General features: G+C 68.6%; 55 protein-coding genes, 1 tRNA gene and 1 pseudogene (1 of these 57 running past the window's edge). 35 read left to right on the top strand and 22 right to left on the bottom strand.

What is annotated here, in order from left to right; genetic code table 11:
- From JHD82_RS11550 to JHD82_RS11525, 6 genes are all read left to right on the top strand, one after another.
- Positions 1–943: the 3' portion of a branched-chain amino acid ABC transporter permease gene (locus tag JHD82_RS11550; RefSeq protein ID WP_012202200.1), read on the top strand. The gene continues 32 nt to the left of window position 1, outside the view; the window shows 943 of its 975 coding nt (coding positions 33–975); its start codon lies off the left edge, out of view; it ends in the stop codon at positions 941–943.
- Positions 930–1694 carry an ABC transporter ATP-binding protein gene (locus JHD82_RS11545; RefSeq protein WP_012202201.1) on the top strand — a complete coding sequence of 255 codons (765 nt, stop codon included), beginning with the start codon at positions 930–932 and terminating at the stop codon, positions 1692–1694. The genes JHD82_RS11550 and JHD82_RS11545 overlap by 14 nt, the downstream gene beginning before the upstream one ends.
- Positions 1681–2388, top strand: coding sequence for an ABC transporter ATP-binding protein (locus tag JHD82_RS11540; RefSeq protein WP_043823207.1), 708 nt, complete (start codon positions 1681–1683; stop codon positions 2386–2388). The genes JHD82_RS11545 and JHD82_RS11540 overlap by 14 nt, the downstream gene beginning before the upstream one ends.
- A gap of 177 nt (positions 2389–2565) precedes the next feature.
- On the top strand, positions 2566–3741 hold the full coding sequence (locus JHD82_RS11535; RefSeq protein ID WP_013800139.1) for an ABC transporter substrate-binding protein: 1176 nt from the start codon (positions 2566–2568) through the stop codon (positions 3739–3741).
- Between the two features lie 129 nt (positions 3742–3870).
- The gene (locus JHD82_RS11530) at positions 3871–4152 is read left to right on the top strand and encodes a type II toxin-antitoxin system RelE/ParE family toxin (protein ID WP_013800140.1); all 282 of its coding nucleotides are present in this window, start codon (positions 3871–3873) and stop codon (positions 4150–4152) included.
- A gap of 42 nt (positions 4153–4194) precedes the next feature.
- On the top strand, positions 4195–4494 hold the full coding sequence (locus tag JHD82_RS11525) for a HigA family addiction module antitoxin (protein WP_013800141.1): 300 nt from the start codon (positions 4195–4197) through the stop codon (positions 4492–4494).
- A 92-nt stretch (positions 4495–4586) separates the two neighbouring features.
- Here JHD82_RS11525 and JHD82_RS11520 read toward each other — a convergent pair whose 3' ends face one another.
- The 4 genes from JHD82_RS11520 to JHD82_RS11505 form a co-directional block, all read right to left on the bottom strand.
- Positions 4587–5360 (bottom strand): SDR family oxidoreductase, encoded by a 774-nt coding sequence (locus JHD82_RS11520; protein WP_012202205.1) that lies wholly within the window; start codon positions 5358–5360, stop codon positions 4587–4589.
- Positions 5361–5504: 144 nt separating this feature from the next.
- The gene (locus JHD82_RS11515; RefSeq protein ID WP_012202206.1) at positions 5505–6311 is read right to left on the bottom strand and encodes an IclR family transcriptional regulator; all 807 of its coding nucleotides are present in this window, start codon (positions 6309–6311) and stop codon (positions 5505–5507) included.
- Between the two features lie 44 nt (positions 6312–6355).
- The gene (locus JHD82_RS11510; protein ID WP_012202207.1) at positions 6356–7129 is read right to left on the bottom strand and encodes a ferredoxin--NADP reductase; all 774 of its coding nucleotides are present in this window, start codon (positions 7127–7129) and stop codon (positions 6356–6358) included.
- 260 nt (positions 7130–7389) lie between these two features.
- Positions 7390–8325: a LysR family transcriptional regulator gene (locus tag JHD82_RS11505; RefSeq protein WP_013800142.1), complete on the bottom strand. Its 936-nt coding sequence runs from the start codon at positions 8323–8325 to the stop codon at positions 7390–7392.
- Between the two features lie 93 nt (positions 8326–8418).
- Here JHD82_RS11505 and JHD82_RS11500 point away from each other — a divergent pair, with 93 nt between their 5' ends.
- Positions 8419–9210, top strand: a complete 792-nt coding sequence (locus JHD82_RS11500; protein WP_199136558.1) for an SDR family NAD(P)-dependent oxidoreductase — start codon at positions 8419–8421, stop codon at positions 9208–9210.
- A gap of 17 nt (positions 9211–9227) precedes the next feature.
- Here JHD82_RS11500 and JHD82_RS11495 read toward each other — a convergent pair whose 3' ends face one another.
- The 4 genes from JHD82_RS11495 to JHD82_RS11480 all read right to left on the bottom strand — a co-directional run bounded on the left by JHD82_RS11495 (position 9228) and on the right by JHD82_RS11480 (position 12550).
- A complete protein-coding gene (locus JHD82_RS11495) occupies positions 9228–9509 on the bottom strand; it encodes a DUF3325 domain-containing protein (protein ID WP_183021253.1) in 282 nt (93 codons plus the stop codon).
- A complete protein-coding gene (locus tag JHD82_RS11490; RefSeq protein WP_199136556.1) occupies positions 9506–11206 on the bottom strand; it encodes a PepSY domain-containing protein in 1701 nt (566 codons plus the stop codon). Before JHD82_RS11490 ends, JHD82_RS11495 begins: the two co-directional genes overlap by 4 nt.
- On the bottom strand, positions 11203–11529 hold the full coding sequence (locus JHD82_RS11485; RefSeq protein ID WP_199136555.1) for a DUF3649 domain-containing protein: 327 nt from the start codon (positions 11527–11529) through the stop codon (positions 11203–11205). Before JHD82_RS11485 ends, JHD82_RS11490 begins: the two co-directional genes overlap by 4 nt.
- Before the next feature lie 160 nt (positions 11530–11689).
- Complete coding sequence (locus JHD82_RS11480) at positions 11690–12550, bottom strand: LysR substrate-binding domain-containing protein (protein WP_013800147.1); 861 nt, start codon at positions 12548–12550, stop codon at positions 11690–11692.
- 177 nt (positions 12551–12727) lie between these two features.
- On the opposite strand from JHD82_RS11480, the gene JHD82_RS11475 reads away from it, so the two are divergent.
- The 4 genes from JHD82_RS11475 to metC all read left to right on the top strand — a co-directional run bounded on the left by JHD82_RS11475 (position 12728) and on the right by metC (position 17374).
- A complete protein-coding gene (locus JHD82_RS11475) occupies positions 12728–13264 on the top strand; it encodes a cysteine dioxygenase family protein (RefSeq protein ID WP_199136570.1) in 537 nt (178 codons plus the stop codon).
- A 131-nt stretch (positions 13265–13395) separates the two neighbouring features.
- Positions 13396–14967, top strand: a complete 1572-nt coding sequence (locus JHD82_RS11470; protein ID WP_199136554.1) for a rhodanese-like domain-containing protein — start codon at positions 13396–13398, stop codon at positions 14965–14967.
- 191 nt (positions 14968–15158) lie between these two features.
- Positions 15159–16157, top strand: coding sequence for a tripartite tricarboxylate transporter substrate binding protein (locus tag JHD82_RS11465; protein WP_199136553.1), 999 nt, complete (start codon positions 15159–15161; stop codon positions 16155–16157).
- Positions 16157–17374: a cystathionine beta-lyase gene (metC, locus tag JHD82_RS11460; protein WP_199136552.1), complete on the top strand. Its 1218-nt coding sequence runs from the start codon at positions 16157–16159 to the stop codon at positions 17372–17374. Before JHD82_RS11465 ends, metC begins: the two co-directional genes overlap by 1 nt.
- Positions 17375–17387: 13 nt before the next feature.
- Here metC and JHD82_RS11455 read toward each other — a convergent pair whose 3' ends face one another.
- Positions 17388–18461, bottom strand: coding sequence for a nitronate monooxygenase family protein (locus tag JHD82_RS11455; RefSeq protein WP_199136551.1), 1074 nt, complete (start codon positions 18459–18461; stop codon positions 17388–17390).
- A 34-nt stretch (positions 18462–18495) separates the two neighbouring features.
- Positions 18496–19698: a YbfB/YjiJ family MFS transporter gene (locus JHD82_RS11450; RefSeq protein WP_199136550.1), complete on the bottom strand. Its 1203-nt coding sequence runs from the start codon at positions 19696–19698 to the stop codon at positions 18496–18498.
- 102 nt (positions 19699–19800) lie between these two features.
- Between JHD82_RS11450 and JHD82_RS11445 the strand changes: the two genes are divergently transcribed.
- Positions 19801–20718: a LysR family transcriptional regulator gene (locus tag JHD82_RS11445; RefSeq protein WP_013800154.1), complete on the top strand. Its 918-nt coding sequence runs from the start codon at positions 19801–19803 to the stop codon at positions 20716–20718.
- On the opposite strand, the gene JHD82_RS11440 is transcribed toward JHD82_RS11445, so the two are convergent.
- From JHD82_RS11440 to JHD82_RS11425, 4 genes are all read right to left on the bottom strand, one after another.
- Positions 20713–22362: a YifB family Mg chelatase-like AAA ATPase gene (locus tag JHD82_RS11440; protein WP_199136549.1), complete on the bottom strand. Its 1650-nt coding sequence runs from the start codon at positions 22360–22362 to the stop codon at positions 20713–20715. The genes JHD82_RS11445 and JHD82_RS11440 overlap by 6 nt on opposite strands.
- A gap of 166 nt (positions 22363–22528) precedes the next feature.
- Positions 22529–23911, bottom strand: coding sequence for a tripartite tricarboxylate transporter permease (locus JHD82_RS11435; RefSeq protein ID WP_017405458.1), 1383 nt, complete (start codon positions 23909–23911; stop codon positions 22529–22531).
- A 1-nt stretch (position 23912) separates the two neighbouring features.
- Positions 23913–24338, bottom strand: a complete 426-nt coding sequence (locus JHD82_RS11430; RefSeq protein WP_199136547.1) for a hypothetical protein — start codon at positions 24336–24338, stop codon at positions 23913–23915.
- A gap of 41 nt (positions 24339–24379) precedes the next feature.
- Complete coding sequence (locus tag JHD82_RS11425) at positions 24380–25669, bottom strand: hydroxymethylglutaryl-CoA reductase, degradative (protein ID WP_199136545.1); 1290 nt, start codon at positions 25667–25669, stop codon at positions 24380–24382.
- Positions 25670–25787: 118 nt separating this feature from the next.
- On the opposite strand from JHD82_RS11425, the gene JHD82_RS11420 reads away from it, so the two are divergent.
- The gene (locus JHD82_RS11420) at positions 25788–27194 is read left to right on the top strand and encodes a PLP-dependent aminotransferase family protein (RefSeq protein ID WP_013800164.1); all 1407 of its coding nucleotides are present in this window, start codon (positions 25788–25790) and stop codon (positions 27192–27194) included.
- Here the strand turns inward: JHD82_RS11420 and JHD82_RS11415 are convergent.
- Positions 27182–28201 carry a LysR family transcriptional regulator gene (locus tag JHD82_RS11415; RefSeq protein WP_043792738.1) on the bottom strand — a complete coding sequence of 340 codons (1020 nt, stop codon included), beginning with the start codon at positions 28199–28201 and terminating at the stop codon, positions 27182–27184. The genes JHD82_RS11420 and JHD82_RS11415 overlap by 13 nt on opposite strands.
- 204 nt (positions 28202–28405) lie before the next feature.
- Here JHD82_RS11415 and JHD82_RS11410 point away from each other — a divergent pair, with 204 nt between their 5' ends.
- The 4 genes from JHD82_RS11410 to aldA are packed head-to-tail and all read left to right on the top strand — an operon-like array spanning position 28406 to position 33189.
- A complete protein-coding gene (locus JHD82_RS11410) occupies positions 28406–29701 on the top strand; it encodes an MFS transporter (protein WP_199136542.1) in 1296 nt (431 codons plus the stop codon).
- A 29-nt stretch (positions 29702–29730) separates the two neighbouring features.
- Positions 29731–30918: an L-rhamnonate dehydratase gene (gene rhmD / locus JHD82_RS11405; RefSeq protein WP_199136540.1), complete on the top strand. Its 1188-nt coding sequence runs from the start codon at positions 29731–29733 to the stop codon at positions 30916–30918.
- Between the two features lie 11 nt (positions 30919–30929).
- A complete protein-coding gene (locus JHD82_RS11400; protein ID WP_199136538.1) occupies positions 30930–31739 on the top strand; it encodes an HpcH/HpaI aldolase/citrate lyase family protein in 810 nt (269 codons plus the stop codon).
- A gap of 16 nt (positions 31740–31755) precedes the next feature.
- Positions 31756–33189 (top strand): aldehyde dehydrogenase, encoded by a 1434-nt coding sequence (aldA, locus tag JHD82_RS11395; RefSeq protein ID WP_199136536.1) that lies wholly within the window; start codon positions 31756–31758, stop codon positions 33187–33189.
- Positions 33190–33210: 21 nt separating this feature from the next.
- Here aldA and JHD82_RS11390 read toward each other — a convergent pair whose 3' ends face one another.
- Complete coding sequence (locus tag JHD82_RS11390) at positions 33211–33726, bottom strand: MarR family winged helix-turn-helix transcriptional regulator (protein ID WP_199136534.1); 516 nt, start codon at positions 33724–33726, stop codon at positions 33211–33213.
- A 102-nt stretch (positions 33727–33828) separates the two neighbouring features.
- On the opposite strand from JHD82_RS11390, the gene JHD82_RS11385 reads away from it, so the two are divergent.
- Both JHD82_RS11385 and JHD82_RS11380 read left to right on the top strand, forming a co-directional pair.
- Entirely contained in the window at positions 33829–34806 is a 978-nt protein-coding gene (locus tag JHD82_RS11385; protein WP_199136532.1) for a tripartite tricarboxylate transporter substrate binding protein, read from the top strand.
- An 85-nt stretch (positions 34807–34891) separates the two neighbouring features.
- Positions 34892–36220, top strand: a complete 1329-nt coding sequence (locus JHD82_RS11380; RefSeq protein ID WP_088166564.1) for a sulfatase — start codon at positions 34892–34894, stop codon at positions 36218–36220.
- A gap of 34 nt (positions 36221–36254) precedes the next feature.
- Here JHD82_RS11380 and JHD82_RS11375 read toward each other — a convergent pair whose 3' ends face one another.
- A complete protein-coding gene (locus tag JHD82_RS11375; protein ID WP_199136530.1) occupies positions 36255–36773 on the bottom strand; it encodes a DUF2165 family protein in 519 nt (172 codons plus the stop codon).
- Positions 36774–37272: 499 nt separating this feature from the next.
- On the opposite strand from JHD82_RS11375, the gene JHD82_RS11370 reads away from it, so the two are divergent.
- The 10 genes from JHD82_RS11370 (at position 37273) to JHD82_RS11325 (ending at position 45840) form a co-directional block, all read left to right on the top strand.
- Positions 37273–38004, top strand: a complete 732-nt coding sequence (locus tag JHD82_RS11370) for a TorF family putative porin (RefSeq protein ID WP_012202240.1) — start codon at positions 37273–37275, stop codon at positions 38002–38004.
- 23 nt (positions 38005–38027) lie between these two features.
- Positions 38028–38366, top strand: coding sequence for a P-II family nitrogen regulator (locus JHD82_RS11365; protein ID WP_012202241.1), 339 nt, complete (start codon positions 38028–38030; stop codon positions 38364–38366).
- 31 nt (positions 38367–38397) lie between these two features.
- Positions 38398–39771 carry an ammonium transporter gene (gene amt / locus JHD82_RS11360; protein ID WP_012202242.1) on the top strand — a complete coding sequence of 458 codons (1374 nt, stop codon included), beginning with the start codon at positions 38398–38400 and terminating at the stop codon, positions 39769–39771.
- A gap of 197 nt (positions 39772–39968) precedes the next feature.
- Entirely contained in the window at positions 39969–40352 is a 384-nt protein-coding gene (locus JHD82_RS11355) for a type II toxin-antitoxin system RelE/ParE family toxin (protein ID WP_199136529.1), read from the top strand.
- Complete coding sequence (locus JHD82_RS11350) at positions 40333–40644, top strand: XRE family transcriptional regulator (protein WP_013800179.1); 312 nt, start codon at positions 40333–40335, stop codon at positions 40642–40644. Before JHD82_RS11355 ends, JHD82_RS11350 begins: the two co-directional genes overlap by 20 nt.
- Before the next feature lie 136 nt (positions 40645–40780).
- Positions 40781–41935 carry a glycolate oxidase subunit GlcE gene (gene glcE, locus JHD82_RS11345; protein WP_199136527.1) on the top strand — a complete coding sequence of 385 codons (1155 nt, stop codon included), beginning with the start codon at positions 40781–40783 and terminating at the stop codon, positions 41933–41935.
- A gap of 25 nt (positions 41936–41960) precedes the next feature.
- On the top strand, positions 41961–42743 hold the full coding sequence (locus JHD82_RS11340) for a YoaK family protein (protein WP_012202244.1): 783 nt from the start codon (positions 41961–41963) through the stop codon (positions 42741–42743).
- Between the two features lie 61 nt (positions 42744–42804).
- Positions 42805–44055: a glycolate oxidase subunit GlcF gene (glcF, locus tag JHD82_RS11335; RefSeq protein WP_199136525.1), complete on the top strand. Its 1251-nt coding sequence runs from the start codon at positions 42805–42807 to the stop codon at positions 44053–44055.
- Positions 44056–44139: 84 nt separating this feature from the next.
- Positions 44140–45006, top strand: coding sequence for a ProQ/FinO family protein (locus JHD82_RS11330; RefSeq protein ID WP_034397802.1), 867 nt, complete (start codon positions 44140–44142; stop codon positions 45004–45006).
- Positions 45007–45321: 315 nt separating this feature from the next.
- Complete coding sequence (locus JHD82_RS11325) at positions 45322–45840, top strand: AmiS/UreI family transporter (RefSeq protein WP_013800183.1); 519 nt, start codon at positions 45322–45324, stop codon at positions 45838–45840.
- A gap of 27 nt (positions 45841–45867) precedes the next feature.
- On the opposite strand, the gene JHD82_RS11320 is transcribed toward JHD82_RS11325, so the two are convergent.
- Together JHD82_RS11320 and lplT are read right to left on the bottom strand one after the other, a co-directional pair.
- Complete coding sequence (locus tag JHD82_RS11320; RefSeq protein ID WP_034397804.1) at positions 45868–46767, bottom strand: DMT family transporter; 900 nt, start codon at positions 46765–46767, stop codon at positions 45868–45870.
- Positions 46768–46965: 198 nt separating this feature from the next.
- Positions 46966–48267 carry a lysophospholipid transporter LplT gene (gene lplT / locus JHD82_RS11315; RefSeq protein ID WP_012202249.1) on the bottom strand — a complete coding sequence of 434 codons (1302 nt, stop codon included), beginning with the start codon at positions 48265–48267 and terminating at the stop codon, positions 46966–46968.
- Between the two features lie 134 nt (positions 48268–48401).
- Here lplT and alr point away from each other — a divergent pair, with 134 nt between their 5' ends.
- Positions 48402–49505 (top strand): alanine racemase, encoded by a 1104-nt coding sequence (gene alr, locus JHD82_RS11310; protein WP_199136523.1) that lies wholly within the window; start codon positions 48402–48404, stop codon positions 49503–49505.
- Here alr and JHD82_RS11305 read toward each other — a convergent pair whose 3' ends face one another.
- Positions 49506–49946 carry a MarR family winged helix-turn-helix transcriptional regulator gene (locus JHD82_RS11305; RefSeq protein WP_012202251.1) on the bottom strand — a complete coding sequence of 147 codons (441 nt, stop codon included), beginning with the start codon at positions 49944–49946 and terminating at the stop codon, positions 49506–49508. It abuts the gene before it with no gap.
- A 96-nt stretch (positions 49947–50042) separates the two neighbouring features.
- Here JHD82_RS11305 and JHD82_RS11300 point away from each other — a divergent pair, with 96 nt between their 5' ends.
- Positions 50043–50855, top strand: a complete 813-nt coding sequence (locus JHD82_RS11300; protein WP_012202252.1) for a siderophore-interacting protein — start codon at positions 50043–50045, stop codon at positions 50853–50855.
- 67 nt (positions 50856–50922) lie between these two features.
- Here JHD82_RS11300 and JHD82_RS11295 read toward each other — a convergent pair.
- Positions 50923–50999 (bottom strand) — tRNA-Met (locus tag JHD82_RS11295).
- A 143-nt stretch (positions 51000–51142) separates the two neighbouring features.
- Between JHD82_RS11295 and radA the strand changes: the two genes are divergently transcribed.
- From radA to JHD82_RS11275, 4 genes are all read left to right on the top strand, one after another.
- Positions 51143–52528 carry a DNA repair protein RadA gene (radA, locus tag JHD82_RS11290; RefSeq protein ID WP_043821911.1) on the top strand — a complete coding sequence of 462 codons (1386 nt, stop codon included), beginning with the start codon at positions 51143–51145 and terminating at the stop codon, positions 52526–52528.
- 79 nt (positions 52529–52607) lie between these two features.
- Positions 52608–53045 (top strand): glycerate kinase, encoded by a 438-nt coding sequence (locus JHD82_RS11285; RefSeq protein WP_199136521.1) that lies wholly within the window; start codon positions 52608–52610, stop codon positions 53043–53045.
- Positions 53046–53089: 44 nt separating this feature from the next.
- Positions 53090–54028 carry a branched-chain amino acid transaminase gene (locus JHD82_RS11280; RefSeq protein WP_013800188.1) on the top strand — a complete coding sequence of 313 codons (939 nt, stop codon included), beginning with the start codon at positions 53090–53092 and terminating at the stop codon, positions 54026–54028.
- Positions 54029–54063: 35 nt separating this feature from the next.
- Positions 54064–54273: a zinc-finger domain-containing protein gene (locus tag JHD82_RS11275; RefSeq protein WP_012202256.1), complete on the top strand. Its 210-nt coding sequence runs from the start codon at positions 54064–54066 to the stop codon at positions 54271–54273.
- Positions 54274–54304: 31 nt separating this feature from the next.
- On the opposite strand, the pseudogene JHD82_RS11270 reads toward JHD82_RS11275, so the two are convergent.
- Positions 54305–54665: pseudogene (locus JHD82_RS11270) on the bottom strand (capsular biosynthesis protein); the annotation flags it as partial.

The raw sequence follows: 54665 nt of genomic DNA, 5'->3' as shown, positions 1-54665 counted from the left end.
GGGCCTGCTGCTGGCCGCCGGCATCGCCTTCCCCTGGCTGGCGGGCAACGACTACCACCTCACGGTGATGAGCACGGCCTACATCTTCGCCATCGCCACGCTGGGCCTGAACCTGATCACGGGCTACACGGGCCAGCTCAATCTGGCGCACGCAGGCTTCATGGCCGCGGGCGCCTATACCGTGGGCATCCTCACGGTGGACCATGGCTGGCCGTTCTGGGGCGGGCTGGTGATGTCGGGCGTGGTGTGCGCGGTGCTGGGCTACCTGATCGGCATCGTCTCGCTGCGCCTGAAGGGGCACTACTTCTCGATCTTCACGCTGTGCGTGGGCTACATCATGTTCCTCGTGATCGAGAAGTGGGAGGGCCTGACCCACGGCACGGTGGGCATCATGGGCATCCCCGCGCCCGAGGCCCTGGGCGCGCTGAGCTTCGAGTCGCCGCTGGCGCTGTACTACCTGGTGCTGGCCTTCCTCGTGGCCTCGGTCTGGGTGATGCGGCGCATCGTCCGGTCGCTGCTGGGCCGCACCTTCATGGCCATCCGCAACAGCGACGAGCTGGCCGAGGCCCTGGGCATCAACCTCATGCGCAACAAGGTGCTGGCCTTCATGCTGAGCGTGGTCTACGCGGGCGTGGCCGGCGGCCTGTACGCAGGCTTCGTGCGCTTCATCGGTCCCGACATGGCCGGCGTGCACCATACCTTCGACATGATGATCTTCGCCATGGTCGGCGGCATGGGCACGGTGCTGGGGCCGCTGCTGGGCGCCATCGGCATGCCCTGGATCACGCAGTACCTGCAGTTCCTGCAGGAGTACCGCTTCATCGTCTTCGGCCCGATTCTCGTGATGCTGGTGATCTTCATGCCCTACGGCGTGGTGGGCAGCTTCACCGCATGGCGCGCGCGCCGCAATGCAAAGGAGGGCAAGCCGCATGCTCAAGATTGACCACCTGACCAAGACCTTCGGCGGGCTGGCCGCCGTGAGCGATGTCAGCACCGTGATCGAGGAAGGCCGCATCAACGCCATCATCGGCCCCAACGGCGCGGGCAAGACCACGTTCTTCAACCTGATCAGCTGCGTGCACAAGCCCACCTCGGGCACCATCACCTTCAACGGCCAGGACGTGACCTCGCTGCGCACCGACCAGGTGGCGAAACTGGGCGTGGCGCGCACCTTCCAGACCACGGCGCTGTTCGACCGCGCCACGGTGCTGGACAACCTCATCGTGGGCCACCGGCTGCGCACGCGCTCAGGCCTGTGGGACGTGCTGCGCGGCTCCAGCCGCCTGCGCGAGGAAGAGCGCGTGTGCCGCGAAAAGGCGCGCGACGCGCTGGACTTCGTGGGCCTGTCGCATGTGGCTGGCCGCATTGCGGGCGACATCACGCAGGAGGAGCGCAAGCGCGTGGCCTTCGCGCTGGCCCTGGCCACCGACCCCAAGCTGATGCTGCTCGACGAGCCTGCCGGCGGCGTCAACCCCGAGGAGACCGAGGGCCTGGCCGAGCTGATCCGCAAGCTGGTGCGCCACGGCATCACGGTGGCGCTGATCGAGCACAAGATGGGCATGATCATGAGCCTGGCCGACAAGATCCTGGTGCTCAGCTACGGCGAGAAGATCGCCGAGGGCACGCCCGAGGAAATACGCCGCAACCCCGCCGTCATCGATGCCTACCTGGGGAGCGAGCATGCTGAAGTTTGAGAACGTGTCGCTGCGCTACGGCAGCTTCCTGGCGCTGGACGGGGTCAGCCTGCATGCCGACCGCGGCGAGCTGGTGGTGCTGCTGGGCGCCAACGGCGCGGGCAAGAGTTCGCTGTTCCTCACGGCCAGCGGCATCCACAAGGCCGCTGGCGGCTCCATCGTCTGGAATGGCAAGGAGCTGGCTGGCAGCAAGCCCTCGGCCATCGTGCAGTCAGGCGTGGTGCAGTGCCCCGAAGGGCGCAAGCTGTTCCCCCAGATGTCGGTGCTGCGCAACCTGCAGCTGGGCGCCTACGTGCACCGCCGCGACCCCGGCCCCAGCCAGAAGACGCTGCAGGAGGTGATGGAGCTGTTTCCCATCCTGCGCGAGAAGCAGCACGACCCGGCCGGCTCGCTGTCGGGCGGCCAGCAGCAGATGGTGGCCATCGGCCGCGCCATGATGGGCCGGCCCCAGGCCCTGCTGCTGGACGAGCCCTCGCTGGGCCTGGCGCCCCTGGTCATCAAGCAGATGTTCGAGGCCATACAGCGCATCAACGCCGCTGGCACCACCGTGCTGCTGGCCGAGCAGAACGCCTATGCGGCGCTGAAGATCGCGCACCGCGCCTATGTGATGGAAAGCGGCCGCATCGTGCGCGAGGGCAAGCCGGCCGAGCTGCTGGCCGACGACTCCATCCGCAAGGCGTACATCGGCGCATGAGATGACACTGCACCCCCTGAGCCGCTGCGCGGCTTCCCCCTCTCTCTCGCTTCGCGAGGGAGGGGGACGACGCCCTCGCTGCGGGGCGGCCCTTGCTCGGCGTCCCTGGTCTGGGCTGCGCCGGATTTATGCGTTGCGTCAGCAGCGATTCGTTCTTCACTATCCAAGGAGACAGACATGACAGCATTCGCACCATTGACCCGCCGCAGGGTGGGCACGCTGGCCCTGGCCTGCGCCGCCGTGGCCGCCGCCGGCCCTGCATTGGCGCAGGAGGTGGTCAAGATCGGCTACTCCGGCCCGCTGTCGGGCGGCGCTGCCCAGTACGGCAAGAACGTGCTCGACGGCATGCAGATGGCCGTCTCCGAGATCAATGCCGCAGCTCCCGAGATCGGTGGCAAGAAGGTCAAGATCGAGATCGTGCCGCTGGACGACAAGTACAACCCGTCCGAGACCGCGATCAATGCCCAGCGCCTGGTGCAGCAGCACAAGACGGCGGCCATCCTGGTGCCGCATTCGGGCGGCATCTTCGCGCTGCAGACCACCAACGAGCGCAGCAACTTCATCGTGCTGGCCTACAGCTCGGTGCCGCAGATCACCAACCGGGGCAACAAGCTGACCCTGCGCATCCCGCCCGAGTTCACCTCGTACATCGACCCGTTCTCCAAGTACGTGATGGGCCGCTTCGGCAAGAAGGTGGCCCTGGTGGGCGCCGACCACGACTACGCCAAGGCCTGGGTCGCCGCCTTCAAGCCCGGCTGGGAAAAGCTGGGCGGCACCGTGGTGGCCGAGAACGCCATGAGCTACAACCGCGCCACCGACTTCTACAGCGGCGTGAGCAAGGCCCTGGCCGAGAAGCCCGACGTGCTCTTCGTGGGCGGTGCCTCCGAGCCCACGGCCCTGGTCGTCAAGCAGGCGCGCGAGCTGGGCTTCAAGGGTGGCTTCGTGGTCATGGACCAGGCCAAGCTCGACGAAATGGCCCGCGTGGTCGGCGGCTATGCGCCGCTGGAAGGCGCCATCGGCGTCATGCCCGTCTCCGAGGACACCAAGCCCGAGAACAAGGCCTTCGTCGAACGCTTCGGCAAGGTCTACCCGGGCCGCATCCCCGGCTCGGAGGCGCAGTGGAACTACACGGCCGTGCACGCCACCGTCAAGGCCATGCAGCTGGCCGGCTCGGCCTCGGACACCAAGGCCATCCACGCCAAGCTCGACGAGGCCTACAAATCCCTTCGCCCCGACGTGAACCCCGGCGGCGTCAAGGGTGTGGATGAGCGCGGCGGAACCCTGACCACGGAACGCGGTGCCGCTGTGCGCGACGGCAAGATTGAGGCGGTGATGACGGTGGCGAACAAGTAGAGCGCCGCTCAGTTTTTCGACCGAAAGCGCCTGGTGCCAGCTTGATCTGGCCCAGGCGCTTTCTTGTGGACTCAGTGGCCCGGTACTTACGTTTGACGTTACTGACGCGATGCGTTATTATTTGCTTCCATGACGATCCAGTCATTCAAGTGCCCCGACACCGAGCAACTGTTCCAGCAGAGGCGGGTTCGTCGGTGGAGCAGCATTGAAGTGGTTGCGCTGCGCAAGCTTCGGATGCTGCATGCCGCTCATGTGCTTCAGGACTTGAGGGTCCCGCCCGGAAACCGGCTGGAGGCGCTGCACGGAGATCGCAAGGGGCAGCACAGCATCCGCATCAATGACCAGTGGCGCGTGTGCTTTGTGTGGACCCATGAAGGCCCGAGTGAGCTGGAGATCGTCGATTACCACTGAAGCGAAAGCGTTGATCCTGGATCTGGCGCAGGAGTGCTGACCATGAACAAACCTTTGAACCTCCCCACGCCAGGCGAAATCCTGGCCACTGAATTCCTGGAGCCCATGGGCCTGACGCAATACCGCCTGGCCCAGGCCATCCATGTCCCGCAGACACGCATCGCGGCCATCGTCAAGAACGGCCGCTCCATCACCGCGGATACGGCGCTGCGCCTTGCGCGCTTCTTCGGCACGTCCGTGGAGTTCTGGATGAATCTGCAAAGCCAGTACGACGCTGATATCGCGCGCGAGGCCATAGGCGACGATCTGGAGTCCATCGAGCCCTTTGCCCTGCAGGCTTGAAGAAGACATGCTGAGCCGCTGCGCAGCGGCTCAAGTAAGAAAGGCCCCTGCACCGCGGTACAGGGGCCTTTCTCATTGCAGGGCTGCGTTGTTTACAACAAGCTCGCTCCACCATCCAGCACCAACGCCTGCCCCGTCATGTGCCGAGACGCATCGGACGCCAGGTAGACCACGGCGCCCTTGAGGTCCTCCTCGCCGCCGATGCGGCGCAGCGGGGCACGGGCGATGAGCTGGTCGCCGAGCTTGTCGATGAGGCCGTTGGCCAGCTTGCTGGGGAAAAAGCCCGGGCAGATGGAGTTGACGCGGATGCCGTAGTGGCCCCATTCCGAGGCCAGGGTGCGCGCCAGGTGCACGGCGGCCGCCTTGGAGGTGTTGTAGGCCACGGTGTTCATGCCGGGCGGCGTGCCCTTGAAGGCCGCGACCGAGGCCGTGATGATCACGTTGCCCTGGCCCTTGGGGATCATCACGCGCCTGGCCACTTCGCGGGTGAGGAAGAAGGGTGCGGAGACGTTGAGGTTCATGACCTTGTTCCAGGCCTCGTCCGGGTATTCCTCGGCCTTGGCGCCCCAGGTGGCGCCGGCGTTGTTGACGAGGATGTCGATGTCGCCGCAGCGCGTCAGCACGTCATCGACCAGGGCGGGGATGGTGTCGAACTTCTGCAGGTCGTTGGTGAAGGTCTCGACCTGGTAGCCCAGGCCCTGCAGGTGGGCCTTGGCCTCGGCCAGTTCATCGGACTTGCGCGCCGTGATGGCGAGGCGGGCGCCCATCTCGCCCAGCGCCTCGGCCATCTGCAGGCCCAGGCCGCGCGAGCCTCCGGTGATGAGGGCGGTCTTGCCGGTGAGGTTGAACAGTGCTTTCACGCTCATGCTGGGTGTCTCCTGCCTTGGTTTCCTGATGGTTGAGCAACGCCCTCCATGCTAGGGCGCCAGGGCGGCGCGCGCTGTCGTCTTGGCTACTGTGCGGGTACTGTGCGGGCGCCTGCGGGACAACCGGCCAGGCCCGGTCTGCGGTCAGGCGCGGTCTATGTCCTGCTGCAGCCGCCGCACCATGCGCTGCAGCGCAGGCACGCCGTCCTGGCGCAGCGCATCGGCCGTGACAAAGCGCGAGGGCCCGCCCAGGCTGACGGCCATCAGCGGCAGGCCACGCCCCGGCGAGAAGGCCAGGGCGATGGCGTTGACCTCGGGCTGCCAGTCGCCGAACGAGCACGACAGCCAGGGTTGCGGATGTGTGCTGGCACCGGGCCACAGCGGCAGCTGGGCCTGGGCGGCGGCCCATTGCTCGGGGGCGTGTGATTGCAGGTAGTCCAGCGCGCGCTGGCGCTCGGATGCGGGGCTGGCGGCCAGCCAGGCGCGGCCCACGGCCGTGGTGGCCAGGGGGATGCGCGAGCCCATGTCCAGGTCGCGGTGCGTGAAGCGCGCGCTGGGGCAGTGCTCGATGTAGACCATGTTGTGCCGGTCGCGTGCGGCCAGGGCCACCTCGGCATCGGTGGTGGCGGCCAGCTTTTGCATCAGCGGGCGCGCGATCTGGCGCACGTCCAGGCGCGAGAGCATGGCGCTGCCCAGGGCCAGCGTGGCTGTGCCCAGTCGGTATTTGCCCTCTTCGGGCACGTGGATGAGGTAGCCCAGCGTGGTCAGCGTGTGCGTGAGGCGCGAAACCGTGGACCTGGGCAGTCCGCAGCGCCTGGCGATGTCCTGGTTGCCCAGCAGCTTTTCGCCGGAGCGAAAGCAGGACAGGACATCAAGGCCGCGCGCCAGGGCGACGATGAAGTTGCGGTCATCGTCGCCGGGCTGGGGCGGCGGGGTGCGGGAGGGCGGCATGCGCCGATTATCGGCAGCCGCCCCGCCGCGGGGTGTCGTGGGCTTTACTTCTCGACGAAGGCGCGCTCGACCACGAAGTCGCCAGGCGTGGTGGTGTTGCCTTCCTTGAAGCCGCGGTGCTCCAGCAGCTCCTTGAGTTCGTTCAGCATGGCGGGGCTGCCGCACAGCATGACGCGGTCGGTCTCGGGATTGAGCTCGGGCAGGCCGATGTTCTGCGGGAAGGTGCCGGCCGTGATCTGGTTGGAGATGCGGCCCTGGTTGCGGAAGGGCTCGCGCGTCACGGTGGGGTAGTAGACCAGCTTGTCCTTGACGATTTCGCCGAGGAATTCATGCTCGGGCAGTTCCTTCTCGAACAGCTCCTGGTAGGCCAGCTCGCTGGCGTGGCGCACGCCGTGCACGACGACGACCTTCTCGTAGCGCTCGTAGGTCTCGGGGTCGCGGGCCACGGCCAGCCAGGGGGCCAGGCCCGTGCCGGTGCCGATCAGGTACAGGTTCTTGCCGGGCAGCAGGTAGTCGATCAGCAGCGTGCCCGTGGGCTTCTTGCCGACGAGGATGGTGTCGCCGACCTGGATGTTCTGCAGGCGCGAGGTCAGCGGACCGTCGGGCACCTTGATCGACAGGAACTCGAGGTGCTCCTCGTAGTTGGGGCTGGCGATGGAGTAGGCACGCAGCAGGTTCTTGCCGTCGACCTTCAGCCCGATCATCGTGAAATGGCCGTTGGAAAAGCGCAGCGCGGTGTCACGGGTGGTGGTGAAGGAGAAAAGGCGGTCGGTCCAGTGGTGGACGGACAGCACGCGTTCTTCAAGAAAAGCACTCATGTTGGCAATACGGTGAATTCGGGGCAGGCAGTGCCCGCCGGGACGTTGCAATGAGAGGTCAGTGCCATTCAGGCACGCGGTGGCGGGAAGCACAGGGGGCAGGCGCGGTGTGCGCGTTGCCGCTGCTTCGTGGCGGCCGGTGACCGGGGCAAGGTCGCTATTGTCCGGTAAATGGCGTCAAAAGGGGCAGGCGCGAACCTTTGTCTTGATACGGATTAGTGATAAGCAAAATGACGCTGGCTGAATCGCTGCAGCGCTCGCTAGGGCTTTTCGGCCGGGCCAGCGCCAAGCGTCCAGGGCAGGACCGCTTCGGCCAGCCAATCCATGAGCACGCGCACGCGGCGCGGCAATTGGCGGCGCTGGGCGTAGATCAGGTGCAGCGGCATGGGCGGCGGCGGGTGGCGGGGCAGCACCTCGACCAGTTCCCCTGCGTCCAGCAGCGGCTGCACGGCCAGGCGCGGAACCTGGATCAGCCCCAGGCCGGCCTGGCAGGCCGCGAGATAGGCCTCGGCATTGTTCACGGTGAGCGCGCCCGTCATCGGCAGGTACCGGGGCTGGCCATCCTCCTCGTACTCGAAGCCCAGCGGCCGCGCGCCCAGCGTGCGCTGGTAGTGCACCAGCCGGTGACCGCCCAGATCCTGCAGCGTGGCGGGCAGCCCGTGGGCCTGGACATAGCCGGGGCTGGCGCAGGTGGCCAGCGCCACCAGGCCCAGCGGGCGTGCCACCAGGCCGGGCTCGTCCACGGGGCCCAGGCGCAGCACGCAATCAAAGCCTTCGCGCACCAGGTCCACGCGGCGCTCGGTGCAGCTCAGCTCCAGCTCCAGCGCCGGATGGCTTTGCAGCAGTTGCGGCAGCAAGGGCATGACGACGTGGCGCGCCAGGCCCGTGGTCATGTCCAGCCGGACCTTGCCCTGCAGCGGCGCGTCGCCGGCCTGCTGGAACTGGCCCTGGAACTCGTCCACGTCGGCCAGCAGGTCCTGGCAGCGCTCGTAGCAGGCCTGGCCATCCTGGGTCAATTGCACGCGCCGCGTGGTCCGGTGCAGCAGCCGCGTGCCCAGCCGTGCCTCCAGTTGCTGCACGGCCTGGGAGACGCTGGCCTTGGGCAAACCCATGCTGTCGGCCGCACGCGTGAAGCTGGCCATCTCGGCCACGCGGCTGAAGATCTGCATCTGCTCCAGAAGCTTGATTGTTTGCATGGGGCGAACAAATAAATCAGAAACAGCCAATTTATCCAAAAATCGACCTTCAATACAGTCGCTGTCATTGCAAACCACCTAACGAGGTCCGCCATGACAGTTTCTCCTTCGACCGCTTCTTCCCCTGCCGCCCGCCGCATCGTCCTCGTCACGGGCGGCAGCCGCGGCCTGGGCCGCAATACGGCCGAGCACCTGGCGCGCCAGGGCTTTGACGTGGTGCTGACCTACCGTGAGCGTGCCGACGAGGCCCAGGCCGCCGTGGCCGCCATCGAGGCGCTGGGCGGGCGGGCCGCCGCCCTGCAGCTGGACGTGGCGCGCAGCGCGGGCTTTGCGGACTTTGCGGCCCGCGTGCGCCAGGCGCTGGCCGATACCTGGCAGGCCGACCGCCTTGATGCGCTGGTGCACAACGCCGGCATCGGCATCAACGCGCCATTCGCCACCACCACCGAGGCGCAGTTCGATGAATTGTTTGCCATCCACCTGAAGGCGCCGTTCTTCCTGAGCCAGCACCTGCTGCCCCTGCTGCGCGACGGCGGCAGCATCATCCACCTGTCCAGCGGCCTCACGCGCTTCACCCAGCCGGGCTATGCGGCCTATGCATCCATGAAGGGCGGGGTGGAGGTGCTGACGCGCTACCTGGCGCGCGAGCTGGGGGCGCGCGGCATTCGCGTCAACACGGTGGCGCCGGGCGCGATTGCCACGGATTTTGGCGGTGGCCGTGTGCGCGACGATGCGCAGATGGGCGCGGCCCTGGCCAGCCAGACGGCACTGGGCCGCGTGGGCCAGCCCGACGACATCGGCCCCGTGATGGCCGCCCTGCTGCAGCCCGGCATGGGCTGGGTGCAGGGCCAGCGCATCGAGGCCTCGGGCGGCATGTTTCTCTGAAGGCGCCGGGAGGGCCGTCAGCGCAGGCGCTCGCGCGCCACCATGGACAGCAGCACGATGGCCGCTGCGGCGGCGATGTGGCCGAACCAGGACACCAGCCCCAGCGACCAGGGCTCCACCTGCAGCGCCGCCCACAGCGACAGCGCCAGCAGCACCCAGCCGGCCGCGCGCAGGCGCCGGGTGCGGGCGGGTGGCAGTTCCTTGCCGAACAGGTCGCTCTGGTGGCGGTCCATGGCCAGGGCCAGGCAGGCGAAGGCGCCCAGGGCCAGCAGCTGACAGAACAGATGGGCCATGCTCATGCGCTGGTCTCCGCTGCGGCGGCCACTGCCGTGGCGGCTGCCTTGGGCGCGGGCCGGGCGGCGCGCACCGGTTTGGCCTTGGGCTGGTGGCGCTGGGTGCGCAGGGCCAGATGGGCATGCAGTGCTGCCAGGGCCAGCAGCATGAGGTCCATGCCCGCGAACACCCAGTCGCCCGCGCGCAGGCTGGTGATCAGGCCGCGCTCCGTGGTCAGCGCGTTGACCACGGGCAGCAGGGCCAGGGCGGCGGCGCCGGCCCACAGCAACTCGATCCAGGCCCGCTTGGCGGGCCGGCCCATCGCCCAGAACAGGGTGGCGCCCCAGGCGATGAACATGGCGTGCACCTCCCACTCGGCGCGCTGCGCCATCTCCACCGGCAGCAGGCGATTGGCCCAGAGCATGCCGGCCATGCCGATGGACAGGCCGGCGATGGTGGCGATGTTCAGCCGTTCCACGAGCCGGAAGCCGAAATGCGGCCTTTCCGGGTCGGGCAGCTTGCTGCGCCGCTTCACGTTCCACAGCACCAGTCCCGTGCCCACCATGGCCGTGCCCGCAAGGCTGACGATGAAGTACAGCCAGCGCGTGGGCAGGTCGCCGAAGCGGCCCATGTGCAGCGCATAGAGCACGCCGCGCGTCTCGGCGGCGGCGCCCACGCTGTCCTGTGCCTGCAGCAGCTGGCCGCTGACGCCGTCGAACATCATGAACTGCGGGCTGATGGAGACGCGGCCGTTCTCGCCGCGGATGGCGGTCACGCGCGCATTGGCATCGCCGGGCAGGTTGACGTTCAGGCGTTCCACCTGGCCCGCGCCCCAGCGCTGCTCGGCCTGGCGAACCATGTCGGCCAGCGGTGCCAGGGGCGCGGCCTGGCCCGAGGGCTTGCCTGCGGGAACAAAGGCGCTGAGCTGCTGGCCGGCCACCACGCGCTGCTCGGGCGTCATGGTCGTGGCCAGACTGGCCCAGGGCATGTACATCAGGGCCAGGGTCACCAGCCCGGTGTACGTGATCATCAGGTGAAAGGGCAGGCCCAGCACCGACAGCGCGTTGTGCGCATCCAGCCAGGAGCGCTGCCCCTTGCCCCAGCGGAAGGTGAAGAAGTCGGCAAAGATCTTCTTGTGCGTGATCACCCCGCTGACGATGGCCACCAGCATGAACATGGCGCACAGCCCCGCCAGATAGCGGCCCCAGAGCACGGGCATGTAGTGGAACTGGAAGTGGAAGCGGTAGAAGAACTCGCCGCCGCGCGTCTCGCGCACCGGGCCTTCGAGGCGCGTGCCGGTGGCCGGGTCGAAGCGGCCGTTCTCGAAGCGGCGCTTGTCCTGGCCTTCGGGAGGGCTCCAGAACACCGTGGCCACCGTGCTGCGTTCATCGGGCAGGTTGATCAGCCACCGAGGGCTTTGCGGTGCCAGGCGCGCCACGGCGTCACCCACACGCTGGGCCACGAGCGCGGGCTCGCTCGCCTGGCTCTGGTGCGGCTGCTCGGGCTGCATCCACTGCGTGATCTCGTTCCTGAAATAGCTCACCGTGCCCGTGAGGAACATGGCGTAGAGGAACCAGCCCAGCAGCAGGCCGACCCAGGTGTGCAGGTCGGACATGGTCTGGCGGATGCCGGGCGCCTTGGCGGCTTTCCCGGGCTTGGCGGCTTTCGCGGGCTTGGCAGACTTGCCGGCCGTGTTCGTGGTGTCCGGGGTGTTCTTGCTCATGCGCCCAGCCCCTTGCCCCAGGTCCACCACGCGGCAGGCGCGAGTACCAGGGCGGCGACCAGCAGCCCGGCCCAGGCGCGCCAGGCGCTGCGCACGGCAAACACCCAGATCACCGCGCCCGCATAGACGGCAAAGCTCAGCAAGGTGCCCGAGATCGCCGCCTGCGTGCGGTCTGCGGGCAGGGCCAGCACGGCCACGCTGGCCAGCGCCGCCACGGCGTAGCCGCCAAACAGCGCGGCGAGGATGCGGGAGATCAGCGGCCCGTAGTCACGGAACCAGTCACGGAACCAGTCATGGGTGCGGGCAAGAGTGGGAGATGGCATGGCACGGGGCCTGGAAAGGCTCGAAAAACGCCGGCAGAGGCGGCGGCGGTGGCGCGGATGTTATTTGAGAATAAGTCCCATTACAAGCGGCGCAGTCAAGTGCGCCGCCACATCCAGCGCCGCCACATCCAGCACTGCCGCGCGCCAAGCGCCCCGGCGCTCAGCCCGCCGGCTGGCGCATGCGGGCCTGCAGGTTCTCGAAGATCTGGCGTGTCACGGGGCTGATCACATGGCTGCGGATGTACAGGCGGTAGGCCAGGTCCGGCAGCGGCGGCATGCCGTCGCCCGCGCCCAGCACGCGCAGGCCCGGGTCGAGCTGCTCCACGCCGCGCGCCGTCACGCCCAGGCCGGCGCGCAGGGCCGCGCGTATGCCCACCAGGCTGGTGCAGGTGTGGCGCGGCGTCCAGGCGATGCCGGCCGCATCCAGCGCATCGCAGCCCAGGCGCCGGAAGATGCTGGGCCCGTCGGCCATGACCAGGGGAACGGGCTTGCCCGGGTCATGGGCATAGCCCGCGCCGCACAGCCACACCGTGGGTGTGGAGCGCAGGGCAAAGCCCTCGAAGCCTTCGTCCTCCCGGTTGGAGATGGCCAGGTCCAGCTCGCCCTGCTTGAGCGACTCCATCAGGAACGGGCTGCGCCCCACATGGATGTCGATCTGCATGCCCGGAAAGTTCAGCGCAATCTCCTGCAGCACGGGCGGCAGCATGTTGTCGGCCGCGTCGTGCGGCGCGCCAATGCGCACCAGGCCCTGCACCTGGCGGTGCTGCAGATTGCGCAGCGCCTCGTCGTGGATGGCCAGCATGTGGCGCGCATAGCCCAGCAGGCGCTGGCCATGGTCGGTGAGGCGTTTTTGCCGGCCCTGCTTCTCGAACAGCGCGTGGCCGATCTTCTCCTCCAGCCGCTGCATCTGCTGGGTGATGGCCGATTGCGTGCGCCCCATCTGCACGGCGGCGGCGGCAAAGCTGTCGTGGCTGGCAATGGCGGCCAGGGTGCGCAGCAGGTCCAGGTCAAGCGTCTCCATACTTCAATTTTATTGAAGTATTTATTGGGCATGCGTGGATTGTTGCGGGCGGGGCGCCTCACTACAGTGGGCTTCAACGACGACAAGGAGCCCCCTTTGAACACCACCACCACCACCAACAACAACAACACCATCACCGAACAGCGCAGCGCCGCAGTGGCAGCAGCCATCGACAGCATGAAGCAGGCCATTGGCGAGGACGCGGCCACGCGCGCCAGCCTGGACGCCGTGCTCCAGCAACTGCTGGGCCTGGCCGCGCGCCGCGATTTCTGGCAACAGACCGACTACGCCGCACCGGAGCAGGGCGAGCACCAGGCGCGCTACCTGATCGCCGAGGACGCCGACCAGAGCTATGCGCTGTACCTCAACGTCATGCGCCCGGGCAAGCGCATCGTGCCGCACAACCACACGACCTGGGCCTGCATTGCCGCCGTGGAGGGCACGGAGCACAACCGCGTCTACGAGCGCACCGACGACGGCTCCGTCCCCGGCAAGGGCACGCTGCGCGAGACGGAACTCGTGGTGGTCGCACCAGGCCAGGGCATCGCCCTCATGCCCGAGGACATCCACTCCGTGGAGATCCAGGGCGATCAGGTCATCCGCCACCTGCACATGTACGGCCGCGCGCTGGAGACGCTCAACGAGCGCACCAGCTACGACCTGGCCACCGGTACCTGCCAGACCATGGCCATCGGCGTGCAGACGCGCCGCTGAGCCCCGGCCTTCCGGCCGCTGCCTTTCGCTTCCTGCCTTTTCACTGTCCATGCCGCAGCGCGCCCCACGGGGCGTGCGTGGCAGGGCTTTGCCCGAAATTCCTTGCCGATCTTTTTCCCGGACCGCATGCAATGACCGCATCCATTGACGCCCACACCCTCAAATCCTGGCTGCACGACGGCCAGGAGATCGCGCTGCTCGACGTGCGCGAGCACGGCCAGTACGGCGAGTCGCACCTGTTCTACGCCACGCCCCTGCCTTACAGCCGGCTGGAGCTGGATGTGCCCCGCCTGGTGCCGCGCCGGCAGGTGCGCGTCGTCACCTACGACGGTGGCGAGGGCGATGCCAGCGCGGGCGTGGCCGAGCGCGCCGCGCGCCGCCTCGAAGCCCTGGGCTACACCCGGGTCGCCGTGCTCGAAGGCGGTGCCAAGGCCTGGAGCGCTGCGGGCTACACGCTGTTCGCCGGCGTGAACCTGCCTTCCAAGACCTTTGGCGAACTGGCCGAACACGCCTACGGCACGCCGCGCATCACGGCCCAGCAGCTGGCAGCCCGACAGGCGGCGGGCCTGCCCCTGGTGGTGCTGGACGGCCGACCCGTCTCCGAGTTCCACAAGATGAACATCCCCGGCGCCATCTGCTGCCCCAATGGCGAGCTGGCGCTGCGCGTGAGCCGCCTGGTGCCCGATGCGGCCACGCCCATCGTGGTCAATTGCGCGGGCCGCACGCGCTCCATCATCGGCGCGCAGACCTTGATCAACCTGGGCATTCCCAACCCCGTCTACGCGCTGGAAAACGGCACCCAGGGCTGGTACCTGGCCGACCTGCCGCTGGAGCACGGCGGAACGCAGCGCTATGGCGACGACTCGGCCAGCAGCGCGCTGCAAGCCCAGGCCCGCGCCCTGGCCGAACGCTTCGACGTGCCCGAGGTCGATGCCGACACCGTGCGCGCCTGGAGCCAGGATGCTGCGCGCACGCTGTTCCTGTGCGATGTGCGCACGCCCGAGGAATTCAAGGCCGGTTCGCTGCCCGGTGCCCAGCACACGCCCGGCGGCCAGCTCATGCAGGCCGGCGACCAGTACGTGGGCGTGCGCGGTGCGCGCCTGGTGCTGTTCGACAGCGATGGCGTGCGCGCCCCCGTGGTGGCCAGCTGGCTGCGCCAGCTCGGCCATGACGCCTGCGTGCTGCGGGGCGGCCTGCAAAGCGGCCTGGACCTGGCACCGGCCCAGCTGCCCCAGGCCCCCGCACTGGCAGGCATCACGGCGCAGGCCCTGCATGAGCGCATGCGCCAGGGTGAGGTGGCCGTGGTCGATCTGCGCGCGGGCATGAAGTACCGCGCAGGCCACATCGCCGGGGCCCGCTGGTCCATCCGCCCGTGCCTTGCCAGCGATCTGGCCGGCGAGACGCGCCAGATCGTGCTGGTGGCCGACGAGCCCGGCATGGCGCAATGGGCCGCGCTGGAACTGCAGGGCGCCGCGCCGCTGCTGCTCGAAGGCGGCCTGGCCGCATGGCAGCAGGCCGGCCTGCCCGTCGAGGCCACGCCCGACAGTCCCACCGACGCCGAATGCATCGACTACCTGTTCTTCGTGCACGACCGCCACGACGGCAACAAGGAAGCGGCACGCCGCTACCTGGCCTGGGAGACGGGCCTGGTGCCGCAGCTCGATGCCCAGGAACTGGCCGCCTTCCGCCTGCCGAGTGCATGAAGCTCCCCCTGAGCGGCTTCGCCGCTTCCCCCTCTCTCGCTGCGCGGGAGGGGGACGGCACCCTCGCTGCGGGGGCGGCCCTTGCTTGGTGCCCCTGGCCAAAGTCACGTCAGTTGCAAAGGCAGCGCCATATATCGCTGACTTGCCGTAGAGCGACATAAATCAGATCACATAACGACAGGAGACAAGACATGTTCGCAATCCCCACCCTGGCCAGGATGCTGGCCGCCGGCCTCGCGGCCCTGGCCATGCTCTCGCAGGCCACGGCCGAGCCGCTGGCTGCGCGCAACGGCTATCCGGCCCAGCCGATCCGCTTCATCTCGCCCTTCCCGCCGGGCGGCGGCAACGACGCCAGCACGCGCTGGGTCACCACGCGCCTGACCGAGGCCACGGGCCAGCCCTCCGTGGTGGAAAACCGGGGCGGTGCAGGCGGCAACATCGGCGCCAAGGCCGTGGCCGAGGCCAAGCCCGATGGCTACACCGTGCTCACGGGCCAGGTCTCGCTGATGGCGGTGAACCCCGCGCTCTACAGCGCGCCGGGGTTTGATCCGCTCAAGAACTTCGTGCCCATCACGCAGATCAACGCGGCGCCGCTGGCCATCGTGGTCGCTTCGGCCTCGCCCCTCAAGAGCTTTGCCGACCTGGTGGCGCGCAGCAAGGGCGAGCCGGGCCGCGTCACCTATGCCACGCCCGGCAACGGCACGCTGTCGCACCTGGTGGGCGTGGTGCTGTCCAAGGAAAACGGCGTGCCCATGACCCATGTGCCCTACAAGGGCGCGGGGCCGGCCATCAACGATCTGCTGGGCCAGCAGGTCGATGTGCTGATCACCTCCACCTCGTCCGTGGCCGGCATGATCCAGGCGGGCCAGGTGCGCGCGCTGGCCGTCACCAGCCCGCGCCGCATCGGCGTGTTCGGCAAGGTGCCCACGCTGGAGGAACTGGGCCTGCGCAATGCGCGCTTCGAGGACTGGTACGGCTTCTTCGCACCCGCCGGCACGCCGCCCGAGCGCGTGGCCTTCTTGCACGACGCCATCGTGCGCACCCTGCAACTGCCGGAAGTGACCAAGCTGGTCGTCGATGGCGGCAGCGAAGTCGTGGCCAATACGCCCGAGGCCTTTGCCGCCCAGCTGCGCCAGGACATGGAGCGCTGGTCGCGCGTGGTCAAGCTCTCGGGCGCGAAGATCGACTGATGGCTGCCGAACACGCCCCCGTGCCTGGCGCATCCGCCCCTGGCGCCCCCGCGCTGGACCTGCAGACCCGGCTGCTGCATGCGGGCAAGCGCCCGGCCTATGCGGGCGGCACGGCCGTCAACCCGCCCCTGGTGCGCGCCAGCACCGTGCTGTTCGAGAACACGGCACAGCAGCGCGAGATGCGCGAGCGCCGCGCCGGCGAGCGCATCTTCAGCTACGGCGCGCGCGGCACGCCCACCGGCTTTGCGCTGGAAGACGCCGTCAGCGAGCTGGAAGGCGCCCACCGCACGCGGCTGCTGCCCACCGGCCTGGCGGCCATCGGCATGGCCCTGCTCAGCTACCTGCGCCCCGGCGACCATGTGCTGCTGACCGACAGCGCCTACCAGCCCGTGCGCCACCTGGCCGGGCAATGGCTGCGGCCCTACGGCATCGAGTACGACTTCTTCGCGGCCGATGGCAGCGACGCCCAGGCGCGCATGCGCCCCAACACCCGCATGGTCTATGCCGAATGCCCGGGATCGCTGGTCTACGAGATGTGCGACCTGCCCGCGCTGGCGGCCATGGCCCATGCGCGCGGCGCCCTGGTCGTGGCCGACAACACCTGGGGGTCGGGCTGCCAGTACCGGCCGCTGGCGCTGGGGGCCGATGTCTCGGTGATGGCAGCCACCAAGTACCTGTCGGGCCACTCCGACGTGATGATGGGCACCGTGGCCACCACCGAGGCCGCCTGGGAGCCGCTGGCGGCGCGCTGCGATGCCTTCGGCATGGCGGTCAGCCCCGACGATGCCTGGCTGGTGCTGCGCGGCATGCGCTCGCTGGCCGCACGGCTGCAGATGCACGAGGCGCATGCGCTGGAGGTGGCGCACTGGCTGCAGCAGCACCCGGCCGTGGCCACCGTGTTCTGCCCCGCGCTGCCCACGCACCCCGGCCATGCGCTGTGGCTGCGCGACTGCCAGGGCACCAACGGCCTGGTGTCGCTGGAGCTGCAGCCCGGCACCGCCGAGGCCGCCGTGGACCGCTTCATCGACGCCCTGCGCCTCTTCGGCATCGGCGCCTCCTGGGGCGGCTACGAAAGCCTGGCGACGGCCGCGCACATGGCGCAGGCGCGCAGCGTCACCGACTGGAGTGCGCGCGGGCCCGTGGTGCGCCTGCACATCGGCCTGGAGTCGCCGCGCGACCTCATCGCCGACCTGGAGCAGGGGCTGGCGGCACTTTAGTGGATAACACGCTCTAGCGGCCTGCCTGAGCGCTCGCCAGTTCGCCGGCCAGCGTCTGCACCAGCGCAGCGGCCGGCATCTCACGCGCCAGCGGCGCACCCTGGCCGGCCCAGTGGGCTGCGTAGTCGGAGCTGCCTTGGGCGTACGCCGCCTGGTGCAGCGCCTTGCCTGCGTCGTAGACGCGCGGGTAGTCGGGCAGGGGCTGGCCAAGGCTGGCGCCCAGCGCATGCAGCCGGTTGACCATGCCGCGCGCCGGCCGGCCCGAGATGGCGGCGGTGATGCCTGTGTGGTGGGCGCGTTCGCTGCGCAGCTCGGCACGGTAGGCCGGGCTGGCGGACGATTCAGGGCAGAGGATGAAGGCCGTGCCCAGCTGCGCCGCGCAGGCGCCCAGGCCCAGCGCGGCCGCAATGCCCTCGCCGTCCATGATGCCGCCGGCCGCGATCACCGGCAGGGCCGTGTTGCGCGCCAGCACTCGCACCAGGGCGAAGGTGCCCATCATGCGGTCCTGCGCGGGATCGAACGTGCCGCGGTGCCCCCCGGCCTCCACGCCCTGGGCCACGATGGCATCGACACCGGCCTGCTCCACCTGGCGCGCCTCGTCCAGCGACGTGGCGCTGGCCAGGGTCACGACGCCGGCCGAGCGCAGCGCGTCGATGAAGCCCTGCTCAGGCAGCCCGAAATGAAAGCTCACCACGGCGGGCCGCTCCTGCAGCAGCATGGCCTGCAGCGCCGCGTTGCCGACGGCGGTGGCGTAGATCTCGTTGAGCGTGGCGGGCGGCGTGGCGCCGAAGCGCGCGAACTCGGGCGCCAGATGGGCCAGCCAGGCGGCCTCGCGCTGCGCATCGGCCCGGGCCGGCCGGTGGCAGAACAGGTTGACGTTGAAGGCGCCCGATGTCAGCGCGCGCGTCTGCACGAGCTGCTGGCGCGCCTGCTCCGTGCCGCTGGCGCCAATGCCCAGCGAGCCCAGGCCGCCGGCCTCGGTGACGGCGGCCGCCAGCGCGGGCGTGGACGTGCCGGCCATGGGGGCCTGGATGATGGGATGGCGCATGCCAAGGCGGGCCATCCACGCGGTCTTTGCAGTGCTCATACGACTCCTTGTTTCCTGTCTCGAATCCGCGCACTCATGCGGCGGCCTGTCGGCGCGCGCTGGCGCGGCTGGCGGCGATCATGAGCGTGCCCAGCAGCAGCGACACGCTGCCGATGACGAACAGGCGCTGGTACGAGCCCAGGCCCGCATAGCTCCAGGCCATGAAATATCCCGACACGGCCTGCATCAGCGCAAAGGCCGCCGTGGCATAGCCCCACATGCGCTTGTGCTGCGCAGGGCCGATCAGCTGCATCAGGTAGCCCGAGGTGATGGCCGCCATGCCCGGCGACAGCGCGCCCACCAGGAAGGACGAGGTCGCATGCCCCGCAAATCCCACCCAGAACAGCGGCATGGCAATGGCCAGGGTTTTGACCGCATAGGCACCCGTGGTCGTGCCCCACCAGCCAAAGCGTGTGGCGCACAGCGAGGCCACCAGCGGCCCGGCAATGGCGCCCAGGCCGAACACGGCCCACTGCGTGGAGGCGTAGGCGTCACCCAACTGCAGCTCGCGCGCCAGGTAGTCCACCCAGAACACCGTGTGCGGCACAAAGCCGAAGGCGTCCGTCATATAGGCCAGCATCACCAGCACCACGGGCAGCGTCCACAGGGGGGCGGCGGGCACGGGCCGGGCATGGGGCGTGATGGCAATGGGCGCAGGCACCGGCAGCCGCCGCACATGGCGCCAGCCCAGCCAGCCGGCCCAGGCGCAGACCGCCGCCAGCGCCCACCAGACGGCGCCCAGGCTCTGGCGCGCCAGCAGCGGTATCAGCGTGGCCGACAGCAGGGCGCCGGCACCTATGCCGCAGAACATCAGCGGCCCCAGGGCCGCGCGCCGCTGCACGGGCGTGGCCGCCAGGGCCACGGAGGGGCCCAGCACCATCAGGATGGCGCCGCCAATGCCCGAGATGCAGCGCCAGGCAAAGAACCAGGGCATGGGTAGCGGCCAGGCGCAGGCCGCAAAGCTCAGCGCCAGGGCCACCCAGCACCACAGCAGCACGCGCAGCGCGCCCAGGCGTTCGGCCAGCGGCGCGGCGGCCAGCGCGCCGATCAGATAGCCCAGCAGGTTGGCCGCGCCCAGGTAGGCCACCTGCTCGCCGCTGAACCAGCCGGCATGCACCATCTGCGGCATCAGCGCCGTGTAGGCAAAGCGCGCCAGGCCGACGCCGCTGAGCGTGGCCATGAAGCCGGTCAGCAGCAGGGAAGTTTCGTTGCGTTGGATCACGGGAGTGGGCGCCATGCGGGGAGGATGGGCATACATTAGGCGCTGCCGCCCATCATGTCCAATGATTCAAAATGATGGCGTCAATCTCGATTGAAGATGGATGTCACTGGAGCCGCGATGCAACTGAAGTCCCTGCGCATGTTCCTGGCCGTCTGCGACAGCGGCAGCTTCGGCGCCGCCGCCCAGCAACTGCACACCGTGCAGTCCAACGTGACGGCCCATGTGAAAAAGCTCGAGGACGAGGCCGGCGTGCAACTGCTGGAGCGCAGCGCGCCCGTGCACGCCACGCCTGCCGGCCGCCTGCTGGAGCAATACGCGCGGCGCATGCTGGCCGACCATGACGAGGCGCTGGCCCTGCTGCAAGGCAGCGCCCGGGCCGCAGGCGCGCTGCGCATAGGCTCCATGGAAACCACGGCCGCGCTGCGCCTGCCGCCGCTGCTGGCGCGCCTGCACCAGGCCCAGCCCGGCCTGGACCTGGAGCTGCGCACGGCCACCACGGCCGAGCTGCTGGCCGACCTGCTTGCCGGGCGCCTGGACTGCGCCTTCGTCTCCGGCATGCCGCCCCAGTCCCGCCTGCAGGGCTGGCGTGTCTTCGAGGAGGAGCTGGTGCTGGTCACGGCTTTCGCGCTGCCGCGCTTTCCCGATGCCGCCCAGCTCAGCGCCGTGCCCTTCCTGGCCTTCCGCCAGGGCTGCAGCTACCGCCAGCGCATCGAACTGCTGCTGGCCGCGCGTGGCGTGGCCGCACGCATCATGGAAATGGGATCGCTGGACGCCATCCTCGGCTGCGTGGCCGCCGGCATGGGCTACGGCCTGCTGCCGCGCAGCGTGGTCCAGGCCCAGCAGCACCGCTTCGGCGTGCACATCACGGCCCTGCCCGGCGCACTCGCCCAGGAAGTCGCCCGCGTGGAAACCTGGTTCGTCGTGCCCGCGCGCCAGGGCTGGTCGCCTGCGCTGCATGCCTGCGTGGAGGTGTTGGGGATCGACCAGGATGTTGCGGCTGTCGATGCGCAAGGCCTGGTGCCTGCCGGCTCATGACGGCAGCCGCAACACCCTCCGATACTGCATGGCCTCGGCCACATGCCCCGTCTCCACTGCCGCGCTGCCGGCCAAGTCGGCAATGGTGCGCGCCACCTTGAGCGCGCGGTGGGTGCTGCGGGCCGACCAGCCCAGGCGTGCGGCGGCCTTGTGGGCGAAGGTCAGGGCCTCGGGCGACAGGCCCAGGTGGTCGTCCAGGGCCTGGCCCTGAAGCTGGTGGTTGGCACTGCCCTGGCGCTGCACGGCCAGCGCGCGGGCCTGGACCACGCGCTCGCGCACGGCCTCGCTGGTTTCGCCCGAGCGCGCGGCCAGCAGCTCCTGCGGGGGCAGGGCGCCGACTTCCACATGCAGGTCGATGCGATCCAGCAGCGGGCCGCTGATGCGCGCCTGGTAGCGCGCCACCTTGTCGGGTGTGCAGCGGCAGCGCTGCACCGTCGACCCCCAATGGCCGCAGGGGCAGGGATTCATGGCCGCGACGAGCTGAAAGCGCGCGGGAAATTCGCAGCGCTGGGCGGCTCTGGCGATGGTGATCTGGCCGGTCTCCAGCGGCTCGCGCAGCGCCTCCAGCGCACTGCGCGCGAACTCGGGGAATTCATCGAGGAAGAGCACGCCGTGGTGGGACTGTGAAATCTCGCCAGGGCGCGGTGGCGAGCCTCCTCCGACCAGGGCCACGGCGCTGGCCGTGTGATGCGGGCTGGCCGTGGGGCGCTGGCGCCAGCGCTCCGGCGTGAAGCGGCCGGCCAGGCTGGCGATGGCGGCGGCCTCCAGCGCCTCGTCATCGCTCATGGGCGGCAGCAGGTCGGCAAAGCGCTGGGCCAGCATGGACTTGCCCGAGCCCGGCGGCCCCACCAGCAGCAGGCCATGGCCTCCGGCCGCAGCGATTTCCAGCGCGCGCCGCGCCTGGGCCTGGCCGCGCACCTCGGCCAGGTCCAGGCTGCTGCGCACTGGGGCGGCGGGCTGCGGCTGCACCGCATGCCAGCCCGGGCCGGAGCATGTCTGGGTGTCGCCTGCTGCCGGCAAGGCGTCGGTTTCGTCGGTTTCGTCGGTCTCGCCGGTGTCCTCGCTTTCGTCGCTGCAGCGGGCACCGTCCGTGTCCTGCTCCGCCTGCACCAGGGCATTGGCCGAGCGTGTGATGAAGCGGCGCACCACGTCCAGCAGGTGGTGCGCGCAGAACACCTGGGCCGATGGCACGAAGGCCGCCTCTTGCGCGCTGCCCGGCGGCAGAACCAGGCGGGCGCCGTCCTGCTGGCGGTGCAGGGCCAGGGCCGTGGCCAGCGCGCCGCGCACGGGCCGCAGCGCACCCGACAGCGACAGCTCGCCCGCGAATTCATAGTCGGCCAGCGCATCGCCATTGATCTGGCCGCTGGCCGCGAGAATGCCCAGCGCAATGGGCAGGTCGAAGCGCCCCGAGTCCTTGGGCAGGTCGGCGGGTGCCAGGTTGACGATGATGCGTTTGTTGCTCGGGAACTCCAGCCCGGAGTTCAGCAGCGCCGAGCGCACGCGTTCGCGCGCTTCCTTGACCTCGACATCGGCCAGACCCACCAGCGTGAACGACGGCAGGCCGTTGGCCAGATGCACTTCCACGGTGACACGCGGGGCGGCCAGCCCCAGCAGCGCACGACTTTGAACCAGGGCCAGACCCATGGGCACCTCGCAGGAACGACAGACACAAAGCCAGACACAAAGGAAGAGGCCGCCAGCGGTGCGGCGGCCTCGGTGACCCAGTATGGCAACGGCCTTGGACCTTGTGGGCGGCGGGTGCGGCGCTGCCCCTAAATCTCAGAATGTTCTGACCCTTGCGGCGCAAAAATCAGAACAGCTTCACCAGCGCCGGAACGCTCAGCACGGCCGTGTAGTAGCCCATGAACTGCACGCCGGTGTTGAAGCCGAAGCCGCGTGACAGCAGGCCGCCGAGCAGGCCCATGGTCAGGATCACGAGCAGGCCCAGCAACTGGCCTTCCCAGACGCTGATGACGATGATCAGGCCCACGAAGGTGGCGATGATGGCCTCGTGGCTGACCCGGCGCGAGACGAACAGCGCCGCGCTGCGCGCGAAGTTCATGGCGAAGGGGTAGGACACGAGGGCCGCCAGCACCACGGCCAGCATGCCGTAGCCCAGGAACTCCCAGTGGCTGAGCAGGTTGTGCAGGTTGTTCACCTGGCCCGTGGCGGCATCGACGGTGAAGCGCGGCGGCGCATTGAACAGCGGCGCGGCGGGGCCGGCGGCCACGGGGCTCAGCGGCAGGCCGAAGGCGATCAGCGGGATCAGCGCCTCGGCGATGTAGGTGGCCTCGGTCACGCCGTTGCGCGCGCTCAGCACCGTGGTCAGGCGGTGGTAGGCATGCTTGATGCGCGAGCCCACCAGCTCGCCCAGCACCACGGTCATGGCCACGGGGCTGAAGACGAAGGTGGCGCTGGAGATGGTGGCCGTGGCCAGGGTCCAGCGCGTCTGCACGCGGTCCAGCACCTTGAGCGGGTTGGGGAAGTAGCCCGACCAGCCCTTCACGTCGGGCGCCAGGTTGAACTGGCGCACCTTGTCGCGCAGCATGCGCTGGCGGCCGGCCGGCGAGATCACGGTGAACAGGTCGGCGATCAGCGGCCCGATGGCAATGCCCAGGAAGTAGCTGATGCTGAGCTTGACCTCGTACTTGGCGGTGAGGCTTTGCAGCGCAATGATGACGACCACGAACGGAATCAGCAGCATGACCGAGGCCCAGCGCCCCGCCGAGAAGTAGGCGATGAGGAGGGCGGCGGCCAGGAAGATCCAGGGCGCCGTCTTGGTGATCATGCTGCCGAAGGGCGCCAGCATCACGGCGAACAGCACGGCCAGCGGCACGGCGACAAAGGCCGCGACGATGCCGCCCGAAACCATCTTGCGCAGCGCGATATGGGGCACGCCCAGCTTGCGCAGCATGTTGGCGTCCTGCAGCAGCGGCGTGGCCAGCGTGTCGCCGGGAATGCCCAGCAGGGCCGTGGGCACGGCATGCGTCATGTGCTTGGCCACGGCGCCGGCCAGGAAGAAGGTGAACACGCCGGCGGGCGGCACGCCCAGCAGCACCACCAGCAGGGTGAGCGGGGCCAGCGTGGTGGTCTCGTCCGTGCCGGAGACCAGGCCGATGGCGGCGAACACCACGGCGCCTATCAGTCCCATGGCGGCTGCGACGGCGATGTCATTGGTCAGCAGGGTTTCCATCTCATGCCCTCCCGGCCTTGTCGGCGAACAGCTCGTAGAGCTTGAGCTCCTTGAGTTCCTGCACCACGGCGGGCGGCAGGTCCTGCACCGTGCCCAGGCCTCCGGGCTGGCGCGCCAGTTCCTCCAGTACTTCGCGGCGCCATTCGGGGTCGTTCGAGGTGTCCAGCTCGGTCACTTCCCGCTTGGGCGGAAAGGCACGTGCGCAGATCACGCCGGCAATCACGCAGCCGGCAAGGCCCGCGAGCATGGCGTAGGCGTGGGCCAGCTGGTGCGACTCGACCACCGTGGCCAGCCAGCGGCTGGCCAGGTAGAAGCCCAGCACGCTGATGCCGGTGCCGATGGCAATCGCCCAGGCCAGGTGGCGCAGGTCCACGGTGTCGCCCCAGACCTCGGCCAGCCGCCAGTCGGCGGGATCCTTGCTTGTCATGTGTGTCTCCTTGGGTTTTTGTTTGTGTGGCCGCGCGCTGGTCAGGCCCTGGCGCGCAGCGCGGCCAGCACTTCCAGTGCGCGGTCGGTGCGCACGTCGTGCTCTGCGGCCAGCTGGCGCGCCACGGCATCGACCTCGTCGCCCGTGGCGCCGGCCACCAGGGCGATGTTGCGGGCGTGCAGGGCCATGTGGCCGCGCTGAATGCCTTCGGTGGCCAGGGCGCGCAGGGCGCCCAGGTTCTGCGCCAGGCCCACGGCGGCGGCGATCTCGCCCAGCTGCTGGGCGGACTGCAGGTCCATGATCTTCAGCGCCAGGCGTGCCAGCGGATGGGTCTTGGTGGCGCCGCCGACAAGGCCCACGGGCATGGGCAGCTCGATGCTGCCGACCAGGGCGCCGCTGCTGTCCTTTTCCCAGCGCGTCAGCGAGGTGTAGCTGCCGCTGCGGCTGGCATAGGCATGGGCGCCGGCCTCGACCGCGCGCCAGTCGTTGCCCGTGGCCACGATGACGGGGTCGATGCCGTTCATGATTCCCTTGTTGTGCGTGGCCGCGCGGTAGGGGTCGATGGCCGCGAAGGTATAGGCGTCCAGCACGCCTTCGATGATCTCCTCGCCGCTGCGCTCCTTCGTGGCCAGGGTCTGCGGCGTGAGCCGCACGCGGGCGCGGGCCAGCCGCAGGTCGGCCAGGTTGGACAGGATGCGCAGCCGCACGCTGCCGCCCGTGATCTGCTCGACCAGGGGTGCCACCGATTCGGCCATGGTGTTGACGGTGTTGGCGCCCATGGCGTCGCGCACGTCCACGATCAGGTGGACCACCAGCATGGGGCCGCGCGGCGTGTCGGGGAAGACGTGGACCTCGATGTCCTTGCAGCCGCCGCCCAGGCCGATCAGCACCTTGTCGCGGCTGTTGGCGCGCTCGATGATCTGCGCACGCGCCTGCAGCACGGCCAGGCGTGCGCCGTGCGGATCGGTCACGCCCAGCACCTGGACCTGGGCGCGCATCAGCGGCAGCGTGCTGGAGGTCTGAAAGCCCCCGTTCTCGCGCGCCAGCTTGGCCATGTACGAGGCGGCGGCCACCACCGAGGGTTCCTCCACCGCCATGGGCACCAGCACGTCGCGGCCGTTGACGCGGAAATTGCCGGCCACGCCCAGCGGCAGCTCGAAGCTGCCGAACACGTTCTCGATCATGCCGTCGGCCAGCGCCAGGGGCAGGGCGCCGGGGGCGGCGAGCAGGGCGCGCTCGGCATCGGACAGGCCGCAGGCATCGGCCAGGAAATCCCGGCGCTGGGCCGGTGTGAGGGCACGGAAATTGGGCAGGCGCGAATCGGCAACCATGGAAGACATCTCCTCGGATCAAAACTCTGGTCGCCGGACTGTAGGAAAACTGTACCGCTTTCAAAAGGTACAGTTTCGGGGAACAGTACCATCGCACTGCAACATGAACGGAGGGCGCATGGCAGACACCAGAGGGCGCTCGGCCCCCATTGCCGAGAAGCTGGCCGACCTGATCGGCCAGCAGATCGCCGACGGCGTGTACCGCCCTGGCGACAAGCTGCCCTCGCTGCGCGAGCTGGCGCAGCTGCACCGCTATGCCAAGAACACCGTGGTCTCGGCCTTCGACCTGCTGGTCTCGCGCGGCATCGTCGAGCCGCGCCGGGGCTCGGGCTTTTACGTGCTGGGCACGGGGCGCGGTGCCCAGCGCACCGATGAGGACGCGGGCCAGCTGGGTCGCGCCATGGACATCGTCTGGCTGATGCGCGAGCAGCTCAAGACCCAGCCCGACTGCGTGGGCGTGGGCGACGGTTTTCCGCCCGTGGAATGGCTGGCCGACATGCGGCTGGACCGCTACCACCAGAAGGTGGTGCGCACGGGGCTGGGATCGCTGTTCCGCTACGGCAGCCGCTACGGCTATGCGCCGCTGCGCGACAGCCTGGTGCGCAAGCTGGGCGACTTCGGCCTGCAGGCCACGCCGGGCCAGCTGGTGCTGACCCATGGCGCCAATGAGGCCATGGACCTGGTCATCCGCTACTTCGTGCCGCCGGGGGCCACCGTGCTCGTGGACGAGCCCGGCTACTACCCGCTGTTCGGCAAGCTCAGGCTGGCCGGCGCCCATGTGGTCGGCGTGCCGCGCCTGGCCGACGGGCCCGACGTGGCCGCGCTCGAATCACTGCTGGCCCAGCACCGGCCGCGCCTTTTTTTCACGCAGTCGCTGGCCCACAATCCCACGGGCTCGGACATCTCGGCCGCCAAGGCCTACAAGGTGCTGCAGCTGGCCGAGCGCCACAACCTGCTCATCGTCGAGGACGATCCGCTGGCCGACTTCAAGCCCACCTCGGCCGTGCGCCTGTCCACGCTGGACCAACTGGAGCGCACCATCTACATCGGCAGCTTCTCCAAATCCTTCTCGGCCGCGCTGCGCGTAGGCTTCATCGCCTGCAACGACGCGCTGGCCAGCGACCTGGCCGACCTCAAGGCGCTGATCCACGTCAGCGGCTCCGAGTACTGCGAGCGCATGGTGGACGTGATGCTGCGCGAGGGCCACTACGAGCGCCACCTGGTGCGCCTGCGCCACAAGCTGGGCCAGGCCACGGCCCAGGCGCTGGGCTGGCTCGATGCCCACGGCTGCGAAGTCTTTGCGCGCAGCCCGCAAAGCCTGTACCTGTGGGTGGCCTTCCCCGGTGTGCAGGACTCGCTGCGGCTGGCCGAGCAACTGGTGCCGCGCAAGCTCAGTATGGCGCCAGGCCGTGTCTTCCACGTCGATCCCTCGGCCGTCTCGCGCTGGTCGCGGTGCAACGTCAGCGCCATGCTGGATCCGAGGTTCCAGGCCGCGATGGGGCAGGTGCTGGCTCAACCCGCCTGAGCCAGCCCCCGGGCCTGCGCGCGCAGCAGCGCGATGAAGCGCTGCTGCTCCTGCGTGGGCGCGTCGTCGGTGCGCGTGAGGATGCCGAAGGGCGCCATGGGCACGTCGATGCAGACCGGCAGCGCCCTGACCAGGCCCATGCGCAGATAGTCCTTGAGCGCGGATTCGGACAGCAGCATCACGGCGTCGGTCAGCTGCACCAGTTGCTGCATGGAGTACACCGAGCTGCATTCGATGATGTCGGCCGGCGCAGGCAGTTCCAGGCGCTGCAGCAGCTGGTCGAGCGCGATGCGCGCGGGGCTGGTGGCCGGCTGCAGTATCCAGGGCCAGTCGCCGACAAGCTCTTGCCAGCCCAGCTTGCGCCGGCGTGTCAGCGGATGGCCGCTGCGCACGACGACCAGCAGCCGCTCGTTGCCCAGTTCCTCGAAGCTGTAGCTGCTGCTGTGGGCCGCAGGGCTGCGCCGCGCAATGGCCATGTCGATGCGGCGCTGGTCCAGCAGGCGCAGCACCTGGTCGCTGGTGTCGCCCATGATGCGCAACCGCAGCTGCGGGCTTTGCGCCTTCATGCGGGCCACGGCAGTCATCACCAGGTCGGGTGCTGCGCCCATGATGGTGCCGATGGACAGGTAGCCGTAGCCGCCCTGGCGGCGCGCGGCCAGGTCCTCGGCGCAGCGGTCCAGGCTGTTGAGCGAGGCCTCGGCAAAGCGCACCAGCTGCGCGCCCAGCGCCGTGGGCCGCATGCCGCGCGGCAGGCGCTCGAAGAGCTGGCAGCCGAACATGTCCTCGATCTCGCGCAGCATGCGCGTGGCCGCAGGCTGGGACATGGCCAGGCTCAGCGATGCGCGGTGCAGGTTCAGGCTCGATCCCAGCGCCACCAGCATGTGCAGGTGCTTGTAGCGCAGGCGGTTGAGCAGGCTGCGGTGCAGCACGGGCGGGGCGGATTCGGGCGTGTTCGCAGGCATAAGCGCAAGGTATCGGATGTGACCGAAATTCGATTTGTTGAGCATCGATCATGCGCCGTACATTGGCCCTGCGACAAGAAAAAACAGACCCAATCCAGGAGACAAGACATGCACAGCCCATCGCCTGTTTCATGACGCGCAGACGCGGCCGGCACCAACGCCGCGGCCGCGCTCGCACCTTCACAAAGCACGCCTTCAGCGCTCCGGACGACCGGGCGTGATGGCCTCTCATTGCCTGCAAGGAAAGTCATGAAAAAACTCCCCGCTCCCCTGCTCGCCAGGATCTCCTGGCGCCTGCTGCCCTTTTTGCTGCTCATGTACATCATGGCCTTCCTGGACCGGGCCAACGTGGGCTTTGCCAAGGTGGCCTTCCAGGCCGATACCGGCATCGGCGATGCGGCCTTCGCCTTTGGCGCGGGCGTGTTCTTCGCAGGCTATGCGCTGCTGGAAGTGCCCAGCAACCTGATCATGCACCGCGTGGGCGCACGCATGTGGATGTGCCGGATCATGGTCACCTGGGGCCTGGTGTCGGCGGCCATGATGTTCGCCCACGACCAGACCACCTTCTACGTGCTGCGCTTTTTGCTGGGCGTGGCCGAGGCGGGATTCTTCCCCGGCGTCATCCTGTACCTGACCTACTGGTTCCCGGCGGCGCACCGCGCGCAGGCCATGGGCTTTTTCTACTTCGGCGCGCCGCTGGCCTTCATCTTCGGCAGCCCGCTGTCGGGCCTGCTGCTGGAGCTGGACGGCATGGGCGGCTGGCACGGCTGGCAGTGGCTGTTTGCGGTGGAGGGGCTGATGGCGGTGGCCGTGGGCATCTGGGCGTATTTCCACCTGGACAACCGCCCCGCCGACGCCACCTGGCTCAGCCGCGAGGACAAGGCGCTGCTGCAGGACATCCTCGACAGCGAAGAGCGCGCCAAGGGCGGCCACGGCCACAGCCTGCTGGCCGCGCTGTGCCAGCCGCGCGTGCTCTACCTGGCGCTGATCTATCTGTTGATCCAGGCCAGCGTCTATGGCGTGGTGTTCTACCTGCCCAGCCAGGTGGCGGGCCTGCTGGGTACCAAGGTGGGCCTGCTGGTGGGCGTGGTCTCGGCCATTCCCTGGCTGTGCGCGCTGCTGGCCGCCTGGTGGATTCCGGGCCATGCCGAGCGAACAGGCCAGCCGCGCGGCATCGCCAGCCTGACGCTGGTGATGGCTGCCGTGGGCATGGCTGCATCGGTGAGTTTCTCCAGCCCCCTGCTGGGTGTAGCCGCGCTGTGCCTGGCGGCGGCCGGCTTCATCGCCGTGCAGCCCGTGTTCTGGACCTTTCCCGCCAACACGCTGGCCGGCGCTGCGGCCGCTGGCGGCATCGCCTTCATCAACTCCCTCGGCGCCGTGGGCGGCTTCATCGCCCCCATCGTCAAGAACTGGGCCGAGGGCTTTTTCCACTCCCCGGCGGCCGGCCTGTACCTGCTGGCCGGCACCACGCTGCTGGCTGCGGCCCTGGTGCTGGGCGTGCGCGCACGCCTGGCGCCGGCCTTGGCCGCACCGTCGGCCGCCTGAGCCACTTGCACACGGAGCAGAACCATCCCATGACACAGATCCCCACCATCAAGCAGGTGCGCGCCTTCACGCTCAAGGGCGGCGGTGCCGACTACCACGACCAGTCCGACGGCCACTGGATCGACGACCACATCGCCACGCCCATGGCCAAGTACCCCGAGTACCGGCAAAGCCGCCGCAGCTTCGGCATCAACGTGCTGGGCACGCTGGTGGTGGAGATCGAGGACAGCGCCGGACGCGTGGGCTTTGCCGTGACCACGGGCGGCGAGCCTGCGGCCTACATCGTCGAAAAGCACCTGGCGCGCTTTCTCGAAGGCGCCCGGGTCACCGACATCGAGCGCATCTGGGACCAGATGTACCTGTCCACGCTGTACTACGGCCGCAAGGGCATCGTCATCAACACCATCTCGGGCGTGGACCTGGCGCTGTGGGACCTGCTGGGCAAGGTGCGCGGCGAGCCCGTGCACCAGCTGCTGGGCGGCGCCGTGCGCGACGAGCTGCAGTTCTACGCCACGGGCGCGCGGCCCGACCTGGCGCAGAAGATGGGCTTCATCGGCGGCAAGATGCCGCTGCACCACGGCCCGGCCGAAGGCGAGGAGGGCCTGCGCCGCAACCTGCAGGAGCTGGCCACCATGCGCGAGCGCGTGGGCCCGGACTTCTGGCTCATGCTGGACTGCTGGATGAGCCTGGACGTGAACTACGCCACGCGCCTGGCCCAGGGTGCGCAGGCCCATGGCCTCAAGTGGATCGAGGAGGCCCTGCCGCCCGACGACTACTGGGGCTACGCGGCCCTGCGCAGGAACGTGCCCACCGGCATGCTGGTGACCACGGGCGAGCACGAGGCCACGCGCTGGGGCTTTCGCCAGCTGCTGGAGATGGGCTGCTGCGACATCATCCAGCCCGACGTGGGCTGGTGCGGCGGCATCACCGAGCTGCTCAAGATCTCGGCCCTGGCCGATGCCCACCAGGCCCTGGTCATCCCGCATGGCTCCAGCGTCTACAGCTACCACTTCGTGGCCACGCGCCACAACAGCCCGTTTGCCGAGTTCCTGATGATGGCCCCCAAGGCCGACGAGGTCGTGCCCATGTTCCATCCGCAACTGCTGGGCGAGCCCGTGCCCGTCAACGGCCGCATGCGCCTGTCGGCGCTGGACAAGCCTGGCTTCGGCGTGGAGCTCAATCCCGAGTGCGCCCTGCACCGCCCGTACACGCACTGAAGGAGCCCGCCATGCAACTGCCTGCCAACCCCTTCAAGGCCGCGCTGCGGCGCGCCGAGCCGCTGTACGGCATCTGGGCCGGCCTTGCCACGCCCTATGCGGCCGAGATCATCGCCACCACGGGCTACGACTGGATGCTGGTCGATGGCGAGCATGCCCCCAACACCGTGCCCACGCTGCTGGGCCAGCTGCAGGCCGTGGCGCCCTACGCCACGCACCCGGTGGTGCGTGCCGTGCAGGGCGACACCGTGCTCATCAAGCAGCTGCTGGACGTGGGCGTGCAGACGCTGATGGTGCCCATGGTGGAGACGGCCGAACAGGCGCGCGAACTGGTGCGCGCCATGCGCTACCCGCCCCACGGCGTGCGCGGCGTGGGCGGCGGCCTGACGCGGGCCACGCGCTGGGATGCCGTGCCCGACTACATCCGCACGGCGCATGAACAGCTGTGCCTGATCGTGCAGATCGAATCGCCACGGGGCGTGACCAACGCGGCCGAGATTGCGGCCGTCGATGGCGTGGACGCCGTCTTCATCGGCCCCGCCGACCTGTCCACGGGCATGGGCCATGCGGGCGACGCCAGCCAGGGCGAGGTGCAGGAGGCCATACGCCGCACCGTCGAGGCCACGCTGGCCGCCGGCAAGGCCTGCGGCATCCTCGCGCCGCGCGAGGAAGATGCGCGCCGCTATGCGGACTGGGGCTGCCGCTTCATCGCCGTGGGCATCGACATCAGCCTGCTGCGCCAGGCTGCGCTGGCCAATCTGGGGCGCTATCGCGCCACGCACGCCACGGACCAGGCGGCCCCTGCATCCCGCACCTACTGAACCCAAGGAGAACTCCATGGCATCCCTTCCCGTGCTGCGCAATTTCATCGCCGGCAGCTTCACCGACAGCGCCGAACTGCATGAGGTGACCAATCCCGCCACGGGCGCGGTGCTGGCGCGCTCGCCCCTGTCCAGCCAGGCCGATGTGGACCGCGCCATCGCCGCCGCGCGTGGCGCCCACAAGGCCTGGGCGCGCCGCCCGGCCGTGGAGCGCGCACAGTACCTGCGCCGCGTGGCGGCCCGCATCCGCGACAACGCCGCGCGCATTGCGCGCACCATCACCGAGGAGCAGGGCAAGACCCTGGGCCTGGCCGAGGTCGAGGTGAACTTCACCGCCGACTATCTGGACTACATGGCCGAATGGGCGCGCCGCATCGAGGGCGAGGTCATCACCAGCGACCGGGCCAACGAGCAGATCTTTCTGCTGCGCAAGCCGCTGGGCGTGGTCGCGGGCATCCTGCCCTGGAACTTCCCCTTCTTCCTGATCGCCCGCAAGATGGCGCCGGCCCTGCTCACGGGCAACACCATCGTCATCAAGCCCAGCGAGGAAACGCCCATCAACTGCCATGCCTTCACCGAGCTGCTGGCCCAGTGCGAGCTGCCGGCCGGCGTGTTCAACGTGGTCTATGGCCAGGGCGGCACGGGCGCTGCGCTGGCCGGGCATGCGGGCGTGGACATGGTCAGCTTCACGGGCAGCGTGGCCACGGGCGAGCGCATCGCCGCAGCCTCCGCGCCCCACATCACCAAGCTCAACCTGGAGCTGGGAGGCAAGGCCCCGGCCATCGTGCTGGCCGATGCCGACCTGGACCTGGCCGTGCGCGCCATCCGCGACTCGCGCATCATCAACACCGGCCAGGTCTGCAACTGCGCCGAACGCGTCTACGTGCAGCGCCAGGTGGCCGACGAGTTCACGGCCCGCATCGCCCAGGCCATGGCCGCCACGCGCTACGGCGACCCGATTGCGCGGCCCGACGTGGAAATGGGCCCGCTGATCAACCAAAAGGGCCTGGACAGCGTGCAGGCCAAGGTGCGCCAGGCCATCGCCGACGGCGCGCAACTGGTCACGGGCGGACAGGCCGCAGACCTGGGCGCGGGCTTTCACTTCCAGCCCACGGTGCTGGCCGGCTGCCATGCGGGCATGGAGATCATGCGCAAGGAAATCTTCGGCCCCGTGCTGCCCATCCAGGTGGTGGAGGACCTGGACGAGGCCATCGCCCTGGCCAACGACTGCGAATACGGGCTGACTTCGTCGCTGTACACGCGCGACCTGTCCAAGGCCATGCAGGCCATGCGCGAGATCGACTTCGGCGAGACCTACATCAACCGCGAGAACTTCGAGGCCATGCAGGGCTTCCATGCAGGCGTGCGCAAGTCCGGCGTGGGCGGGGCTGATGGCAAGCACGGCCTGTACGAGTACACGCACACGCATGTGGTGTACCTGCAGGGGTGATTGACCTTCTGGACCTTGGCGTCAGGGCGCTGCCGGTTTCTTGCGGTTGCGCGGCGCCTTGGGCGGCGGGCTGCTGGCCTCCAGCTCCCGCGCCCGGGTGCGGATGCGGGCAAAGGCGCTGGCCATGGCCTGCAGCTCGGGCTCGGGCACGGCGTCCATGAGCTCGCGGTTGATGGCCTGCACCTGCGGGAACAGCTCGGCATGCAGGGCGCGGCCCCTGTCGCTCAGGCGCAGCAGCGCGCGGCGCGCATCGCCCACCTGGCTTTCTTTCCACAACAGCCCCTTGGCCAGCAGCGCCGTGACCGCGCGCGAGGTGCGCGTGCGGTCCAGCTGCGCCTGCTCGGCCAGCTGCGAGGGCTGCAGCTGCCCGGCCTCGGCCAGCAGGCAGAGCATGCGCCACTCGCGCCGCGTGATGCCGTAGCGGCCCTCGCACAGGCGCACCACGCGGCTGCCAGCGGCCGCCTGCAGCCGCGCCAGGTGGTAGAGGAACATGTCGTCGAGCACGGCGGGGTGGCGCCAGCGGTGGAGGTCGGTCATGGGCTCGCGGGCCGGTTTCGGGTTTACGCTAGGGATGATGGATTAGATGCATTGTCTGCGGCCTGCGTACATTGGCCGCAAGACAACGACAAGGAGACAAGTATGCCCAGCCCCCTCGCAGCCCTGGCGCGTGCCGCCGTGGCCCTGACCGCCGCCGTGCTGTGCGCGGCGCCCGCCCTGGCCCAGGAATGGCCCAAGGCCAGGCCCATCCGCATCGTCGTGCCCAATCCGCCGGCCGGCCCCTCCGACATCTCGCTGCGCCCCGTGGCCGCCGCCATGCAGGCCGCGCTGGGCCAGGCCGTGGTGGTGGACAACAAGCCCGGCGCCAACGGCAACATCGGCGCGGCCGAGGTCGCACGCTCCGCGCCCGATGGCTACACCTGGCTGTGGGCCATGGACCCCGTGCTCACCGTCAACCCCCATGTCTACAAGAACATGGGCTACAAGGCCGACGCTCTGGAAACCCTGGTCGTGGCTGCGCGCTTCTCGCAGACCCTGGTCTGCAGCCCGGGCACGGGCTTCAAGTCCGTCAAGGACATGGTGGCCGCCAGCAAGACGCGCGAGCTGACCTATGCCTCGGGCGGGGCGGGCTCGCCGGGCCACCTGGTCATGGAATCGCTGCTGGCCACTTCGGGCGCCAAGATGGTCCACGTACCCTACAAGGGCCCCGCGCCGGCCATGCAGGACCTGCTGGGCGGCCAGGTGGACTGCGGCTTCCTGGCCGGCCCCACGGTCTTCCCCCAGGTCCAGAGCGGCAAGCTGATCGCCCTGGCCACCTCGGGCAAGACGCGCTCGGCGCTGGCGCCCGAGCTGCCTACCATTGCCGAATCGGGCTTTCCCGAGTTCGACGGCACCTTCTGGATCCTGCTGGCCGCGCCCAAGGGCGTGCCGCCCGCCGTGCAAAAGCGCTTTGTCGACGCCATGAACGAGGCCATCCGCGCGCCCGAGCAAAAGGAGCGCGCCAAGGCCCTGGACATCGAGATGGTCGGCTCCACCGTGGCCGAGGCCCAGGCGCGCGCCAAGGGACAGTCCGCGCAGTGGGCCGCCCTGGTCAAGCGCATCCACCTGACCAACGACTGAAGCCGCCACTAGGGCCTGTGGCCCTGAGGCACCGCCGTTTTGGCGATACTCCCTTTCCCAACGCATCCACTGTCTTCTGGCTCCCATGGCAACCCAGCGCCCCAATCTGATCTTCATCCTGGCCGATGACCTCGGCTATGCCGACCTCGGCTGCACGGGCGCGCGCGATGCGCACAGCCGCGCCACCGACGTCTCGCCCCGCCTGGACGCCATGGCCGCGCAGGGCATGCGCTTCACGCGTGGCTATTCCAACTCGGCCGTGTGCTCGCCCACGCGCTTTGCGCTGGCCACGGGCCGCTGGCAGTACCGCCTGCGCGGCGCGGCCGAGGAGCCGATTGCCAGCGTCCACGGCGACAAGGTGCTGGGCCTGCCGCCCGACCATCCCACCGTGGCCTCGCTGCTGCGCGACGCCGGCTACGCCACCGCCCTGGTCGGCAAATGGCACCTGGGCTACCCGCCGCATTTCGGCCCGCGCATGTCGGGCTACGAGGAGTTCTACGGCTTTCACGCAGGGGGCGCCGACTACTTCGCCCACTGCGACCCGCGCGGCCGCCCCGACTTCTGGATCAACGAGGAGCCGCACGAGGAAGAGGGCTACCTCACCGACCTGCTGAGCCGCCGCGCCGTGGACTTCGTCGAGCGCCAGACGGCCGACAAGCCCTTTTACCTGTCCCTGCACTACAGCGCCCCGCACTGGCCCTGGCTCACGCGCGACGACCTGGAGGAATCGCGGCGCATCGGCGGCTTCGGCAAGCACACCGACGGCGGCACCATCGAGACCTACCAGCGCATGATCCACCACATGGACGAAGGCATTGGCTGGGTGCTGGACGCGCTCGAGAAAAAGGGCATGGCCGAGAACACGCTCATCGTCTTCACCAGCGACAACGGCGGCGAACGCTTCTCCAACAACTGGCCCTTCATCGGCCAGAAGATGGACCTGCTCGAAGGCGGCATCCGCGTGCCCCTGGTGGCGCGCTGGCCCGAGCGCATGCCGGCGGGCATCGTCAGCGATACGCCCAATCTCACCATGGACTGGTCAGCCACCTTCCTGGCCGCCGCCGGCGTGCACGGCCACGCCGACTACCCGCTGGACGGCATCAGCCTGCTGCCCCTCATGGACGATGGCGCCTGGAATCCCGAGCGCGACCTGTGCTGGCGCATGAAGCACCGCGCCCAGCGCGCCCTGGTGCGCGGTGACTGGAAATACCTGCAGATCGAAGGCGTGGAATACCTCTTCAACGTGGCCCAGGACCCGCGCGAACGCGCCAACCTGCGCGACCGCGAGCCCCAGCGCCTGGCCGAGCTGCGCCAAGCCTGGACGGCCTGGGATGCCAGCCTGCCGCCCATTCCCGAGGAGGCCAAGGTCTCCCTGGTCTTCACACGGCAGGACCTTCCTTCGGCCACCTTCTGAGGCCCGGACGGCGCAGGCAGCAAAGAGGTGGCGCTCAGCCTTGCGCCGCCTTGTCTTCTTCCTGGATTGCGTCGTTGTCCATCGTCAAATAGACCAGCACCAGCAGCAGCGTGATGAAGAAGCGGAAGGCATCGGGCACGCCATTCCACTGCTTGGACATCCACATGCCGAACCACTCGCCGCCCACGGACATGAAGCCGACCTGCCAGGTCAGAAAGCCCAGGGTCAGCCCCGCCACCGCCCATGACTTCGAGGCGCGGAAGGCCCGGGTGCCGGCCTGTCGCGCCTGCAGCAGCCGCCAGCCACCGATCCAGCACAGGACGGCGGTCGTCGTCTCCAGTGCAATGATGCCGATATAGCCCGCATGGTGCACCCAGGGCGTCTGGATGGCGCGGTACATGATCCCGTTGCCGGGAAAGGTCGTGTCCATCAGGAAGACGTGGTGCACGAAGGCGAAGTTGGTCGCGTAGTCGGTGATGTTGCCGAAGGCGACCAGGGACGCGAAAAAGGCCATGGCAAGCACCATGGCGGATTTGGACAGGCGAATAAACATGAGGAACTCCGTATGGGCGGGCGCGCGCAGGCCTGCATGCCGGCGCACCGGCACGCATGGAGGCGACCCGTAGACAGGGGAAGACGCCAGCCGTGGTGGGGGCTGGCAAACAGACGTGCGGACGCACGAAGGCGCGGAGATCGGGACTGGAAAACCTGAAGCCGGCAGTGCGTCTGGGAAACGCCCACACCAACTGGATCGAGTGCCACGCCAGGAGGGAGCCGCGATTGTGGGGGCGGGCATTGATGCGCGTCAATCTGCAGCTGCCGGCAAGCACATCGGATCTGTCTGATTGCACTGTTTTGGTGCAATGTTTCATCGCAGCCATGTGAGCGACTGCTATCACCGTAACGGTGCAGAACTTCTGCACAAAGCCGGTGCATGCGAGGATGCTGCGGTGCCGCATCGGTGAGTCGGAAGGCGCATCACCAAGCAGAAAAGACTGGCACGGTCCGTGCTTAACCCGGTTGTCACGAAATTTTTCAAACCGGAGGATCCCATGTCCCGTGCCAGCCTCAAGTCGCTCGCCATCGCCTGTGTCGCCATCGCTCCGCTCTGGGCCCACGCCCAGCTCACGGCCAATGTGTCGCTGACCACGAACTACAAGTTCCGTGGCCAGGACCAGGACTCGGGACGCAACAAGGCCGTCAAGCCGGCCCTGCAGGGCGGTTTCGACTACACCTTCGGTGACAGCGGCTGGTACATCGGCAACTGGAACTCCAGCGTTGACTGGCTCCCCCGCAATTCGCTGGAAACCGATTTCTACGGCGGCTACAAGTTCAAGGCCGGCGAGGTGGACCTGGACTTCGGCGCGCTGCAGTACCTGTACTCGGGCAACTCCGCCGGCAACACGACGGAGCTGTACGGTGCGGCCACCTATGGACCGTTCACGGCCAAGTACTCGCACACCGTCTCCAAGGACTATTTCAACTGGGCTGGCGAGAAGGCCGGCTCGGGACTGTCGGGCCGCAACACCGGCTACCTGTGGCTGGGCTTCACCCAGGAAGTGATGCCCAAGGTGACGGTCAAGGCATCGCTGGGCTTCACCCGCTTTGCCAGCGACATCAAGGGCCTGGGCGTGCCCAACTATATGGACTACAGCGTGGGCGGTGCCTACGATTTCGGCGACGGCGTGTCGCTGGGCGCGGCCGTGACGGGTGCGAACAAGAAGTCGTACTTCGGTGACGTCAACAAGGCGCGCCTGATCGTGACGCTGACCAAGACCCTGTAACCGGACCTGAGGAGCAAAGCATCATGAAACTGGTGACCGCCATCATCAAGCCCTTCAAGCTCGACGAGGTGCGCGAGGCGCTCTCCGACATCGGCGTGCAGGGCATCACCGTGACCGAAGTCAAGGGCTTCGGCCGCCAAAAGGGCCATACCGAGCTGTATCGCGGCGCGGAATACGTGGTCGATTTCCTGCCCAAGCTGCGCCTGGAGGCCGCCGTGCCCGACGCGCTGGTGGACCAGGTGATCGATGCCATCGAGGCCGCTGCGCGCACCGGCAAGATCGGTGACGGCAAGATCTTCGTGCTGCCCATCGAGCAGGCCGTCCGCATCCGTACCGGCGAGACCGGCGACAGCGCACTGTGAGTTTCAACCCCTCGTTTCCCGAAAGACTGCCATGACCAAACGACTTCTTTCCATGGGCCTGGGGCTGGGCCTGCTGGCCGCAGGCGCCGCTGCCCTGGCACAGGAGCCCGCCGCCGCTGCAGCCGTTGCCGATGCGGCCGCTGCAGCAGCCCCCGCCGCCGCGGCCGCAGCCGAGGCGCCGGCCCCCGCACTCAGCGCCGGTGACACGGCCTGGATGCTGACCTCGACCATGCTGGTGATCCTGATGGTGATCCCGGGCCTGGCACTGTTCTACGGCGGCCTGGTGCGCACGAAGAACATGCTGTCCGTGCTCTGCCAGGTGTTCGTGATCTTCTCGCTGATCACGCTGCTGTGGGCCGTGTACGGCTACTCGCTGGCCTTTGCGGGCGAAGGCAACTTCTTCGGCGGCTTCGGCAAGATCTTCCTCAAGGGCATCGCGCCCGACACGCTGTCCGGCGCGCTGCCGACCATTCCCGAGTACGTGTTCGTGGCCTTCCAGTCCACGTTCGCCGCCATCACCGTGGCCCTGATCGTCGGCGCCTTCGCCGAGCGCATCAAGTTCTCGGCCGTGATCCTGTTCTCGGTGCTGTGGTTCACCTTCAGCTACATCCCCATGGCCCACATGGTCTGGGGTGGCGGCCTGCTGGGCAAGGACGGCGCGCTGGACTTCGCCGGCGGCACCGTGGTGCACATCAACGCCGGTATCGCCGGTCTGGTGGGCTCCTACATGCTGGGCAAGCGCATCGGCTTCGGCCGTGAAGCCCTGCCTCCGCACAGCCTGACGCTGACCATGGTCGGTGCCTCGCTGCTGTGGGTGGGCTGGTTCGGCTTCAACGCCGGCTCGGCAGGCGCTGCCAACGGCATTGCCGGCCTGGCCTTCATCAACACCATCGTCGCCACGGGCGCCGCCACCATCTCCTGGCTGGCCGCCGAAGCCCTGCACAAGGGCAAGGCCTCGATGCTGGGCGCCGCCTCGGGCGCCGTGGGCGGCCTGGTGGTCATCACCCCGGCGGCCGGCCTCGTGGGCCCCATGGGTGCCATCGTCATGGGCCTGATCGCCGGTCCCGTCTGCCTGTGGGGTGTGTCGGGCCTCAAGAAGCTGCTCAAGGTCGATGATGTCTGCGACGTGTTCGGCGTGCACGGTGTGGGCGGCATCCTGGGTGCCATCCTGACCGGCGTGTTCTGCGCCTCCAGCCTGGGCGGCATCGAGCCCGCAGACTTCAACATGGGCCATCAAGTGTGGGTGCAGGTCAAGAGCGTGCTGCTGACCATCGTCTGGTCCGGCGTGGTGGCTGGCATCTCCTACAAGATCTGCGACCTGGTCGTCGGCCTGCGCGTCAGCGAAGAGTCCGAACGCCAGGGCCTGGACATCACCACGCACGGCGAGGTGGCGTACTACCGCTGATCGGTTTCCAGGGAGTTCATTGCGGATTGGCCTCGGTGCTTGCACCGGGGCCTTTTTTCATTGCCGCGCCGCAAACGCCCTTCAGCGGCTGAGGAAATCAGGAGGCCTGCCGCACGCCAACCGCCTTATGGTGAGCTCCGTTATAAGACGGATCTTTGGCCTATATGCCATTGACGGAATATATTCTGGAGGGAATAATGACCCAACCCTGGGAGGTGGAGTACACCGACGAGCTTGGCGACTGGTGGGCTGATCTGACGCAGGCCGAGCAGGAGTCCATCGACGCATCGGTGCGTCTGCTGGAGGCAAGAGGGCCGAATCTCGGGTATCCCCATACGTCCGGCATCGGGAGTTCCAGGCATCCGCACATGCGTGAGCTTCGTGTGCAACATGAGGGACGGCCTTACCGGCTGCTTTACGCGTTCGATCCGCGCCGCTGCGCAATCTTGCTGATCGGCGGCGACAAAACGGGCGACGGCCGCTGGTATGAGGTGCATGTGCCCATTGCCGACCGGCTGTACGACACCCACCTCGGAACCCTGCAAAAGGAAGGACGAATCGATGGCCAGGAAATTCAGTGAACTGCGCGCCAGGATGTCGCCTGAGGCACAGTCCCGGGCCGCCGCGCGGGCCGAGGCCATGCTGGTGGAAATGCAGCTCCAGGAATTGCGCAAGGCCCGCAACGTGACACAGGTCGAAGTGGCCAGGGCCATGAACGTGGAGCAAGCATCCATCTCCAAGCTGGAGCGCCGCGAGGACATGTACGTGAGCACGCTGCGCGAGTACGTCCGTGCGCTGGGCGGCGAGCTGAGGCTGGTCGCCTCGTTTCCCGACGCCGACATCCAGGTCCATCCTTTCGAGCCTCTCCGATGAGGGGCTCAGGCGGCTGATCCGGCGTCTGCCTTTGCCTTTTGGGTGAGGGTGTTTTGCGCCGCCCGCAGAACTTCAAGCACGCCGTTCAAAAAATTCACGGGTCCGCACCGAGGCGCAAAAGGGCCCAGCCGCTACGATGCAGGCCATGGATTCAGCCCAAAGCCACCTCCTCCAGATCGCCCAGCGCGTGCGCGCTGCTGCGGCCGATGCCACGCCGCTGCGCATACGCGGCGGCGGCACCAAGGATTTTCACGGCCTGGCCCTGCAGGGCGAGCTGCTGGACACGCGGGCGCTGGCCGGCGTGGTCAGCTATGAGCCCAGCGAGCTGGTCGTGACCGTGCGCGCCGGCACGCCGCTGGCCGAGGTCGAGGCCCTGCTCGCGGCACAGGGCCAGTGCCTGGCCTTCGAGCCTCCGCATTTCGACGGAGACAGCCGCAACGCCACCGTGGGCGGCATGGTGGCCAGCGGGCTGTCCGGGCCTTCGCGTGCCAGCGTGGGCGCCGTGCGCGACTTCGTGCTGGGGCTGGAGATGATCAACGGCCAGGGCGAGCTGCTGCGCTACGGCGGGCAGGTCATGAAGAACGTGGCGGGCTACGACGTCTCGCGGCTGATGGCGGGCTCCTGGGGCGCGCTGGGCCTGATCACCGAGGTCAGCCTCAAGGTGCTGCCCGTGGCGCCGGCCGAGGCCACGCTGCGCTTCGAATGCACTCAGCAGCAGGCGCTGGACTGGCTCAATGCCTGGGGCGGGCAGCCGCTGCCGCTCAATGCCAGTTGCTGGCTGCAGGAAGAGGCCGCAGCCCAGGGCGTGCTGTACCTGCGCCTGCGCGGCGCGCGTGCCGCCGTGCAGGCGGCCTGCGAGCGCCTGGGTGGCGAGCGTGTGCAGCGCATGGACCCTGTGCATGCTGCTGCCGACTGGCAGGCCTGCCGCGAGCAGCAGCTGCCCTGGTTCACCGCACGCGCGCCGGGCCATGCGCTGTGGCGCCTGTCCGTGCCGCAGACGGCTCCGGCCCTGGCGCTGCCGGACGGCTGCACGGGGCCGCTGATCGAATGGCACGGCGCACTGCGCTGGGTACAGGCGCCGCGTGCGCTGGGCCATGCGCTGCGCGCGCTGGCAAAAGCAGCGGGCGGATCGGCCACCTTGTTCCGCTCCGAGGCCGCAGGCCAGCCCGGCGCCGAGCCCGATTTCGACGCCCAGGCGGCCGATGCCACGGCCGCGCTGCATGCGCGGCTCAAGCAGGCCTTCGATCCTGCGGGCATCTTCAACCGCGGCCGGCTGGCCGCCGCCTGGTAGGCCGGGCCAACGCCTGGCTCCGCCCATGCGCATGCGCCACCACCTGCACCTGCTCACGGACCGGCACCGCACGGTGGCCAGCAACCGCACGCTGGGCCTGCTGCTGGCCTTCAACGCGGGTGCGGTGAATGCGGGCGGCTTTTTGCTGGTGCACTCCTATACCTCGCACATGACGGGCTTTGTCTCGCTGCTGGCCGACAACCTCGTGCTGGGCAATACGGCGCTGGTGCTCAGTGCCTGCGGCGCGCTGCTGGCCTTTCTGTGCGGCGCGGCCGCAACGTCGCTGCTGGTCAACTGGGCGCGCCACCACCGGCTGCGCAGCAGCTATGCGCTGCCGCTGCTGCTGGAAGCCGCGCTGATGCTGCTCTTCGGCGTGCTGGGCGCGGCCATGCTGGCCTGGCCCACGCCGTTCGCCGTGCCGCTGGCCGTGCTGCTGCTGTCCTTCATCATGGGATTGCAGAACGCCACGGTGACCAAGATGTCGTCCTCGCAGATCCGCACCACGCACATGACGGGCGTGATCACCGACCTGGGCATGGAGCTGGGCCGCGCGCTCTACTGGAATCGCCACGGCAGCCCGCCCGAGCACCGGGTCCACGCCAACCATGTGCGGCTGCGGCTGTTCGCAGGGCTGCTGTCCATGTTCCTGCTGGGCGGCATTGCGGGTGCGCTGGGTTTCCGGCACCTGGGCTTTGTGTTCGTCGTGCCGCTGGCCGTGGTGCTGTGCCTGCTGTCGCTGCCGCCGCTGTGGGCCGACCGTGCGCGGCTGCCCCTGCTGCTGGGCCGGCGGGCCGCGCCTCGCGCATGACCGCCGTGTCCAGCTGCCGTGCCTGACCGTTCCCCGATATCCATACAACAAGAGCCCCACCATGCAGACCCAACTCGCACCCCAGTACCGCGCCACGCCCGAGGGCCAGGAGGCCGAAGCCATTCTGCGCAAGTGCGTGCACTGCGGCTTTTGCACGGCCACCTGCCCGACCTACCAATTGCTGGGCGACGAGCTGGACGGGCCGCGTGGCCGCATCTACCTGATCAAGCAGGTGCTGGAGGGCGAGAAGCCCACGCGCGCCACCCAGCAGCACCTGGACCGCTGCCTGACCTGCCGCAACTGCGAAAGCACCTGCCCCAGCGGCGTGCAGTACGGCCACCTGGTGGACATAGGCCGCAAGATCGTCGAGGAACAGGTGCCGCGCCCCTTGGGCGAGCGCGCCAGGCGCTGGGCGCTCAAGGAGGGGCTGAACTCGCCGCTGTTCGCCCCGGCCCTGAAGCTGGGCCAGGCCGTGCGCGGCCTGCTGCCCGAAGTCCTGGCCGAGAAAGTGCCCCAGCCCCAGGATGCGGGCGCCTGGCCCGTGCGCGAGCATGCGCGCAAGGTGCTGCTGCTGGCCGGATGCGTGCAGCCGGCCATGATGCCGCGCATCAACTTCGCCACGGCGCGCGTGCTGGATGCGGCCGGCATACAGACCGTGATCGCGCCCAAGGCCGGTTGCTGCGGCGCCGTGAAATTCCACCTCAACGACCAGGAAGGCGGCAAGGCGCAGATGCGCGCCAATATCGACGCCTGGTGGCCGCAGGTGGACAGCGGCGCGGTGGAGGCCATTGTCATGAATGCCTCGGGCTGCGGCGTCACCGTCAAGGAATACGGCCACCTGCTCAAGGACGATGCGCAGTACGCGGACAAGGCAGCCCGCATCAGCGCCCTCACGCGCGACCTGAGCGAGCTGTTGCCCGAACTCCTGCCCGAGCTGGCCGAGCGCCTGCAGGGCAGGGTGCGCGCACCGGCCGCGCCCATGGCCTACCACCCGCCCTGCACGCTGCAGCACGGGCAAAAGCTGCGCGGCGGCGTGGAAACCCATCTGGCCAGGCTGGGCTTCGAGCTGCGCGTGGCGCGCACCGAGTCGCACCTGTGCTGCGGCTCGGCGGGAACCTACTCGGTGCTGCAGCCCGAACTCTCGCACCAGTTGCGCGACCGCAAGATCGGTGCGCTGACCGAAGGCTTCGATGCCCGGCGGCCCGCCGCCATCCTCTCGGCCAACATGGGCTGCATCGTCCACCTGCAAAACGGCACGGACCTGCCCGTGCGCCACTGGATAGAGGTGCTGGACGAGGCCCTGCTGGCCTGAGACCCGCCGCGTACCGACTGCGCATCTGTGCCTCCAGCGCGACGCCGTGGGGCCTATGCCCGCGCAAGCCTTTGCAATGCTGGCATGATGCGGGGTTTCGTTTTCTCCAAGCCCACGTGCTCCGCCATGACTGAATCCGTGTCTGAACCGCAAGAACAGAGCGCCGCGCTGCCGGCGGACGCCGCTGCCGGCACCGAGCCGCAGGCTGCAGCCAGCGCCGATGGCCAGGGCCGCAAGCGCTCGCGCCGTGGCGGACGTGGCCGCAACAAGGGCAAGGCCACCGAGCCTGCCGCCGATGCCGCATCCGGCACGGCCGCCAGTGCCGAGGCCAACGCTTCCAGGCCCGTGCGCACCCAGCACCCGCTGCTGGCGCAACTGGCCCAATGGCATCCGAACCTGTTCGGCGAGCAGCCGCTGCCGCTCAAGCGCGGCATCTTCGAAGACCTGCTGGCCGCCCATCCTGAAGCCATTGACCGCGACCAGCTCAAGCTGGCCCTGTCCCAGCACACGCGCTCGAGCCGCTACCTCACCGTGGTGGCCAGCGGCCAGGCCCGGCATGACCTGCAGGGCCAGTCGGTCGAGGCCATGGCGCCCGAGCATGTGCACCATGCGCTGATCGAAGTCTTCCGCCGCCGCCAGCACCGCTCGCCCGAAGACCTGGCGCCCAAGCTGCGCAACCGCATCATCGCGGCCTACGAGGCATCGGGCCTGTCGCGCGACGACTACGCGGCGCGTGTGCAAGGCCGTGACGAGGCCACCAACACCCTGGTGGCCGAGGCACTGGCCGAGGCCGATGCGCGCACCGCACGCGACGAGGCGCTGCTGCGCGCCTTCGAGGCCAGCGGCCAGACCTCCGAAGCCGGCTTTGCCGACATGTACGGCATGAACCCGCGCCAGGTGGCGCAGCAGCTGGAACGCGCCCGCCGCCGCCTGCAGACGCAGGCGGCCTGAGGCATCAAGGACCGGCCCCAAGGACCGGCGCCAAAGACCGGCAGCACCGCCTGCCGGCACACTCCACCGCCGCGTGCCCGGCAAGGGCCGCGCCGGTGCACCTGCCCTGGATCACAGGCGGCATCTCTGCAGCGGACCCTTCCGCCAGCACGCAGATGCCCACCAGGGGCGGGCCCGGGGATGAACTGTTTCACGGACGCCGCTGCACCCGGCCACGGGGCGGCGGCGCCTTGCCGTGCGCGCTCGTTCCGGGAAATGAACACGGCGCGCAAGGCACTTCAAAAGCAAAAGGCAAAAAGCAAAAGGAGACTTGCGATGTGGCTGGGTTTGTCGTTGTTCTACGTGGGCGCCGTGCTGTGCCTGAACGGCCTGTGGATGCTGGGGCGCATTGCCGACCGGGAGATCTGGGTCATCAACGTGTTCGCGGGCCTGGTCTCGCTGATCATCGGCCTGGCCTCTGCCTTCGGGCCCGAGCCTGATGCGGCTTCGGTCAAGACCGGCGCGCTGACCCTGCTGTTCGCCTTCACCTACCTGTGGGTGGCCATCAACCGCTTCACGGGCGCCGATGGCCGGGGCCTGGGCTGGTTCAGCCTGTTCGTGGCCATCACTGCGGTGCCCGTGGCCATCGACACCCTGCTGGGCGCGCGCACCGCCATCGACTGGTGGATGGCGGCCAACTGGGCGGCCTGGGCCGTGCTGTGGGCCATGTTCTTCGTGCTGCTGGCCCTGGGCCGCAACATCGGCCGCGTGACGGGCGCCCTGTGCATTGCGCAGGGCGTGCTCACGGGCTGGCTGCCGGGCTACCTGCTGCTGGCCGGGCAGCTCACGGGCTGATTGCGCAGCGTGAGTACGGGCAGGGCGTCAAGCCCCACGCCGCCGTGCATGCGCCAGTGCAGACAGCAGCGCGGCCGCGATGATGCAGGCGCCGCCCAGCAGCGTGCGCGGCGTCAGCACCTCGCCTGCAATCAACACCGAGGAGACGCTGGCAAACACCACCTCGGCCAGCATGACCACGGCGGTCACGCCGGCCGGCAGGCGTGCGGCGCCGAACTGCAGCGCCCAGTTGCCCAGCATCAGCAGCACGGCCAGGCCGGCGGCAATCAGCATCCAGCCGGCCTGCGGCGCAGGCATGGGCGGCACCAGCCCCACGCTGCTGCCCGCGAAGGCGCTGGCCAGCCCCATGGCCATGCAGCCGCTGAACATGGCCAGCATGCGCGCCTGCGCCGGCACGGCCTGCAGGCGGCGCAGCAGCACGTTGGTCAGCGCAAAGGTGAAGCCGCCGAACAGTGCCAGGCCGTCGGCCAGCGACAGACCTCGCAGAAGCCCGGGCGAGCCGCCGCTGAATGTGCCCTCGGGCACCAGCACCAGCGCCACCCCGCCAAAGGCCAGCAGCAGCCGCGTCAGCGCGGCCGGCGTGGGCCGCTCGCCCAGGATCTTCCAGGCCAGCAGCACGGACCACGCCGGCATCAGATAGAACAGCAGCACCACGCGCACCACATCGCCAATGGTCACGGCCCAGTTGAAGGCGATGTTGTTGCTGCCCGCGCAGGCGCCCAGCAGGATCAGCGCCGGGTACTGCAGCGCCTGGCGCAGGCTGGCCGGGCGCAGCGCCACCAGCCCTGCCAGCACCAGGGCATACATCAGCGCCGTGGCCCACAGCGGATGCAGGCCGGCTTCGTGCATGGCGCGAAACGGCCACCAGGCCAGACCCCAGACCAGGGTGTTGAACAGCAGGGCGAGAACGGGCAGGGGGCTGTGCATAAAACCACGAAAAAGTGCCCGGTCAGGCAAAGCCCGCACCGAACACAATACGAGAAGACCATTTAGACCAGGCCTATCAATCGATAGCGCCCTATGGAACTGGCGAGGCCCAAAGCGAGAGACACCGAGCCAGGGCCGCCCCGCCGCGAGGGTGTCGTCCCCCCTGGGGGAAGGCGCGAAGCGCCTCAGGGGGTAGTCTCAATGACAATCCTTGCGGGCAATCACCAGCAGGCGCTCGACTTCCTCGGGATAGTTGCGCACGTTGCTGACGTGCCAGCGGCCGATCAGCCACATGATGCCGGCCACCACCAGGCCGAACACCGTGATGGCGCCGAAAGCCGACAGTCCGAACTTGGTGGACAGCGCATAGAAGGCGCCCAGCGCCAGGATGCAGGCCTGCTCGTTGAAGTTCTGCACGGCAATCGAGCGGCCCGCGCCCATGAGGTTGTGGCCGCGGTGCTGCAGCAGCGCATTCATGGGCACGACCAGGAAGCCGCCCAGGCCGCCCAGCAGGATCAGGAAGGGAATGGCCACCCACACGCTCTTGATGAAGATCATGGCGATCACCAGCAGGCCCATGGTGATGCCCAGCGGAATCACGCGCGTGGCGTTGTCCAGCCGCATGCGCATGGACGCGAGGATGGCGCCTGCGGCCGTGCCGATGGCCACCACGCCCACCAGGGCCGATGCCTGGGAGGTGCCGTAGCCCAGGGCCGCCGCGCCCCAGGCCAGCACGATGTAGCGCAGGTTGCCCGACACGCCCCAGAACAGCGTGGTCGTGGACAGCGAGATCTGGCCCAGCTTGTCCCCCCACAGCCGCTGGCTGCAGGTCCAGAAGTCGGGCAGCAGGGCCAGGGTGTTGGCCAGCAGGCTCTTGCTGGGGTCCTGGCGCAGCGGGCGCAGGATGGTGTCGGTCAGCGGAATGCGCAGGTTGAACCAGGCGGCCAGCGCATAGACGCCGACCAGCACGGCAATCGCCGCTTCGGCGGCCGTGTCCACGCCCGTGTCCAGCAGCGGCAGGTCAAAGTCCAGCAGATGGGCCGAGATGCCCGGGCTCAGCAACTGCCCGCCCACGAGCACGCCCAGGATGATGGAGGTGATGGTCAGCCCCTCGATCCAGCCATTGGCCTTGACCAGCTGGGAGGCGGGCAGCAGCTCGGTGAGGATGCCGTACTTGGCCGGCGAGTAGGCCGCTGCGCCCAGGCCCACCACGGCGTAGGCGATCAGCGGGTGGTTGCCGAACAGCATCATCAGGCAGCCCACGATCTTGATCGCATTGCTGATGAACATCACCCGCCCCTTGGGCAGGGCGTCGGCAAAGGCGCCGACGAAGGGGGCCAGGATCACGTAGAACAGCGCGAACATGGGCACCAGGGCGGCGCGCTGCCACTCGGGGGCGCCATTGGTGCGCAGCAGTTCCACGGCGGTCACGAACAGGGCGTTGTCTGCCAGCGAGCTGAAGAACTGCGCTGACATGATGGTGTAGAAACCGCGCTTCATGGATAGGCAGATGGGGTCAGCTGCAGGGCTGCTGACCGGTTAAATAAGGACCCCGTGGCAAGTGACTGGCGGTTATATCACGCGGCCTTCGGCCGGCAGTGCCAGAATCCCAAGCTTCTGACTGAGTGAAAACCATGCCGCGTCCCATTCTTGCCACCATCCATTCCGCCGCGCTTCGCCACAACCTGGAGCGGGTGCGGCAGGCGGTCCCCGATGCCAAATTGTGGGCCGTGGTCAAAGCCAACGCCTATGGCCACGGTATCGAGAACGTGTTCGAGGCCCTGCGCGGCGCCGACGGCTTCGCCATGCTGGACCTGGCCGAGGCCGAGCGTGTGCGCCAGCTGGGCTGGCGCGGCCCCATCCTGCTGCTGGAGGGGGTCTTCGAGCCGCGCGACCTGGAGCTGTGCTCGCGCCTGTCCATCTGGCATGCCGTGCACTGCGACGCCCAGATCGACTGGCTGGCCGCGCACAAGACGCAGAACGGCCACCGCGTCTTCCTCAAGATGAACTCCGGCATGAACCGCCTGGGCTTCACGCCCGAGCGATACCGCGCGGCCTGGGCCCGGCTGAACGCCTTGCCCCAGGTGGAGGAAATCTCGTTCATGACCCATTTCAGCGATGCCGACGCAGGGGCCGGACAGCCCGGAATCTCGGCACAGCTGCAGCGCTTTCATGACGCCACGCGCGACCTGCCCGGCGAGCGCAGCGTGGGCAACAGCGCAGCCACGCTGCGCCAGGGCGACGACGCGCTGGTGCGCTGCGACTGGGTGCGGCCGGGCATCGTGCTCTACGGCAGCTCCCCCGACTATCCGCAGCACACGGCGGCCCACTGGGACCTGCAGCCCACGCAGACGCTGAGCTCGCGCATCATCGGCGTGCAGCAACTGACCGAGGGGCAGAGCGTGGGCTATGGATCGCGCTTCACGGCCGAGGGCCCCCTGCGCCTGGGCACCGTGGCCTGCGGCTATGCCGACGGCTATCCACGCCACTGCGGCACGGGCACGCCCGTGCTGGTGAACGGCGTGCGCACCCGCACCCTGGGCCGCGTGAGCATGGACATGCTGGCCGTGGACCTGACGCCCGTGCCCGATGCCGGCATGGGCAGCGAGGTCACGCTGTGGGGCCGCGCCAGCAACGGCGCCGTGCTGCCCATCGACGAGGTGGCCGAGGCCGCAGGCACGCTGGGCTATGAACTCATGTGCGCCGTCGCGCCGCGCGTGAACAAGACCATCGATTGATCAGGGCGCGGCTTCCACGCTGTCCCTGGCCCGCTCCAGCAGCGCCATCAACTGCTGTTGCGCGGCGGGCTCCCAATCCTTGAGCAGCCGGGCCGCCAGCGCCTGGCGCGACTGGCGCAGCCGGTCGAACAGGGCCTGCCCTTGGGGGCTGAGGCTCAGGCAGCGCACGCGGCGGTCGCGGGCGTCCGGTTCGCGGTCCAGCCATCCCTGCTCCTGCAGCTGCGCCAGCATGCGCGCGAGCTGGGCCTTGTCCATGTGGCTGTGATCGACCAGATCCCTTTGCGTGCGGCCCGGGTGCCGGCCCACGTACATCAGCACGCGCACCTCGTTGGGCGTCAGCCCGGGCTCCATGGACTCCATGTCCTCGCGCATGCGCGACCGGAAAAGGTGCAGCAGCTCGTGCATGGCCTCGAAGATATCGGCGGGCAGGGAGGCATTCATGGCAGGGTCTTGTGGAAATACGTTGACAAAGTCAACGGATGACAGAGAATTGGTGGACTAAATCAACATTCTAGGCCGTCGCAGGCCGTTTCGCCAATGAACTTGCCCAATCCAGCCACCTCTGCCGTGACACCGGCCCCCGTCGTCCAGCGTGTCCGCCATTCCTTCCGCGCCCGCCATGTGCAATTGCTCTCGCGCGAGCAGCCCAGCCCCGGCTTTGTCCGCCTGACCCTGGGCGGCCCCGATCTTGAGGACTTCGTCAGCGCCGGTTTTGACGACCACGTCAAGCTCATCCTGCCGCAGGCCGGGCGCGAACTGCCCGCGCTTCCCGTGCTGCTCGATGGCCGCCCGACCTTCGTGGAGGACGAGCGCCCCACCTTGCGCGACTACACCCCGCTGCGCTACGACGCCGCGCGCCAGAATCTCATCATGGATTTCGCGCTGCACGATGCCGGCCCCGCCACCGAATGGGCGCTGACCGCCCCGCTGGGCCAGTGGGTGGGCCTGGCCGGGCCGCGCGGCAGCCTGGTGATCTCGGCCAACCTGCCATGGCATTGGCTGTTCGGCGACGAGACCGCCATGCCCGCCATCGAGCGGCGCCTGGCCGAACTGCCCGCCGGCAGCCGCGCCGTGGTGCGCGTGCAGCTGCGCAACCCGGCCGACCGCCGCCAGTGGAGCAGCACGGCCCGGCTGGACTGCGACTGGGTCGAATCGCTGGCCGACGCCGTGCAGGCGCTGGAGCTGCCCCAGGACGACGGCTATATCTGGGCGGCGGGCGAGCACAGCGCCATGGCCGAGCTGCGTCGCCTTCTGCTGGCCAAGGGCGCATCGCCCAAGCGCATGCGCGTGGCCTCCTACTGGAAGCAGGGCACGGCTGACCACCATGAAGACCTGAACGATCCCAGCTGACCTGCCTGGAGAAAAGAACGGAAGTACAGACGAAAAAAAGCCCACCGAAGTGGGCTTTTTTTCGTGGTGGTTGCGCGAGAAGGATTTGAACCTCCGACCTTTGGGTTATGAGCCCAACGAGCTACCAGACTGCTCCATCGCGCGGTAATCCGCAGTAATTTCGTTTTCACTGCATTTTCTGCAGCGAAGAAGTGAACTATAACCGATATCTTTCCGTCACGCAACTGCGATAGGCGCGAAACATGCGTGCCAGGGCGGCAGCCACCGCTCGGTATAGTGCTCACCCCATGGCCAAAGACAAAACCACGTTCATCTGCAATGCCTGCGGAGGCACCAGCCCGCGCTGGCTGGGCAAGTGCCCGGCCTGCGGGGCCTGGAACTCGCTGATCGAGGCCGTTGCCGAGCCTGCGAGCGCGGGCAAGAACCGGCTCAGCCAGCCCCAGGGCTATGCGGGCCTGGCCAATGTCCAGGCCGTGATGCCGCTGTCGGCCATCGAGGCCCAGGACGTGGCGCGCACGCCCAGCGGCATCGAGGAGCTGGACCGCGTGCTGGGCGGCGGCATCGTCGAAGGCGGCGTGGTGCTGATTGGTGGCGATCCCGGCATCGGCAAGTCCACCCTGCTGCTGCAGGCCATGGACGCGCTGCACCGCGTCGGCCTGCCCACGCTGTATGTCACGGGCGAGGAAAGCGGTGCCCAGGTCGCGCTGCGCTCGCGCCGCCTGGGGCTGGAGGCCAGCCAGGTCAACGTGCTGGCCGAGATCCAGCTGGAGAAGATCCTCGCCACCATGGAGGCCACCCAGCCGGCCGTGGTCGTCATCGACTCCATACAGACCGTGTACTCGGACCAGCTGTCCTCGGCGCCGGGCTCGGTGGCCCAGGTGCGCGAATGCGCGGCCCACCTCACGCGCGCGGCCAAGACCACGGGCATCACCGTGATCCTGGTCGGCCACGTGACCAAGGAAGGCGCACTGGCCGGACCGCGCGTGCTGGAGCACATGGTGGACACGGTGCTCTACTTCGAGGGCGATACGCACAGCAACTTCCGCCTGGTGCGCGCCATCAAGAACCGCTTTGGCGCCGTCAACGAGATCGGCGTCTTCGCCATGACGGAGAAGGGCCTCAAGGGCGTGACCAACCCCAGCGCCATCTTCCTGTCCCAGCACAGCGAGCCCGTGCCCGGCTCCTGCGTGCTGGTCACGCTGGAGGGCACGCGCCCCATGCTCGTGGAGATACAGGCCCTGGTCGATCAGGGCGGCCCCGCGCCGCGTCGCCTGTCCGTGGGCCTGGACCGCGACCGGCTGGCCATGCTGCTGGCCGTGCTCAGCCGCCACGCGGGCGTGGCCTGCGCGGACCAGGATGTGTTCGTCAACGCCGTGGGCGGCGTGCGCATCAGCGAGCCTGCGGCCGACCTGGCCGTCATGCTGTCCATCACTTCCAGCCTGCGTGGCCGCGCCCTGCCCAAGGGATTCCTCGCCTTTGGCGAAGTGGGCCTGGCCGGCGAAGTGCGCCCCGCGCCGCGCGGCCAGGAGCGCCTGAAGGAAGCGGCCAAGCTGGGCTTCACCATGGCCGTGGTACCCAAGGCCAATGCGCCCAAGAAGGCCATCCCTGGTCTGACCGTTCATGCCGTCGAACGCGTGGACGAGGCCATGAACATCGTCCGAGGGATGGGCTGACGCGCTTGCCGAGCGCATTGCGGGGGCATACGCACTGTCCGCAGCGGCCCTGCGGCGCCTCCATAAGACAATCGGCGCCATGAATTTGCGCAATATCCTGATTCCTCTGGGCCTGCTCGTACTGCTGGTGGCTGCGCACCAGTCCTATGGCTGGATGGGTGTGGTCGCCGTGGGCGGCGGCATCATGATGTGGCTGCTGCTGCATTTCACGCGGCTGATGTCCATCATGAGGAAGGCCGCGGACCGGCCCATGGGCTATGTGGGCAGCGCCGTCATGCTCAACGTCAAGCTCAAGCCCAAGGTCTCGCTGATGCACGTGGTGGCCATGACACGCTCCCTGGGCGAGCGCCTGTCCGAGGAGGGCCAGCAGCCCGAGATCTACCGCTGGACCGACGGCACGCAGTCGCATGTGACCTGCGAGTTCAAGAGTGGCCGTCTCATGAAGTGGACCCTGGTACGCCCCACGCCCGAGCCCGAGCCGGCGTCTGCGGCCTCCGAGGCAGCCCCTGCGCCCTAAAATAGCGGGTTGGTGTTCTGTTCAATACCCCCAAGGATGTTCCTATGAGCCCCGTTGTTCCCTCGATGGCCGACCGTGACGGCAAGATCTGGATGGATGGCCAGCTGGTGGACTGGCGCGATGCCAAGATCCATGTGCTGACCCACACGCTGCATTACGGCTGCGGCGCATTCGAGGGCGTGCGGGCCTACAAGTCCGAGCAGGGCACGGCCATCTTCCGCCTGCAAGACCACACCAAGCGCCTGTTCAACAGCGCCAAGATCCTGCGCATGCAGATCCCGTTCACCCAGGAAGCGGTGAACCAGGCCCAGGTCGAGGTCGTGCGCGCCAACCAGCTGGAATCGTGCTACCTGCGCCCGCTGACCTGGATCGGCGACCGCAAGCTGGGCGTCTCCCCCAAGGGCAACACCATCCACCTGATGGTTGCAGCCTGGGCCTGGGGCGCCTACCTGGGCGAAGAAGGCATGCAGCGCGGCATCCGCGTGAAGATCTCCAGCTTCACGCGCCACCATGTGAACATCACCATGAGCCAGGCCAAGGCGGTGAGCAACTACACCAACTCCATCCTGGCCAACACCGAGGCACTGGACGACGGCTACGACGAGGCCATCCTGCTGGACGCCTCGGGCTTCGTCTCCGAGGGCTCGGGCGAGAACATCTTCGTCATCAAGGACGGCGTGGTCTACACGCCCGACCTGTCGGCCGGCGCGCTCAACGGCATCACGCGCAATACCGTGATGCACATCTGCAAGGACCTGGGCCTGGAAGTGGTGCAAAAGCGCATCACGCGCGACGAGCTGTACATCGCCGACGAAGTCTTCTTCACCGGCACGGCCGCCGAAGTCACGCCCATCCGCGAGGTGGACCGCATCGAGATCGGCGCGGGCAGCCGCGGCCCTCTCACCGAAAAGATCCAGCAGGCCTTCTTTGACATCGTCAACGGCCGCAACCCCAAGTACGCCCATTGGCTGACTCGGGTCTGAACATCCCTAGAGACCCACGAAAGAGATAAGCAAGCATGACAACGAATGCCACCGTCGAACTGGCGGCCAAGGACCTCAACGCCCAGGGCGGCGTGTTCTGCCCCAGCCCCAAGGCCGACATGAAGCTGTGGAACAGCCATCCCAAGGTCTACCTGGACGTGGCCCACACCGGCGAAGCCAAGTGCCCCTACTGCGGCACGCTGTACCGCCTGAAAGCCGGCGAAGTCTTCGCAGGCGGGCATTGAACAAAGCGGGCCTCGGCCCGCTTTGTGTGTCTCAGCGCGCCGACAGCGCGCGGCTCCAGATGCTGCCGGGCGCAGCACCTCCGTGCAAGGCCAGCATGTCCGTGAAATGGCGCCGCTCCCCGCCGCGCAGCTTGACGATGGGCGCCGCCACCTGCGGCGCCTTCGCCAGGCACAGCTGGGGGTAGAGCAGGTACCACTTCCAGCGCAGGGCAGAGTGATAGAAGAAGGCCGTGTCCTCGGCCTTGAACAGCGTGAGCCGGGCATCGGGCAGGCGCCGCATCACCTGCTGGGCCGCGACATGGATCAGAAGGTAATTTGGATCGGGAATGCCCTGCAGCACCTCGGCGGCGTCGGGCCGCGACTGCAGGCGCTGCAGATAGGCCTCGGGGCCG

Origin of the sequence: Delftia sp. ASV31 (assembly GCF_016428765.1) — a bacterium.
In the GTDB taxonomy this organism is placed as follows: Bacteria; Pseudomonadota; Gammaproteobacteria; order Burkholderiales; family Burkholderiaceae_C; genus Comamonas; species Comamonas acidovorans.
The sequence above is the reverse complement of the archived record's forward strand: the minus strand, read 5'-3'. Positions and strand labels throughout refer to the sequence as shown.

Excerpts from the sequence above, each read along its gene's own strand:
- JHD82_RS11325 (WP_013800183.1), top strand. The coding sequence starts at position 45,322 with ATGTGGCTGGGTTTGTCGTTGTTCTACGTGGGCGCCGTGCTGTGCCTG.
- JHD82_RS11525 (WP_013800141.1), top strand. The coding sequence starts at position 4,195 with ATGAACAAACCTTTGAACCTCCCCACGCCAGGCGAAATCCTGGCCACT.
- JHD82_RS11320 (WP_034397804.1), bottom strand. The coding sequence starts at position 46,767 with ATGCACAGCCCCCTGCCCGTTCTCGCCCTGCTGTTCAACACCCTGGTC.
- JHD82_RS11300 (WP_012202252.1), top strand. The coding sequence starts at position 50,043 with ATGAACTTGCCCAATCCAGCCACCTCTGCCGTGACACCGGCCCCCGTC.
- JHD82_RS11380 (WP_088166564.1), top strand. The coding sequence starts at position 34,892 with ATGGCAACCCAGCGCCCCAATCTGATCTTCATCCTGGCCGATGACCTC.
- JHD82_RS11485 (WP_199136555.1), bottom strand. The coding sequence starts at position 11,529 with ATGCCATCTCCCACTCTTGCCCGCACCCATGACTGGTTCCGTGACTGG.
- JHD82_RS11480 (WP_013800147.1), bottom strand. The coding sequence starts at position 12,550 with ATGGAGACGCTTGACCTGGACCTGCTGCGCACCCTGGCCGCCATTGCC.
- lplT (WP_012202249.1), bottom strand. The coding sequence starts at position 48,267 with ATGAAGCGCGGTTTCTACACCATCATGTCAGCGCAGTTCTTCAGCTCG.
- glcF (WP_199136525.1), top strand. The coding sequence starts at position 42,805 with ATGCAGACCCAACTCGCACCCCAGTACCGCGCCACGCCCGAGGGCCAG.
- JHD82_RS11415 (WP_043792738.1), bottom strand. The coding sequence starts at position 28,201 with ATGCTCAACAAATCGAATTTCGGTCACATCCGATACCTTGCGCTTATG.
- JHD82_RS11515 (WP_012202206.1), bottom strand. The coding sequence starts at position 6,311 with ATGCCGCCCTCCCGCACCCCGCCGCCCCAGCCCGGCGACGATGACCGC.
- JHD82_RS11520 (WP_012202205.1), bottom strand. The coding sequence starts at position 5,360 with ATGAGCGTGAAAGCACTGTTCAACCTCACCGGCAAGACCGCCCTCATC.
- JHD82_RS11430 (WP_199136547.1), bottom strand. The coding sequence starts at position 24,338 with ATGACAAGCAAGGATCCCGCCGACTGGCGGCTGGCCGAGGTCTGGGGC.
- JHD82_RS11365 (WP_012202241.1), top strand. The coding sequence starts at position 38,028 with ATGAAACTGGTGACCGCCATCATCAAGCCCTTCAAGCTCGACGAGGTG.
- JHD82_RS11305 (WP_012202251.1), bottom strand. The coding sequence starts at position 49,946 with ATGAATGCCTCCCTGCCCGCCGATATCTTCGAGGCCATGCACGAGCTG.
- JHD82_RS11470 (WP_199136554.1), top strand. The coding sequence starts at position 13,396 with ATGACCGCATCCATTGACGCCCACACCCTCAAATCCTGGCTGCACGAC.
- JHD82_RS11425 (WP_199136545.1), bottom strand. The coding sequence starts at position 25,669 with ATGGTTGCCGATTCGCGCCTGCCCAATTTCCGTGCCCTCACACCGGCC.
- JHD82_RS11435 (WP_017405458.1), bottom strand. The coding sequence starts at position 23,911 with ATGGAAACCCTGCTGACCAATGACATCGCCGTCGCAGCCGCCATGGGA.
- JHD82_RS11330 (WP_034397802.1), top strand. The coding sequence starts at position 44,140 with ATGATGCGGGGTTTCGTTTTCTCCAAGCCCACGTGCTCCGCCATGACT.
- JHD82_RS11385 (WP_199136532.1), top strand. The coding sequence starts at position 33,829 with ATGCCCAGCCCCCTCGCAGCCCTGGCGCGTGCCGCCGTGGCCCTGACC.
- JHD82_RS11375 (WP_199136530.1), bottom strand. The coding sequence starts at position 36,773 with ATGTTTATTCGCCTGTCCAAATCCGCCATGGTGCTTGCCATGGCCTTT.
- JHD82_RS11465 (WP_199136553.1), top strand. The coding sequence starts at position 15,159 with ATGTTCGCAATCCCCACCCTGGCCAGGATGCTGGCCGCCGGCCTCGCG.
- glcE (WP_199136527.1), top strand. The coding sequence starts at position 40,781 with ATGCAGGCCATGGATTCAGCCCAAAGCCACCTCCTCCAGATCGCCCAG.
- JHD82_RS11445 (WP_013800154.1), top strand. The coding sequence starts at position 19,801 with ATGCAACTGAAGTCCCTGCGCATGTTCCTGGCCGTCTGCGACAGCGGC.
- JHD82_RS11350 (WP_013800179.1), top strand. The coding sequence starts at position 40,333 with ATGGCCAGGAAATTCAGTGAACTGCGCGCCAGGATGTCGCCTGAGGCA.
- JHD82_RS11410 (WP_199136542.1), top strand. The coding sequence starts at position 28,406 with ATGAAAAAACTCCCCGCTCCCCTGCTCGCCAGGATCTCCTGGCGCCTG.
- alr (WP_199136523.1), top strand. The coding sequence starts at position 48,402 with ATGCCGCGTCCCATTCTTGCCACCATCCATTCCGCCGCGCTTCGCCAC.
- JHD82_RS11355 (WP_199136529.1), top strand. The coding sequence starts at position 39,969 with ATGACCCAACCCTGGGAGGTGGAGTACACCGACGAGCTTGGCGACTGG.
- radA (WP_043821911.1), top strand. The coding sequence starts at position 51,143 with ATGGCCAAAGACAAAACCACGTTCATCTGCAATGCCTGCGGAGGCACC.
- JHD82_RS11545 (WP_012202201.1), top strand. The coding sequence starts at position 930 with ATGCTCAAGATTGACCACCTGACCAAGACCTTCGGCGGGCTGGCCGCC.
- JHD82_RS11490 (WP_199136556.1), bottom strand. The coding sequence starts at position 11,206 with ATGAGCAAGAACACCCCGGACACCACGAACACGGCCGGCAAGTCTGCC.
- JHD82_RS11340 (WP_012202244.1), top strand. The coding sequence starts at position 41,961 with ATGCGCATGCGCCACCACCTGCACCTGCTCACGGACCGGCACCGCACG.
- metC (WP_199136552.1), top strand. The coding sequence starts at position 16,157 with ATGGCTGCCGAACACGCCCCCGTGCCTGGCGCATCCGCCCCTGGCGCC.
- JHD82_RS11475 (WP_199136570.1), top strand. The coding sequence starts at position 12,728 with ATGAAGCAGGCCATTGGCGAGGACGCGGCCACGCGCGCCAGCCTGGAC.
- rhmD (WP_199136540.1), top strand. The coding sequence starts at position 29,731 with ATGACACAGATCCCCACCATCAAGCAGGTGCGCGCCTTCACGCTCAAG.
- JHD82_RS11530 (WP_013800140.1), top strand. The coding sequence starts at position 3,871 with ATGACGATCCAGTCATTCAAGTGCCCCGACACCGAGCAACTGTTCCAG.
- JHD82_RS11500 (WP_199136558.1), top strand. The coding sequence starts at position 8,419 with ATGACAGTTTCTCCTTCGACCGCTTCTTCCCCTGCCGCCCGCCGCATC.
- JHD82_RS11280 (WP_013800188.1), top strand. The coding sequence starts at position 53,090 with ATGAGCCCCGTTGTTCCCTCGATGGCCGACCGTGACGGCAAGATCTGG.
- amt (WP_012202242.1), top strand. The coding sequence starts at position 38,398 with ATGACCAAACGACTTCTTTCCATGGGCCTGGGGCTGGGCCTGCTGGCC.
- JHD82_RS11455 (WP_199136551.1), bottom strand. The coding sequence starts at position 18,461 with ATGAGCACTGCAAAGACCGCGTGGATGGCCCGCCTTGGCATGCGCCAT.
- aldA (WP_199136536.1), top strand. The coding sequence starts at position 31,756 with ATGGCATCCCTTCCCGTGCTGCGCAATTTCATCGCCGGCAGCTTCACC.
- JHD82_RS11535 (WP_013800139.1), top strand. The coding sequence starts at position 2,566 with ATGACAGCATTCGCACCATTGACCCGCCGCAGGGTGGGCACGCTGGCC.
- JHD82_RS11495 (WP_183021253.1), bottom strand. The coding sequence starts at position 9,509 with ATGAGCATGGCCCATCTGTTCTGTCAGCTGCTGGCCCTGGGCGCCTTC.
- JHD82_RS11420 (WP_013800164.1), top strand. The coding sequence starts at position 25,788 with ATGGCAGACACCAGAGGGCGCTCGGCCCCCATTGCCGAGAAGCTGGCC.
- JHD82_RS11540 (WP_043823207.1), top strand. The coding sequence starts at position 1,681 with ATGCTGAAGTTTGAGAACGTGTCGCTGCGCTACGGCAGCTTCCTGGCG.
- JHD82_RS11440 (WP_199136549.1), bottom strand. The coding sequence starts at position 22,362 with ATGGGTCTGGCCCTGGTTCAAAGTCGTGCGCTGCTGGGGCTGGCCGCC.
- JHD82_RS11505 (WP_013800142.1), bottom strand. The coding sequence starts at position 8,325 with ATGCAAACAATCAAGCTTCTGGAGCAGATGCAGATCTTCAGCCGCGTG.
- JHD82_RS11400 (WP_199136538.1), top strand. The coding sequence starts at position 30,930 with ATGCAACTGCCTGCCAACCCCTTCAAGGCCGCGCTGCGGCGCGCCGAG.
- JHD82_RS11390 (WP_199136534.1), bottom strand. The coding sequence starts at position 33,726 with ATGACCGACCTCCACCGCTGGCGCCACCCCGCCGTGCTCGACGACATG.
- JHD82_RS11285 (WP_199136521.1), top strand. The coding sequence starts at position 52,608 with ATGAATTTGCGCAATATCCTGATTCCTCTGGGCCTGCTCGTACTGCTG.
- JHD82_RS11510 (WP_012202207.1), bottom strand. The coding sequence starts at position 7,129 with ATGAGTGCTTTTCTTGAAGAACGCGTGCTGTCCGTCCACCACTGGACC.
- JHD82_RS11275 (WP_012202256.1), top strand. The coding sequence starts at position 54,064 with ATGACAACGAATGCCACCGTCGAACTGGCGGCCAAGGACCTCAACGCC.
- JHD82_RS11370 (WP_012202240.1), top strand. The coding sequence starts at position 37,273 with ATGTCCCGTGCCAGCCTCAAGTCGCTCGCCATCGCCTGTGTCGCCATC.
- JHD82_RS11450 (WP_199136550.1), bottom strand. The coding sequence starts at position 19,698 with ATGGCGCCCACTCCCGTGATCCAACGCAACGAAACTTCCCTGCTGCTG.